The sequence below is a fragment of the Gracilibacillus sp. YIM 98692 genome (assembly GCF_010993965.1).
In the GTDB taxonomy this organism is placed as follows: Bacteria; Bacillota; Bacilli; order Bacillales; family Amphibacillaceae; genus Gracilibacillus.
Window position 1 is genome coordinate 1 of record NZ_WIXM01000014.1, and the last position, 57671, is coordinate 57671.

Genomic DNA, 57671 nt, shown 5'->3' on the forward strand with positions numbered 1-57671 from the left:
AATGTTTTGGGCGAAAAGCGTTCAATTTTATTGAGCAATAATTGACTATTTTAGTTTAGCAGTTACAACATACTATTGACGACTGTTGAATAACTATGTTTAATAACTTTGCTGAGGTAATGTTAAAAAAAATAAATTAGATGTATAAGTACCTTCTATTCTGACTTGGTATCACTCGACCTGATTATCGTTCAGCATTTACAGCATAGTGGAATGAAACACTAAAGATATGAAATAAAGGTTTGTAACTGAGCTTGAATACAGGATAGCCTCGAAATAAGGATATAGATTTCGAGGCTATTATTGTTTTATTGTCATAAAAAAATTATATTTTAAATATTTCGTGTTAGAACTGTGCTTTTATTTAATTCTTTTCTTTCAGTTCTCTAATCACCTTTTGTAATTCAGGAATGGTTTCCATTTTTGTGTTTTGAATATTCGTAATTAACTCTTTTACATTTTCAATGCCTTCTAACTCTGGAAACTTATTTATCGTTTTCTCAAGCGTCTTTGCTGCTTTACTTAGTTGTTTCTGAGCCTTTTCTGTTCTTCTTAACGACATGTGTAGAAAATCTTGTGCCTTTGGGTTGTTTGTTTTGTCAAGTTGAGTTGACATTTGTCCTTCTTTATTTTCACTCATCTCAATCTCTCCTTTTTTATAATTTAATATAACTTATGAAGGTTATATGATTCTGTTTGATACATGAACATAGAAATTTGTAAAATAGGCCTTTATACGAATGTTTGGGACCCCATCTTATTTAAAGTGTATTGCCGATGGGGTCCGCCACATTCTTCAAAAGTTTCCTAAGTGATTATTCCATATGACCTATTAATGATAGTTAACCTAAAATTTCAGATGCAGTAAACGTAATAGGTCCTCTTAAGAAAAGGTCTCCTTCTGCAGTCAGAATATATCTTACATTTTCTTCATTTGATCCAATACTATCAACGTGTAATACTGGAATAGGTTGGTTTTCGTCATCTCTATCTTCTGCATCAATTTCAATGGATGGAATATCGTAGATTACGTTAGCTGGGTCTACAGAGTTTTTATAAATTCTTACTCTTAAATCTTCACGTTGAGCTTCATCATTATCTACGAAAAATTGACCGCTAAGCAATACTTTGTTACCAGCTGCTACATCGTCTAGAGTTACTTCAGCTACTGTAGTTTCCGTTGCTAAAGGAGTGTTTGGTTGGGTCCCTGTTGGATTTACTGAATTTTGAGTGTCCGATTGAAATTCAACAAGTCGACCACCGCCATTATTGAAAGTAAATCCATCATCTGAAATAGTGATGTTTAAAGTTTGGGTTTGCGTAGGGTTTCCAATATTCGTTAATTGCGGGTTACCCACATTTGTAATCGTTTGATCGTTATCCTGCTCCTGCTCTTGTTCTTGCTCCTGCTCTTGTTCTTGCTCCTGCTCTTGTTCTTGCTCCTGCTCTTGTTCTTGCTCCTGCTCCTGCTCTTGTTCTTGCTCCTGCTCTTGTTCTTGCTCCTGCTCTTGTTCCTGCTCTTGTTCCTGCTCTTGTTCCTGCTCCTGCTCTTGTTCCTGCTCTTGTTCTTGCTCCTGTTCTTGTTCTTGCTCTTGTTCTTGTTCTTGCTTCTGTTCTTGCTCTTGCTCCTGCTCTTGTTCCTGCTCTTGTTCCTGCTCCTGTTCTTGCTCCTGTTCTTGTTCTTGCTCCTGCTCTTGTTCCTGCTCTTGCTCTTGCTCTTGTTCTTGTTCCTGTTCTTGCTCTTGTTCCTGCTCTTGCTCTTGTTCTTGTTCTTGTTCCTGTTCTTGCTCTTGTTCCTGCTCTTGCTCTTGTTCTTGTTCTTGTTCTTGTTCCTGCTCTTGTTCTTGTTCCTGTTCTTGCTCTTGTTCTTGCTCTTGTTCCTGCTCTTGCTCTTGTTCCTGCTCCTGCTCTTGTTCCTGCTCCTGCTCCTGTTCTTGCTCCTGCTCTTGTTCCTGTTCTTGTTCTTGCTCCTGCTCCTGCTCTTGTTCCTGCTCTTGTTCTTGTTCCTGCTCTTGTTCTTGCTCCTGCTCTTGTTCTTGCTCTTGTTCTTGCTCTTGTTCCTGTTCCTGCTCCTGCTCCTGTTCTTGTTCTTGCTCTTGTTCTTGCTCTTGTTCCTGCTCTTGTTCCTGCTCCTGTTCTTGTTCTTGTTCCTGCTCTTGCTCTTGTTCCTGCTCTTGTTCTTGCTCCTGCTCTTGTTCTTGCTCCTGCTCTTGTTCTTGTTCTTGTTCCTGCTCTTGCTCTTGTTCCTGCTCTTGTTCTTGTTCTTGTTCCTGCTCTTGCTCTTGTTCCTGCTCTTGTTCTTGCTCCTGCTCTTGTTCTTGCTCTTGTTCCTGCTCTTGTTCCTGCTCTTGCTCCTGTTCTTGTTCTTGCTCCTGCTCTTGTTCCTGCTCTTGCTCTTGTTCCTGCTCTTGTTCCTGCTCTTGCTCTTGTTCCTGCTCTTGCTCTTGTTCCTGCTCTTGTTCTTGCTCTTGCTCTTGCTCTTGCCATTGTACTTGAACTTGTTCTTGCTCTTGTTCCTGTTCTTGTTCCTGTTCTTGTTCCTGTTCTTGCTCCTGCTCTTGTTCTTGCTCTTGCTCCTGCTCTTGTTCTTGCTCTTGCTCTTGCTCCTGCTCCTGCTCTTGTTCTTGCTCTTGCTCTTGTTCTTGCTCCTGCTCCTGCTCTTGTTTTTGCTCTTGTTCTTGTTCTTGCTCCTGCTCTTGTTCTTGCTCTTGTTCCTGTTCTTGTTCTTGCTCTTGTTCTTGCTCTTCTTCTTGCTCTTGCTCTTGTTCTTGCTCTTGTTCTTGCTCTTGTTCTTGCTCTTGTTCTTGCTCTTGCTCTTGCTCTTGCTCTTGTTCTTGCTCTTGTTCTTGCTCTTGTTCTTGTTCTTGTTCTTGCTCTTGTTCTTGCTCTTGTTCTTGTTCTTGTTCTTGTTCTTGCTCTTGCTCTAGATAGTATCTATATAGATTTCTTTTAGTACGTCTACGTTTACCTTTACGTTTAGGCATATAAGATCACTCCTTTTCAATATTTAGGGGAATGAGTTATAGAAAAATGAAATAATTTATTCCCCTTGAAAGTAATGTATTCATAGCTACATAAATGGAATGGACGAGTAAGTTAGTATTGATTAGATTTTAGAACCATTTTTATCCTAATGATATTTAAACCTAGATTATTGTCCATATCGATAAAGTTTTTATCAAAAATGATTAAATTAGTTGTGCAAAAGTAAAAATTAAATACGTGGAAGGAAGAAGCGATTTTATTAGAGGAAATTCCGGGTGGTAGAATAAAAATTGGTAAGATGAGAAATTGTATGCGACCACTGATGTTACTGACAAGCGAGAAAGTGCTCAAAATGTTGAAAGTTTAACTGCGTATGAACTTGGACGTCACTCTATAGGAAATATAACCCATTTGATAACTCATATGTTTATTCCTATGGGCACCAGGGATTAGTCTGGGATGATGATGGACAACTATTTACCTCTGAACATGGCCAATCAGCTCATGATGAAATTAATCTGATTAAACCAGGAAAAAGATGGACGATTATTGAGGGGGATCAATAAGCGCCTATTATGGTTTCTCCCTGGTATCAAACAGGTGATGATACGTGGGGTCCTTTAGTATTACAATAAATAACAAAAAAATATATGTAACTAATTTACAAGGAGAGAGCATACGAGTGTTCAATGTAACTGATTATACCGTAGATGTTATCTTTGAAAATGCGGGTCGAATGCTAGATTTCAAAAAATCATCTAAGCATTATTCTAAAACTATTGGAAAAAAGGAGATAAATAACACCCCTTTTTTCTACCGTTTCAATATGGTTTAATTTACTGTTCTTCTTATAGTTATACTTACACCGCCTTCCGAATTGTTATCTAAATCAATGATTAGGAGCGTTTATTCTATCTCCGCTATTATCTTTAATTAATTTAGCATTTTATCCAGGATCATTTGAATATTATGATTTAATTCTATTACCTTATTCTTTCGAAAAACAGTAGATGAATCGATCAAAAGAACTAAATCCCTCTTTTTTAATTGACAATGATTATCATTACCGTTAGAATAAGAACCGTTGTAATTGATACTGATTATCAATATCAAAAAACATGTTGGTTAATAGATTTAGAAAAGGTAACCAAAAATTTTTCAACATAATTGATAATGGATATCATTATCAATTATGTTGTTGAATATTCAGAAAACAAAGGTAGTCTATAGGAGGTGTAAGAAGGATGGTAGCCAAAGCAAATATTTTAGAACGTCTAAACACTGATATGGAAACACAAAATTATAGTCGTTACTTTTTAAATGCAGGTCAAGAAAGTATTACTTTTTATCAACAAGTGATGCAACAAGCACAAACAGCATTAGTTAATCAATTCTCTGCAAATCAAAAACCATACAGTGGCTTAAGTTATCAGGAACTTAACTCTCTTTTAAGTAGGACATTCCAGGAAGTTGTTCCAGAAAAACCTGTACATGTGAATCAATTAATGAATGACATTGGGGAAGTACTTCTAAAAAATTCGATTGTGGTTACGAATCCCTCATGTATCGCTCATCTTCATTGTCCGCCATTAAACATAGCTTTAGCTGCTGAAGCTATAATAAGTGGAACAAATCAATCAATGGATTCATGGGATCAAAGTTCAGCTGCGACTATGTTAGAAGAAAAAATGGTGAACTGGTTAACTCAAGCATTTTTACAGAATGACAAAGCTGATGGTGTTTTTACGAGTGGAGGTACACAATCCAATTTTATGGGATTACTACTCGCACGTGATCGTTATCTTTTTAAGCAATTTAAATGGAATACACAAAAACAGGGCCTACCACCTCAAGCTCATAAATTAAGAATCTTTTGCTCTAAGGATGCTCATTTTACCGTAAAACAATCAGCCTTTTTGCTCGGTTTAGGAGAACAAGCTGTTATCCCGATAGAGACAGATCACAATCACCGAATGTGCTTAAGGGATTTGGATCAACGACTAAGAGAGGCGGAGGAACAGGATTTGTTACCTTTTGCACTAGTCGCAACTGCTGGGACAACAGATTTTGGCAGTATTGATCCTCTATCTGAAGTAGCAAGATGTGCCAAGAAACATCACATGTGGTTTCACATTGATGCAGCTTATGGTGGCGCACTTATCTTAAGTGACCGTTATCAAGATAAACTAAAAGGTATTAAATTAGGTGACTCTATAACCGTTGATTTCCATAAATTATTTTATCAACCAATTAGTTGCGGAGCTTTTCTATTAAAGGATCAATCAAACTTTAAATTTATCAAACAGAATGCAGATTATTTAAATCCTGAAGACGATGAGGAGACAGGCATCCCAAATCTAGTTACGAAGTCGATCCAAACAACCAGGCGATTTGATTCATTAAAATTGTTTATGTCCTTGCAGGCTTTAGGAAGAGAAAAATTTGCTGAAATGATTGACTACACCGTCGACTTAGCGAAGGAGACTGCAATGTTAATCAAAGAAGATAAAGAATTGGAGTTGGTTAATGTTCCTGAGATGAATGCAGTTGTTTTTCGATATGTCAATCAAACAAACAGTAAAAAAGTTGATAAAATCAATACGTTTATTCGTACAAGTTTACTAGATAAGGGAAACGCTATATTGGCTAGGACTCGAGTACAAGGACGTGTTTTCTTAAAACTAACACTATTAAACCCTCAGACAACAATGAAAGACATAAGGTTAATAATAAATCAGGTAAAAAAAATAGGAGGAGAGTATGAATACAATGGAAATTAATTTCAAACGTATTGCCGAGCAAGCGACAATGCAAAGCTTTTTAAATTGTTATTTGAGAGAGACTCAGAATTTTAAGCTATACGATCAGATACCAGATGAATTATTCACTAAAATCACGTTACATAAAAAAGACCAAGCCCTTATTCATTGTAAATTAACTCATCTTGAAATGAACTTATATGTCCCATTGATTTATTGGTCAGCTACTGGGCGACACTTATTTTCGTTTCCAATTTATTATTGTAACTTCGGTGAAAATCAAAAAATATTTGAAGTAGATTACCTGTCATTAGTTCATATGATTATGAAAGAACTAAGCATGGAGAATGGACAGGATGGAACGGACAATCAAGAGGAATTAATGTTACGTGTCATGCTAAGCTGTCAAAACGTAGAAACATATATTCGAGAAAGATATCCAGATACCAAGTATTTATACAAGATGAATATGGATTTTATTGATACCGAACAGTCATTATTATTTGGGCATTTAATGCATCCAACTCCTAAAAGTCGACAAGGGATCGAGGAATCGGATGCACCACTTTATTCACCAGAATTAAAAGGGGAATTTTCATTACATTATTTTCGCGTCCACTCTTCAATCGTGAATCGGGGGACAGCGTTAGGATATACAGCATCTGAAATTGTTAGAAACCAAGTGATAGAGGATCCATCTATATCAGATGAATTGAAGCAGATAGCTAGTCAAAGAGATGAAAATTATGAATTGATTCCCATTCATCCATGGCAAGCAAAATTTTTAATGAACAAGCCTAAGGTGAAAGAGCTGATGGATAAGGGTTTAATCGTGAGTCTTGGGCAGCATGGTCGTTGTTATTATCCTACTTCTTCTTTACGGACCGTGTATCATCCAAAAACAAATTATATGATGAAGTTTTCCTTAAATGTGAAAATTACAAACTCCGTACGTGCGAATAAATATATGGAATTAGAACGTGGAGTAGAAGTTAAGAAGCTAATGGAAGGACAGATTGGACAGCATCTTAAGGAAGTACATCCAAACTTTCAAGTAATGGCAGATCCAGCTTTTATGACCGTTAACATTGATGGCGAAGAAGAGTCAGGTTTTGAGGTTATTTTTAGAGAGAACCCGTTTAAGGAAGACAACGCATTAAATGCTACGTCTCTTGCTGCGATTTGTCAGGACACAGTAGAAGGCCATTCCTCTCGTTTAGCAGAGATCATTAAAAAGTTAGCCGAGAAAGAAGGACGTACTACTGAAGAAGTAAGTTTGGATTGGTTTAGAAAATATCTTGACGTTTCGTTGAAGCCAATTATGTGGCTTTTCCTAAACTATGGGATTGCGGTTGAGGCACATCAACAAAACAGTGTCATCCAATTAAAAAATGGTTATCCCGATCAATTCTACTATCGCGATAATCAAGGCTACTACTATTGTGAATCTCACCATGAACGACTTAATGAAATCTTACCTGGTATAAGTGAAAAAAGTAACACGATTTGTTCAGATAAGGTTGCAGATGAACGTTTACGCTATTATTTCTTCTTAAATCATTTATTTGGATTGATTAATACGTTTGGAACAGGCGGGCTAATTGATGAAAAGAAGCTGTTAGCGGAAGTAAGAATCGTACTTGAGTCGATTAAAGTTCCAAAGTATAGTTCATCAGAATTAATTCCAAGTTTATTGTTACACCGAAAGCTCCCGTGCAAAGCTAACTTACTTACACGTTTTTATGATATGGATGAACTAACAGGTTCACTCGAAACTCAGTCTGTCTATGTTGAAATTGATAATCCTTTGTATCAAAAGGAGTTGGTTACGGATGCAGCAAAATAGTGAATATGAATTTACCTTCTATGATCGTGAAATAGATTCTGAGATTGTATTTCGACGAGTAACGCTGGAGAAAGATTTGGATCGACTGCATCAATGGCACCACCAACCACATGTAATACCATTTTGGAACCAAAATTTTTCTGAAACAGCATATAAAGATCATTTGAAAAAGCTGCTAGCAGATCAACACCAGTCGTTATATATTGGTTATTTGAACAATGTACCAATGAGTTATTGGGAAGCTTATTGGGCAAAAGATGATCTGATTGCAAATTACTATGATGCAGAAAAAGAGGATCAAGGTATTCATTTATTGTTTGGACCGGAAGAATATTTGGGTAAAGGGTTAGCGCTCCCGCTATTAAGAGCAATGATTGCCTTTCAGTTTAAACATAAAAAAACCGAGAAGGTAGTAGCAGAGCCTGATGTACGCAACAAAAAAATGATCCATATTTTTGAAAAATGTGGATTTGAGCCGGAAAAAGAAATTGAATTACCTGATAAACGAGGGCTGCTTATGTTTTGTCATCGTGTAACGTTTAACACGGTGAATAATTGTTCGTAATACCCCCACTTAAAAATTTTGCGTAAATCAAAGGAGCAAGTGGGATAAGTTGAAGTTTCACTTTAAAAGGAGGTTTAAGGATGCGTTCACCCCATATGTATCCAAATAAAATCGATATGTATGATGTTATAGGAGTAGGAATTGGTCCTTTTAATTTGGGGCTTGCTGCTTTAACAGAAGAAATAGAAGATTTAAGCACCATTTTCTTTGATCAGAAGCCTTATTTTGAATGGCATGGAGGGCTATTAATTGAAGATACGACCTTACAAGTCCCCTTTTTAGCCGATATCGTAACAATGGCTGATCCTACAAGTCGGTATAGCTACCTTAATTATTTACAGGAACATGAACGGTTATATAAATTTTATTTCCTTGAAAGGTTCCATATTCCACGACGTGAATATAATCACTATTGCCAATGGGTTTCTAAGCAATTAGCGAATTGCAGCTTTGGTAAGAGGATTACAAATATTGAGTGGCAAGTAGATCGAGATAAACTAGCAGGGTATGAAGATAAGGGCTATTTTAAAGTCGAAGCTACTGATACTCAATCAGGAGATATTCAGTACTATTATTCTCGTCATCTCGTATTTGGGGTTGGCAGTGTTCCGTACTTACCAGACTGCTTTTCTGCACAGTCTTCAGACGATGTTTTTCATTCTGCAGAGTTCTTAGATAAAAGAGAGCGCTTGCGCCACTCGGAATCGATTACGGTTATCGGTTCGGGTCAAAGTGCTGCAGAAGTTTTTCTTGAACTTTTAAAGGAACAACGGACCTATCACTATCGACTTGATTGGTTTACACGATCAAAAGGATTTTTTCCAATGGAATATTCAAAGCTTGGTTTAGAGCATTTTTCGCCAGACCATACAAATTATTTCTATCGTTTATCACAGGATCAAAAAGATCAGTTAATTCCAAAGCAGGATTTATTATACAAAGGAATCAGTGAAACAACCATATCAGATATTTACGATGTACTTTATGAACATTCTGTTGGAGGTGAGATTCCTCCAGTTCGTTTACAAGCTAAAACGGAAGTAGCGGATGTTAAAGAAATAAAGACAGAGGAAGGAAGTAACTATCAATTAATTTGTAACCAGTGGGAACAGGATCAACCGTTCACGCATGAAAGTGAAGTAGTTATTGCAGCAACTGGTTATCAACATCCTATTCCTGGCTTCTTGTCTAACCTATCTTCCATTATTAAGTGGGATGATAACGGAAGGTATAAAGTAAGTAAGAACTATGAGCTGCAATTAACGAAAGAGATTCCTAACAAAATTTTTATCCAGAATGGGGAAATGCACACACATGGCGTAGGTGCTCCAGATTTAGGATTAGGATGCTATCGTAACTCGGTCATTATTAATGAACTGATGAATCAAGAAATCTATCCGGTTCATAAGAGAAATGTCTTTCAACAGTTTGGAGTTGAGTAATTTAAGAATGACGTAATATTAAATTGAGGGAGAGTGAAAGAATGCAATATGAAAACCAACTACAAGTAATCCTTAAATCAGACACGTGGAAAGCTGCAGGTGAATATTTATTAGCAAAAATGATATCTGAATTTATGTATGAGGATATTATTTTTCCAACAGTTGTGTCGGAAAAGGACAACATTATCAGATATGAGCTAAAGCCAAATAACAAAGTGATTTACCAGTTTGAAGGTAAAAAACGTCTAATGGACAGCTATCATATTTTCAAAAACACCATTCGCCGTTTTGAAAATGGAAACTGGGAAAAAGGAGACAACCCCATCCAGTTTATTCTAGATATTCAAGAGACTGTAGGGATGGCGCCGTTAACAACAGGACATTTGATAAAGGAGTATAACAATACGTTATTGGCGGATGCGCATATATTAGAAAAAAAACAAAACATAACGTCGGATGATTTAGTCCATATGGATTATGTTGAATTAGAGGGAGAAATGGAAGGGCACCCTTGGATCACATACAATAAAGGACGTATTGGATTTGATTATCAGGATTACCTTTCTTACGCACCAGAGCAAAAAAAGAAAGTAAAGCTTTCATGGGTGGCAGTACATAAGGATGTTGCAACATTCCAATCGATACCAGATGTAAACTATGAAAATTTAATAAAAGGTGAGTTAGGAAAGGGGAAATTGGAGCAAATTAAAGAAAAATTAACGAAGGATGGATTGGATGATTCAAACTATTTCTTCCTTCCTATCCATGACTGGCAATGGAACAACGTGATTATTCAATTTTTTCCAGAGGATATAGCAAAGCAAAAGATTGTTCCACTTGGGAATGGAGAAGATGACTACCTTCCACAGCAGTCAATTCGTACATTTGCTAATACAACGAATAAAACTAAGCATCATGTCAAATTACCGATAAGTATTTTAAACACGTTAGTATATAGAGGACTTCCTGGAGAACGAACCGTAGTAGCACCAATGATTACAAACTATATTCATAAGATTAGAAAGGAAGATTCCTTCTTACATGATGAGTGTCGCGTGATTTTACCAGGTGAAGTGGCTAGTATAAACTATAATCATCCTTATTATGAACAATTGAAAGGTGCTCCATATCAATATTTAGAAATGCTAGGAGTCATATGGCGTGAAAGTATTTATTCCTTTTTAGATGAAGGAGAAAAGGCTATTACACTGGCGTCCCTCTTGTATGTTGATAAGGACGGAAAGCCATTTGTTTCTTCTTTAATCGAAAAGTCTGGTTTGACTGTGCAGGAATGGTTAGATCAATTATTTAGTGTGATGTTACCGCCGTTATTACATTATCTATATAAATATGGCATCGTATTTTCTCCACATGGTCAAAATACGGTATTAGTATTAAAAGATAACAAACCGCATCGATTGGCAATAAAAGATTTTGTAGATGATGTCAATGTGAGTGATGAACCTCTTCCTGAGTTAGATTCACTACCGGAGGAATTAATGCCAGTATTACGTAGTGAACCAGCGGAAGGATTATGTCAATTTATTTTTACAGGTTTATTTGTCTGCCATTTCCGTTATTTAGCTGACATTCTTGATGTCTATTACCAATACGATGAAGAAGCGTTCTGGAGTCAGCTTCGACAATCTATTGTTGATTACCAGAAACGGTTCCCGGAATTAGAGGAAAGGTTCCGTATATTTGATTTATTAAGACCATCTTTTACAAAACTGTGCTTAAACCGAAATAGAATGATTGATTATGGATACAGTGACGATGATGACCGACCACATGCATCGGAATTTGGAAAAGTCCTTAATCCATTATATGTAGTTTCTCGTGAACGCGTATAGAATTAAAAACCGTTATTAGTAGCTAAAGATCGCCTCATTATAGGCCTAGGGACGGCTTATCCTTTAGCACAAAGAATGTTATTTGGGTGAACTGATACTTTCAGTTCACTCTTTTTGGTTTTTAAGGTACATTTGTCATTTTTAATAAGCATTGAGGAATGAATCAGAGAAATAATTATATTTAGTTGACTTCCGTATAATGACGACGTGTAGTTTGGAAATATAGTATAATAGTAGTTATGAACTATACAGAAATACAGTGATTGGAATGGAAAGCAATTTTTTTCTTATATAGTGATAATGATGATTTTAATTAGGAGATGTTTATCAAATGAGTAAGAAACTTCTCTTCCCCCTTTTTTTATTAACAACAATCATAATGATTTATATTTTTTTTATCAAATCGTCACAGGGAGATTATGAAATATTGTACACATATGAACCTGAAGAAAGGGAGCTAGCAATAGAACAGGAATCAAAAAAATATAAGATAGCTGTTGTTCCTAAACAGCATAATATCCCTTATTTTCGTGCTGTTGAAAAAGGAGCAATAGATGCAGCTGAGGAATTGGAAATGGAACTGATTTATCAAGGTCCAGCATTAGCTGATTCAGACCTGCAGATCTCAACAATTCAAGAAATAATGGATCAAAATGTTGATTTAATAGCTGTTTCAGCTATTGATCCAAATAAATTGGCTCCTGTGTTAAAAGAAGCACAAAACAAAGGTATCGAAGTTATTACATGGGATTCTGATGTATTATCTTCTTCACGATCTTTCTTTATAAACATGGTCAATCCAGAAACCTTGGGGAGACACCTTATGGATATGATGGCTTTGACAATGGATGATCATGGAGATTTTGCTATTATAACAGGCTCTGCTTCAGCGGCAAATATTAATGAATGGCTTAAATGGATTAAAATTCAACATGAAGAGTATTATCCAAATATGAATTTGGTTGAAGTTGTTCCAACAGATGATAATCCTGCCAAAGCATATGAAATTGCAATAGATCTTATGAAGGAATACCCTGATTTAAAAGGGGTTATTGGAAACTCTTCTGTCGGACCACCTGCTGCAGCTCAAGCGGTAATGGATTTAGGGAAAAAAGGAGAAGTTTCTGTAGTAGGTTTATCTTCCCCGTCTGAAATGAAAGGCTATTTAAATAATGGAGCAGCTCAAGTATCTACTTTATGGAGTCCTGAAAAATTAGGTTATTTAACAGTTAGTTTATCAAAGCAGTTATTAGAAGGAGAATATCCAAATGATCTCCAAGATGTTCCTAATGTAGGGAGGATTCAGGTGAAGGGGGACACGGTCATTATGGGAGAACCAATCGATTTTACAAAGGAAAATGTGGATCAATATGATTTCTAAACTAATAGCGCCATTTAAAAATTACCGTTTCACATCAAAACTCATGATTACATATATTTTGTTAACGGTTATTCCAATGGCCTTCCTTGGCTATATTTCATATAATCAGTATACAAAATCGATCGAGCAACAAGCAGGTGAAAATTATCCAAAACTTTTAAGACAAGCTAAAATGAATATAGATCAGCAACTCTCTGAGATACAAAAACTAAATGAACTTTTGTATAGTTCATCAACCATTATGTCTATTTTAAGAACCGAAGAATATCAAAACCAGTCTGCTTTATTAAGGGATCAATTTGAAATGAACACTTATTTATCAAGAACTTTCTTAAGTGGGATTCATTCCGATATATTGGCGGTATTTGTCCAGTCCAATGATCGTTTATTTCATAGTACGAGAGTACCATTAGTCGAAGAAGTAAACAGTACTAATTTGCAGCATATTAGCTATAATCGAGCAATACCGTTTTATGAAACCGAACTTAGATTTGAAGGCGACATTCCATATCTCATGCTTGAAAGAGAGATCATTGATTTTGATAATCGCGAAAGTTTAGGCACGATGTATATTGTGGTTGACATTAGGTTTGTCGATCGAGTGATTCAGGATATAAGTGAAAAAGCTGATGTATGGATTATGGATCATAACCAACGATTTATTTATCATACAGATCAAGAGAAAATCGGAAGGATATATGATGAAATAAAAAGGATTCCAGTGTTTAATGGGAGTTTTAAGACATTGTCTGAAGAGGATAATAAAGTCATGAGTGTAAGCCAGTCAGAAAAAAACGATTGGACGTTTGTTCACAGTATTCAAACCAAATATTTAACTGAACAAACAAATCTAGTTCGTAACGTAACAATTATTTTCTTTATTGTGTTTGTCTTGATCTCTGCTATTATTTCTATTCTATTAGCTTGGAATGTAACAAAACCTATACATCAATTGAAACTTTTGATGAAGGATGTTGAGAAAGGAAACTTTAATGTTGATCTCTCTATGAATTCAAAAGATGAAGTAGGAATGTTAGCAAAAAGCTTTAATTCAATGGTATATAGGATAAAAGAGTTAATTAGAATAAATTATCAAACGGGTCTTCGGCAAAAAGAAGCTGAATTGTATGCGTTACAATCTCAAATAAACCCCCATTTTATGTACAATACATTAGAAACGATAAGTATGTCAGTAGAAGAAGGAGAAACCGACTCAGTTGTTGAGATGGTTGCACTTCTAGGTCAAATGTTACGTTATTCATTAAGTAATAAAGATGAAGTGGTTCCTATAACAACTGAAGTTTCACACATTAAAGATTATCTCATCATCCAGAAGTACCGATTTGAAGAAAGGTTATCTTTTAAGGTGGAGGAGAAAATCGATATAAGCCTGTACAATACACCAAAATTTATTTTGCAGCCAATTGTAGAGAATGCAATTAAATATACGATTGAAAGAAATGAACTTGCGAATGTCACAATTATTATTGCAAAAGAAACGTTTGATGCTGGAGAAGAAACGATCGTTTTTCGAATTGTTGATAACGGTCCAGGTATTCCTCCTGATAAATTAAAGTATCTTGAAACGTTACTAAAAGATGACCCGATGACGAAGAAAAGCTCCAGTTTTGGATTGTTAAATGTTCATGCAAGGATCGCCATCATGTTTGGCGATAACTATGGAATTACAATCAACAGTCATGAAAACATGGGTACTGAAATTGAAATACGTATTCCGGTTTTAGATCGTTTGAAAGAAGAGGTTGTTGAATCATGAGGAAAATTCGAACTATTATTATTGAAGACGAAGCAAAGATTCGAAGAGGGATCGAACGAATGTTACGGCAAAGTGGGGATGAATGGGAAGTAGTTAATACATTTTCAGATGGCGAGAAGGTGCTTCATGCTATTGAAAAAAACGATCTAACCTTTGATCTCCTTATTACGGATGTAAAGATGCCAAAAATGGATGGGTTAACACTCATTAAAAGTCTAAAGAAAATGAACTTTTCATTTATACCAGTTATCATCAGTGGTTTTAATGATGTTGAACTTCTCCAAGATGCATTACGTGAGGGGGCGGTTGATTATTTGATCAAACCGATTAACCGTAATCATTTCAAAGAACAAATGCAAAAAGTAAAGTCAAGAATAATAGAAAAACGAAATATGGAATCGCAGTTACAGGAGATAGAGGAGAAAGATGCAAAATTATCTTATGCCAATAAGGTATATCAACTTAGTGAGGTTACATGGAAAAAGGAAACAGATCTATCATTAATGCAATGGACCCAGCAATTCCCAGATGGATATTATTTATTGCTGTATGCAAGCATAGATAACCTAGCTGATAAAGAAAAGACTTTCAAAACGGACGAACGAGAAACATGGAGATTCACAGCTGAAAATATTATCGATGAGCTAACAAATGAAATGAAGCAACGGAAGCAATGTTGGTGGTGGAGAGGGGAGAAAATAAGTTATTGGATTTTGATTCGTCAGCAGGTCGTAGAGGATGACATCGACCTTCATGGGCATAAGACAGCAGAATTGATCAAAAAAAGCATTCAGAAATATACACCTTTTACATTTACTGTAGCAATTAGTAATAAGTTTTCTGACTTGTTATTACTGTCAAATGCTAGAGATCAATTGTTATCACTTATTCAAAATCGACTTGTCCATGGTGGTAACCGTATTTATTCTCCTTCTACTGTTAAAAAGCTTCAACAAAATGGGGATCAGTCAATGCTGCCAACAGATTTATATCCGATGATCCAGCATCTGGTGATTGCTGTAGAGAAACGTTTAACTAAGGAAATAGAAAGTCATCTTCAGCAATTTTTTGTGAAATTAAAGCAGCTTCAATCACCGGTGCTAATTACAAAGGCTATCCATGTTTACTTCATTACTCTCGTGAATCAATTAATTTCAAATAACGAAATGCCTCAACTTTCCATTGAAGATATTTTATATAAAGTAAGGAATGCTACTGATTTTTCGCTATTAAAATCAGAAGTAATCAATTGGACCAAACAGTTAGTGAGGAACAAAGAGATGAACCCGAGGTTGGATCATGTACAGGTGGCAAAAGATTGGGTTAAGAATCATCTAAAAGAAAACATCACGATTACCAAAGTAGCGGAACAGGTTTACATGAATCCCAATTATTTTTGTGAGGTATTTAAAAATCAGACGGGTGAAACGGTGTTAGATTATGTAACAAGAGTAAGGATAGAAAAAGCAAAGGAACTGCTAGTACAGTCAAATATGAAGGTGTATGACATTGCATCAGAAGTAGGATATAAGGATAATAGGTACTTTAGCCGTCTGTTTAAACAACATATTGGAGAAGTTCCGTCGAAGTATAGGGAGCTATATAATAGAAGCTAATACTCTAACGATTGGTCTTTAAATGAGACTAATCGTTTTTTTCTTAAATGATGGGGGAAGAAATATAAAACATTCTGAGAAGTGTCTACCCCATCTGAAGAATGTGGCATTGTGCGGAAAACGGTTTCTTAGTATAGTGAAAATATGAAAGGTAAACGCATTCACTTTTTATAGAAAGCGTTTTTTTATAAAGTCCAGTTCAGTAGGGACTAAAAAAGCGTATTTTATTTACCTTAGAGTTAAAAAACGAAGAAGGTGAGAAGAATGGCAAAAGAACCGTTAAAACAAGGAAGTTTAAAAGCAACATTAACTGTTGCAATGTCAAATTATTTGGAAGCAGGCTCTATCGTAGCAGGTGCCGCGGGTCTAACGTTATGGGTAGAGTATTTAGGTCTTACAGATGGAAGTGTGGGTTTGTTGGGAGCAATAAGTGCTAATGGTTTTGGAGCTGCAATTGGTGCGTTAATAAGTGGTATTTTAGTAGATAGATATGGAAGGAAATTTATCTATAAATATAATTTATTAATTTACATGCTAGGAATCTTGCTAATTGCATTATCTTTTAACTTTCCGATGCTGCTGATAGGGTATTTAATTACCGGGGTATCTGTAGGTGCTAGTATCCCTCCATCCTGGACATACATTGCAGAAGAAGCGCCTGATAATGAGCGTGCAGCACGTGTTGGTTGGGGGCAGCTGGCGTGGTCGCTTGGTCCGGTAGTGATTTTTATTTTAGCCGTATTGTTAGCTCCTTTAGGTTTGTTAGGAAGTAGAATTATTTTTGCAAAATTATTTGTAATCGCTCTTATTACTTGGCTCTTCCAGAGACAAATCTCTGAATCTGCTATTTGGGAAGAGCAGCAGAAGGAAAGACAAAAGAGTGGCAAGAAAAAACCTGTTTTTGATAAAGTTGCTTTTAAAGAGCTCTTTACGAATAAAGCAAATCGCCAAGCAATGATTTTATTAGTTGGTACCTATACCTTCTGGAACTTAGTTGCTGGTACAATGGGTTACTTCATGCCTTTTATTTACGAAACTATTGGAGGTTTAACTGGAGCTCAAGCAAACTTATTACAAGCTGGACTTTGGATATTAACGGTTGCGACTTCCTATTTCGTATTCATTAAATCCGCAGACAAAGTGAATCAAAGAAATCTATTTGCGCTTAGTGCTATTTTAGGTATTGCCGGGTGGGCTGTTTTAACATATGGCACAATGGGTGTCGTTGAATTAATCTTATTTGTGACCCTTTGGGGATGTGCGGCAGGTTTTGGTGCACAAGCATTTTATGGTTTGTGGGCAGCAGAGCTGTTCCATACCAAATATCGAGCAGGTGCTCAAGGGCTTTTATTCTTTATAGCGAGGGTAGGAGTAGGATTGATTTCACTAGTAGTACCGTTAATGCTAACGATTTATGGGTTTAGATTAACTGGTACATTTATGATTGCTCTATTAGTTGTCCATTTAGTTGTTGGTATCCTGTTAGCTCCAAATAATAATGGAAAATCTTTAGAACAAATTCAAAAAGAGAGATACGGAAAAAGTGCTTAAACAATTACTTGAAACGAGAACTTATCCATTTAGTTAAGGAAATAGTTAGGGAGGGAGTCACAAAAGTTCAACTTTTGGTGACTCCCTCTCTTTTTTTATTTATCACTTAATTCTTTACAGTTTTTTTATTATTCTTTTGGAAAACAGTTAAAAACGAAGAATTAATAACGAAGATAATGCCGATAGCTTGTAAAACATTTAGCGCATCTCCAAAGATCAGTACACCAACTAAAACGGCCACAATGGGTTCCATGGCTCCTAGAATAGCAGCTTTACTTGATTCAATATATGCTAAACCAAAAGTATATAACGTATAGGCTAATATAGTCGATATAACGGCAATACCAAAGAGGTTTAGCCATACATCAAATGAGTGGAAAGCGGCCGTTTTATTCCATAAACCACTAGTAGGCAAAATAAAAAGACTTCCCATCATTAAGGCATATACTGTAATCGTTAGTGGATGATAATACCAGCTAACAAATTTTCCTATAATACTATAAAGTGCACAGAAAAACGCAGATAGTAATCCTAAGATAATACTGATAAAAGGTATGGTGACATTGCCTATCGGTATTAATTGAATCGCAAGTGAACATCCGATGAAGGTAAGAATGAGTGAAAGGATTTTTGTTCGATTAATCTGTTCTTTAAAAATAAATTTTGATAAAGTCGCAACAAACACTGGAGCAGTGTATAGCAAAACAACGGCTATCGATAACGAGGTCTGTTCCATCACAGTGAAATAACACCAGTTAAAAATAACGATGCTGACAAAACCTAAGCCGATAAAATGAGGAATATGTTTGATATGGATACGTAAATACTGTCTGGCAATTAAACTCATGAAGACGACCAGAATAATAGTGGAGCTTGTAAGTCGTGCAGCTACTATCTCCCATGCTGTAAAACCGTGATTATATAATGACTCTACAAACAATCCTGTTAATCCCCAAAAGCTTGCGCCTAAAATCGTAATGAGGTAAGCGAAATAATTCTTCATACTTACACCTTCTTTTCTCTCTCTATTTTCAAAGGTTTCCGCAAAGAATATTGATTATGTTATTTTAGTGAATCTAGTTAGCATTAAGTATTGGAATTATAACATAATGAATGAACAAGTAAACCTATTGCCTATTATTTACAAAAGTTTTACAATCAAATATTTGCACTAACCTTTTTATTCACGAAAAATCGATACATACAGATTCATATCGCTTACTTTAATTTCAAAAAACATTTAATAGTAATAAAAGCTGTTAAGCAAAATAGAATCGATTTATCATAATAATCATAATAAAAATGTTAGCGTTTTATTCATGGTGGATAAAACGGAAAGCAGCACGAATCAACTAAAATATTATCCAGAAATGGAGCGGATGATGATGAGTACATTACGTGATAAAGCGTTGCAAATGCATCGAGACCACCAAGGGAAATTAGGTGTAACAGCGAAAGTACCTGTGGAAAATGCTCACGACCTTAGTCTAGCTTATTCACCAGGAGTAGCAGAGCCATGTAAAGATATCTATGCAGACAGTAGTAAGGTATTTGAATATACAATGAAAGGAAATACGGTAGCGATAGTGTCGGATGGATCGGCTGTATTAGGTCTTGGCAATATTGGACCAGAAGCTGCTTTACCGGTATTAGAAGGAAAAGGGGTATTGTTTAAAAGTTTCGCGAATATTGATGCCTTTCCAATTAGTCTGAACACCAATAAAATAGACGAAATAATTGAAACAGTAAAACGAATGGAACCAACTTTTGGTGGAGTTAATTTAGAAGATATCTCTGCACCAAGATGTTTTGAAATAGAAGAACGATTAAAACAAGAGACGAATATCCCTATATTTCATGATGATCAGCACGGCACTGCTATTGTAACCGTTGCTGGACTAGTAAATGCTTTAAAGCTTGTTGATAAAAAAATGGAAGATGTAAAAGTGGTGATCAACGGAGCTGGAGCAGCTGGTATAGCAATCGTCCATTTGCTGAATCGCTTTGGCGTTCAAGATATTATTTTATGTGATTCCAAAGGCTCTATTTTCGAAGGGCGTACTTATGGGATGAATCCAATCAAAGAGGATATAGCCAAAGTGACCAATCGAAATAGAATAGAGGGAGATTTACAAGAGGTGGTCAAAGATACGGATGTATTTATCGGTGTATCGGTAGCAGATGCGCTGACAAAAGAAATGGTGTTAACCATGAGAGAGGATGCGATTATCTTTGCGATGGCTAATCCGAATCCTGAAATTACACCAGAAGATGCAAAAGAAGTGGGAGCAAGAGTTATCGGCACGGGTCGTTCTGATTACCCGAATCAAGTTAATAATGTGCTAGCCTTTCCAGGAATTTTTAGAGGTGCCTTAGATGTACAAGCGACACATATAAATGAACAAATGAAAAAGGCTGCTGTACTTGCGATCGCTTCTTTAATTTCAGAAGATCAACTCTCAGAAAATTATGTGATACCAGCACCATTTGATGAACGAGTAGCACCTGCTGTTGCATCAGCAGTTGCAGATGCAGCAATGGAATCAGGAGTCGCAAGAAAAATATTGGTACATCAATAAAGTTTTAAGAGTAAGGAAAGATTGATTTTTAAAAAAGTCGACTGTCATGGGTGCAGTCGACTTTTTCCATTTGAGAGTTTCTTCTAATGTAAAGATTTCTGCTATAATGCAAGATAAGAAATGAGGTGGTTCGAATTGAAAGTACGTTTCAAATTAAGTGCTATTATTACCATATTTGTATGTATCGTTGTGCTAGTATCTTTACTCATAACGGATCTTTTAATAAGTGACACAACAAGTGAGAGAATTCAAAATAATCAAGAAGAAAAAGCGCAAATTGTATCTAGGACAGTGGCTGAATCTAGGATAGTAAAGCAAGGATTACAGAATGAAGTTTCAGATAATATCCAATCATATACGAGTGAGATTCAATCTATTACGGAGATGATGTTCGTCGTTGTAATGGATATGGAAGGGATTCGGTACTCACACCCAAATCGAAATAGAATCGGGGAGAAGTTTGCAGGTGGTGATGAGAAGAGAGTGTTACAGGGGGAAGAATATGTCTCTACTTCTAAGGGTACGCTCGGTGATTCCTTACGAGCATTCACACCAGTCTATGATAACAGTGGAAATCAAATAGGTGCTGTTGCCGTAGGAATATCCTTAGGAAACATTCAGCAAGCTCTTACCCAAGGGCACCATAATATTATAAAAGGAACGGTGTACGGTATTTTAGTTGGCATGATAGGAGCCCTTTTACTAGCTAAATATATTAAAAGGATGTTATTCGGACTAGAGCCTTATGAAATATCGAAACTTCTAAAAGAACGAAGTACGATGTTACAGTCTGTTCATGAAGGGATACTAGCAGTAGATGAAAACTTGCATATAACGTTAGTGAACAAATCAGCCCTCCGCATATTTAAAAAGGCAGGGCTAACTGATAATCCAATTGGAAAAGAAATATCCGAGTATATGCCAAACTCCAAATTAGCCCGAGTGATCGAAACAGGACAATCAGAACGGAATGAAGAATTAGATTTAAATGGTGTATCGATATTAACCAATCGCGAGCCATTGATCGTTAATAATCAAACCATTGGTGCCATATCCACCTTTAGAGACAAGACTGAAGTCAATCAACTTGCGAAACAACTAACAGGCATTCGCACTTATGTCGAGGCTCTTCGTGCACAATCTCACGAATTTATGAATCGTCTGCATGTTATACTAGGGATGGTCCAAATGGAAGCCTACGATGAATTGGAAGAATTTATTCGGAAAATAATTGATCATAAGAACCATGAAACATCCATGATTACCAATAGCATAAAAGATCCAGTAATAGCCGGTTTTCTAATGGGAAAATTAAGCTATGCTAGAGAAGAAAATGTAGAATTAGTCGTCACACCAGATTCCCAAATGAAAGACCCATTAAGCGTAGAGATGAGCCAAGAACTTATCACTATTATCGGCAATTTAATAGATAATGCAATCGAAGCACTTTCCGATAGTGAAGAAAAAAGGATAGAGCTAACATTAAAAGGAGATAATGAGAAATTATCGTTAGAAGTTCTGGACACAGGTCCAGGAATTCCAAATATAGAAAAGATCTTCCAAAAAGGTTTCTCGACCAAAGGTTCAGATAGAGGGTTTGGCCTATACTTAACAAAGCAGAGTGTAGATAAATTAAATGGAGAAATAGATGTCATAAGTTATGAAAATGGTACGAATTTTAAGGTTTTTGTAAAAATGGAAGAAGGGATAGAAAATGATTAACGTTTTAATAGTAGAAGATGACCCAATGGTCGCAGAATTTAATAAGCGTTACTTAAGTAAAGTGGATGGGTTTCAAGTGATTGAAATTGTCCATTCCGTTGATGAAGCAGCAAAAGTGATGGAAAGGGAAGACATTCAGTTAATGTTACTGGATGTTTATATGCCAGGAAAAAATGGGATAGAATTACTTTCTATGGTCAGAGAAAAGAATTTGCCGATCGATGTTATTTTAATAACCGCTGCTTCAGATGTGGATAAAATACAATCGGCCTTACATTATGGTGCGGTAGATTATTTAATTAAGCCGTTTGAATTTACTCGGTTTAAACAGGCCTTGTTACGATATAAAGAGAAATCAGAAGTACTAAAACAAAAGGAAAATTTAGATCAGAAGGAATTAGATCAAACATTATGGAGCACAGATAAAGAAAAGATGAAAGAGCCAAAAGCCCTGCCAAAAGGTCTGACAAAAAGCACTTTGCTTATCATTATGGATACAATTAAAGAAAAAAAGTCTTTTTCTACAGATGAGATCTCAGAAATCACTAATATATCAAGAGTGTCTGTGCGGAAATATCTGATGTTTCTAGTAGAAATCGAGGTACTGGAAGAAACACTCGTATACGGGATTGGCAGACCTGTGTACCGTTATTCCTATCAAGGAAATACAGAAGCTTTAGATCCATATCTTACATGACTCAAAAACGAAATGTTTTTGAGTCTTTTTTTTACCGTTTCAGCTGATAACGTGTTAAAGCTTGATAACATCCAATTCTTTTACTTTCTTTAATTACAAAAAGTATTCATTAATTACATAAGCTGTTTTAAATGTCGAAAATTTATTAAAATGAGGGCATGTCACTGAAAACGATTACAGATAAAGCTGTTTCTTGCTTATAGGAACCGAAAGTAATAAGGCTCCCAAGCACATTAAAATGATGGTTGAACAGGAATTGCCTAGCATGTGATGAAAACATAAAGAAAAAAATGTACACGTTTTACAAAAAAATTCTGAAAAGGGGATAAGGAGGAAGTACTTATGTCAAATGCAGCAAGAAGTTATGCGAATGAAGAGTTATCAAATAGAACGATAGAAACGAAAAAAGTCCGATCACTTCCATTAAACAATCAAGTATCTATTTTTAATATACCAATTGTTTGGTTTTGTATATTTACAGCTATTACATTAATAAGTATGTACACAGGTAACTTACCAGGCGGAATGATTGGAAGCCTATTAGTAATGATTGTGTTAGGCGAGTTGTTCGGCTGGGTTGGAGATCGATTACCGATTGTCAAAACGTATTTAGGCGGTGGGGCGATTATAGCGATTTTTGGTTCCGCGTATATGGTTTATAGTGGACTCCTTCCAGAGACGATTACGACTTCTGTAACTGATTTTATGAAATCTGGTGGGTTTTTAAGCTTTTATATAGCTGCACTAATTACAGGTAGTATTCTAGGCATGAACTCAAAAATTCTTTTAAAAGTAGGATTGCGATATTTTCTTCCGATTGGCGGAGCGGTTCTAGGAGCAGTTGCTATTACAGGACTGATCGGTTATTTAGTTGGATTTACACTTCAAGAAGCGGTTTTAGTGATTGCGATGCCAATATTAGGCGGCGGCATGGGAGCTGGTGCTGTTCCAATGAGTCAAATCTATTCTGAATTATTAGGGAATGACCCAAGTTATTATATTTCCATGTTGGTTCCAGCTTTAGCATTAGGAAATGTATTTGCCATTGTTTTGGCTAGTATATTAGATAAAATAGGCAATAAATATCCAGCATTATCTGGGAATGGTCAATTAATTAAAGGGTTTCAATATAAAAAGCCTGATCTTCAATATGACATTCAAAAAATGGGAGCAGGATTATTAGCAGCATTAACCTTTTTTACGTTAGGAACTTTGCTAGGAGCAATCATTCCATTACACCCTTATGCAATTATGATTATACTTGTAGCCGTTGCTAAAGTGGCAAATATTATGCCATCACCTGTAATCGAAGGCGCAAGCCAGTGGTATCAGTTTGTAGCAAAAAATTGGACATTTGCTTTATTATTTGGCATTGGGGTTGCGTATACTGATTTAGGAACAGTATTAGAAGCACTGACTTTACAATATATATTAACTGTTTTCGGAGTTATAGTAGGAGCCATTATAGGAGCAGGATTATTAGGTAAACTTGTTGGGTTTTATCCAATTGAAGCAGCCATAACAGCAGGATTATGTATGGCAAATATGGGAGGTACTGGTGATGTAGCGGTACTTTCTGCATCAAGACGAATGGAGCTTATGCCATTTGCACAGATTTCTTCCCGTTTAGGTGGAGCGCTTATTCTGTTATTAGCTGGTTTAATCATACCATTGTTTGTGTAAAATTATATTTCTGTGATAAAAGAGAGGTCGATTCCAAACATCGTAACTATTGATTTGGGGTAGGCCTCTTTTTTTGTCCTAAGAACTGCGTCTATGCTACGAAACTTATGAAAGGGACACCAATTTATACCGTGAAAAAAAGGTCATGAACCTACCACTGTTGTAGTAGAGTTAGATGGCCGAGTTGAAATTTATCAATCTTTGAGAGAATGTTAATTACTGGTTGTAGCCTACCATTTTGGAAAGCGGACAAAAATAGATAAAAGAAAAAGTTTTTGTAAAACCCCCTAGACAAATTGATCTAAAAACAGTATGATAATAACGAACTCATAAATGATAATAATTTTCAATCTCAATAGTAACTTTTAGGGGGAATTACATAATGAAGAAAATATATTTTATGTTATTACTTTCTCTTCTGTTTGTATTAGCAGCTTGTGGAGCAGAGGAAACAAATCCAGAATCAGATGAAGAACAACAAGAGCAAACAGAAGCGGATGCAGAAGGAGAAACAGAGGAACAGGAAGGTCAGAGTCAAGAGCGTGTGATCAGTCATGAAATGGGCGAAACTCCTATAACGGGTACACCTGAAAATATCGTAGTACTAGAATTTTCATATGTGGATGCACTAGCTGCACTAGACATCTCACCAGTAGGAATTGCTGACGATAATGACAGTGAACGTATTATCGAGCCAATTAGTGAAAAAATCGATGATTATACATCAGTTGGTACAAGAAAACAGCCAAGCTTAGAAGTCATTTCTTCTCTACAACCTGATTTAATCATTGCAGATTTACAACGACATAAAGAGATTTACGATCAGCTCAATGATATAGCACCAACGATTGTATTGGCGTCTCTATCAGCAGATTATCAAGGTATTTTAGATGGATTTGAAGTTATTGCTGAAGCTGTGGGCAAGGAAGAAAAAGGGGCCGAAGTAATGCAAGCTCATGATGAAAAAATGGAGGAACTTCGAGCACAAGTTCCTGAAGATGAAGAAAGAACTGTTCTTCCTGCTGTAGTAGCGAGCAGTGGATTCTTTGCACATGATGACAATTCCTATACGGGATCATTATTGGCATCCATTGGTTTAGATAATGCGATTAAAAGTGGAGATGAGCGCTATAACAAAATTAATCTAGAGCAAGTAGTAGAGTTTAATCCTGACGTCATGTTTCATATGGTAGCTGGTGATGAAACAGTGGTGGATGAATGGGAAGAAAATGATTTATATCAAGGTATTAGCGCTGTAGAAAGTGATCAAGTATATGAAGTGAACCGTAATATGTGGTCACGCTTTAGAGGATTAATATCTTCGGAGCAAATTTTAGAAGATGCAATTGAGCATTTATATGGTGAATAATAAATAGTGAAAGCGAGGTAACTACCTCGCTTATTGCTATTTTATTAATAACAGAAAGTATAAAAATAGTGCACAAAAAAATATAATACGCAATAAACCTAAAAAGCTTTCCTCTCACTCTGTTCACGATGAGTGCTTAATCGACGCTGCGGAAAAACACTCGCTTTCCGTGGGGACGCTTCAGCCTCCTCGGAAGCAAAGGACGCTTCCTGCGGGTCTTCAGACTGTTCCTTTCCCAAAGGAGTCTCGCATTTTTCGCAGCTTAGAAAGCTTTACTATTCTATAAAGAAGGAGTTCTCGAAATGTTGATTACATGGGCTTCCTTCTTTTATACATTAGACCATTACTATCAGCGTAGACAACATACGTAGACTCCCGCGGAAAGCGAAGTTTGTTGCCGGAGCGTCATAATAGCAGCACCAAAAATGAGCGAGATATAGGTGCACTCCATTTACTTTTCACTATTGCGAAGTTTGGTTCTGATGAGAATTAGTTCATGTAAGATAAAGGCGGCTAATATCGGACTGGTTTTGCCCGATTTTTCTTACGAGATATTAATGACAAGGTGTGTTGTGATGCAAGATCAAAATGCGAATATAAATGATAAACGTGTACAAAAACGTATTACTGTATTTTTTATAGGTATTATACTTCTTATCATTGGTTTCTTTTTTAGCTTGAGTGTCGGTTCGTCAACCATTGAATTTCAAACGGTGCTTCGTTCCTTATTTTTTAATATAGAAACACAAGATGCTAAAATCATTCAAGACCTTCGTTTGCCACGAGCAATTATCGGTGCCGTTGTCGGCGCTAACTTGGCGATGGCTGGTGCAATTATGCAGGCGATGACCAAAAACCCATTAGCATCTCCTCAAGTATTTGGAATTAATGCTGGTGCATCTTTGATGGTAGTGATTGGAGTTGTATTAATGCCTCATTTCTCACCATCTTTTTTGGTTGCTTTTGCTTTTATTGGTGCTGCTTTAGGAGGTGCCGTCGTATATTATTTAGCATCATCGGGGGGAATGACGCCAGTAAAGTTAGCACTTGCTGGTATAACCGTTCACTTATTTTTATCTAGTATTACAGAAGGTCTAATCATTTTTCATGAGCATACAACAGAGGATATCCTTTTCTGGCTTGCTGGAGCTGTTGATGGGACAGTTTGGAGAGATGTCAATATGATTTATCCTTGGTCATTGATCGGGATAGTGATGGGCTTATTGCTTTCTCGACAGCTGACGCTTTTAGGATTTGGAGATGAATTAGCGACAGGTCTTGGTCAAAAAATTGCTTTAACGCGTATATTGTCATCGGTCACTGTTATTCTTTTAGCAGGTTCATCTGTAGCAGTAGCCGGCCCAATCGGTTTTGTTGGACTCATTATTCCACATATTGCTCGTAAGTTGGTGGGGTTTGATTATCGATTAGTCATTCCAGCATCTGCTATATTTGGAGCGGTATTGTTAGTCAATTCAGACGTACTATCACGTTTTATATCTTTTCCATCAGAATCGCCAGTAGGAATAGTCACGGCTTTAATTGGCGGACCTTTTTTCCTTTACATAGCTCGTAAAGGAGGTAAGGGTTGATGAAAAAACTACAAAAAGAAAAATCTATTATGCTGTTATTATGTACTATAGTCGTTTTGGTTACCATTATAGGCATTGGAGTGGGAGCAGTATTTATACATCCTAAGGATATTTTGCTGTCATTAGCAGGTGTAGATATTGGTCCAAATGGTTTTATTATTCAACAATATCGTTTACCGCGAATTATTATTGCCTTATTAGCAGGTTCTAGTTTAGCGATTTCAGGAGCGATTTTACAAGGAATAATACGAAATCCCCTTGCATCACCAGATGTCATAGGTATTACAAAAGGTGCTGGTTTAGCGGCTGCTATTGTTATTATCCTATTTCCACATGCGTTTATTTTAGCAAGACCAATTGCTGCGTTCGTGGGAGCTAGCATTGTAGCCATTCTATTATATTTGTTTGCCTATAAAACAGGCTTAAGACCTACAACATTAGCATTAGTAGGGATTGCACTTGGAGCGATTTGTCATGCTGGTATTCAATTTCTTCTGGTGAAATTTCCAGTTGATGTCAATGCAGCATTAATTTGGCTCACAGGCAGTTTATGGGGAAAAGGATGGGAAGACGTGTGGTTGCTGCTTCCTTTAGTATTAATTCTTATACCTTTAACCGTTGCCCTAGCCCTAAAACTGGATATTCTAAACCTTGGAGATGATGTAGCTGAAGGGCTTGGGGAACCTGTTGGTATAACACGCATGGTCTTGTTATTTTTGGCGGTAGCCCTTGCTGGATCCAGTGTTGCCATTGTCGGTTCCCTTGGGTTTATAGGCTTAATCGCCCCTCATATGGCAAGGCAATTAGTAGGGAATAAACATCGTCTTTTACTTCCAACCTCAGCTTTAGTTGGAATGCTGATTGTGTTAGTCGCAGATGGGCTTGGGAGAGGAGTAATGCCACCTGTAGAGATCCCTGCTGGCATATTCACCGCTGTCATTGGCGCCCCTTATTTTCTTTTTCTATTAAAAAGACTTCAAACGAAATCATAGGATTCTATCCTAGTTTTGAAGTCTATAAGAGTGGATAATGGAAGGGATGTCCAATAGGCTTTATTTATTAACCATTTGCTGTAGCATACGTTTTGCTTCTTCGGTCAAGTAGACATTTTCGTCTTTTAATAGCTTTTTAGCTAAGTCTACCGTCATTGGTGATGTGTTCTTTTCAGCCACAGGATCGCCTCCTTTCCTATTCATACTTATAGTGTATGTTTATGGTTGATTATTGAAAGAGACAGGTATACTTAGTCTAACGTGGATTTTTACAAAAATAGATGGATAAACAATAAAAAAAGTGACAGGGGAGTCATTTACTCCTTGTCACTTTTTAAATTTTTCTTTAAAACCTATTACACGAATTCTTTTATAGTCTGCAACCCACTCGCCATTTTTATATAAGTCTTCTGTTAGCTGCTGTTCTATCTTTCTTATCAAGCCTTTTTGAGTATCTTTATCTATATTGTCTAATATTTCTTGGGCAAACATTTTGATCCAATTTTGCAATCCGTTAGAACCTTCTAAAGGAGTCGGTCTATCAAAATGTTGTGCAAAACGTACATGAAACCCAACTTCCTCCATTAAAGATGTATATTCTCCTATACTTGGGAAGTACCATGGAAATTCATCAGGCGGATGATCTACTCCAATAGCATGAAGCTGCTTTATTAACTCATCCGTAATAAGCTGCACATTGCCTTCTCCTCCAAATTCTGCGACAAGCCTACCTCCAGATTCTAAGCTATCAAACATTTGTTGTAATGCTTGTTTCGGCTGTTTCACCCAGTGGAGGGTAGCATTTGAAAAAACGGCATGAAACTCATTATGATACGGTAAATCTAATACATCTTTCTCTTCAAATGTAAGGGAAGGATATTTTTCTTTTGCTTGCTTAATCATATTAGCAGATTGATCAATTCCAATAACATGGGCACCGTACTTGCCTATTGCATGGGCTAAATCCCCTGTGCCACATCCGATGTCCAAAATCGATTCCCCATTTTGGGGTGATAATAGTTCGATTAACTCATTGCCGAAGTTTGAAACAAAATGATGCTTCTGATCATATAAATGGGCGTTCCAGCTGTCTTTTATATATGGTGGCATCCGGAATTCTCCTTTCTCAATAGTATCTTCCGATAATGAGTTAAATTATATCATAAATGGATTAAATTGGTACAAACTAATTAGTGTTTATCCATTTTGCTAAGGAAATTTACCATAATTGGTAAATTTTCTTATATCAAAACGACTGCTATGTGTCAATATATATCTAGAGAATAAAAGTGCAAGGAGATAGTAAATAACTAAATGAGGTTACCGCCATTTTTATTAGAAATAAGTATAAAAAACCGTCTCAACTGATTGCTAACGCGACAACTTAATAAGTTTTTCTTATGCATGATTTTATAAAATGTACAGATAATAAACGTAATGAAATTCTCCATTAAAGAGGGTAACGGATTATGAGAAATATTCGTCAAGCTTTACATAATAGACTCGTTAAATCCAATCATTCGTCATCAAAAAACGATGACAACAAAAGCCTTACACCATCTGTCAAAATAAATATAAAGTGGTTAAAAGAAGCTCTTAAAAATAGTGCGGATATCATCCATAGAGAGTTTGGAATAATCAAGAATAACAATACAGATACAGCAATTTTTTATATTGATGGCATAGTGGATAATGACTATATTAACCGATATATCATTGTGCCATTAATGGATATGGAACAGAAGCAAGAAAAAAACATAACCATTGATCATTTACTAAATCACCTGTTAGACAAAGTGCTGCCTTCTTCTAATGTGAAAGTAGTGCATAATTTGAATGAAGTAATACACGGGGTATTAGTTGGAAAAACGGTTCTATTTTTAGAGAATCACCAATCTGCTATTTTAGTCAATACAATAAGTTACGATTCAAGACCGATTGAAGAACCTGATACAGAATCTACAGTAAGAGGTTCTCGAGAAGGATTTAATGAAGTACTAAACACCAATACTTCCTTAATTCGAAGGAAAATTGTGAATCCTGATTTAGTTTTTGAGGAAAAAGTTATTGGGAAACAAACACAAACCCGAATTCGTATTGCGTACATTGATGGTATTGTAAATCAGGAAATAGTGGAAGAGGTAAGAAAACGTATCAATCAAATAGATACAGATATGGTCTTGGAATCTGGATATATTGAGCAGTTCATTGAAGATACCCCTTCATCACTATTCCCAACAGTTGGAAATAGTGAGAAGTCAGATAAAATTGCAGCGAAATTGTTGGAAGGAAGGGTGGCAATATTCTGTGATGGAACCCCATTTGTGATTACGGTTCCTTATTTATTTATTGAATCATTACAAGTACCAGAAGATTATTATTCTCGTCCTTTTATATCATCGTTCGTAAGATTGCTTCGTTTGTTAGCTTTATTTCTTACAATATCTACACCCGGAGTATTTGTCTCTGTAGCCACTTATCATCATGAAATGGTTCCTACTCAACTTTTGATTACTATGGCAGCTGCTCAAGAAAGAGTCCCATTTCCATCTTTTTTAGAAACACTGATTATGATTACCATTTTCCAATTATTACGAGAAGCCGGTGTGCGAATGCCACGGCCAGTAGGCTCTGCCATTAGTATTGTGGGTGCATTAGTAATTGGTGAAGCCGCTGTACAAGCAGGGTTAGTAGGAGCTCCTACTGTTATTGTAGTTGCCCTAACTGCAATAACGGGGTTTGTTGTATCTGCTTTAAATAATACCGTTATTATACTACGGTATGTCATTTTATTTTTAGCTGGCGGGTTAGGATTTTATGGAATATTATTAGGAGCTTTAGTAATAGTAGGTCATTTATGTTCCTTAAGATCATTTGGTTCTCCATACTTATCACCATTTGCGCCAGTATTTTTTAAAGAGTGGAAAGATGCTCTAATTCGAATGCCATTATGGTCTTTAAATAAGCGTCCTGAATCAGTTATTTGGGAGCCACAGCGTAGACAGGATGATTATAATAATCGGAAATGAGAGGATAAGTAGCATGATTTTAAGAAAAACATTTATCATTATCCTTACCACTATTTTCTTGACAGGGTGTTGGGATCGATTAGAGTTAACAGAGATTGGTATGGTAGTTGCAATGGCAATTGACATAGATTCTGAAACTGGAGAATATATTTTAACTTCTCAATATTTGAGGCCAGCAACTGAGAGTACGCTATCCCCAAGCGGGGATAATCCCACTGTTTTAGTTTCGGTAAATGGTAAAACCATTTCAGATCTAATGAGAAAAGCGAATCAAGAAATCGATAGAAAAGGCTTTTATGCTCACAATAAAATGGTGATTGTGAGTGAAGATGTGGCGAAAGCAGGCTTAATCCCAGTTTTAGAGACGTTTCAAAGGCGTCAAGAAGTACGGGGGTATGTCTGGCTCGCTGTAGCAAAAAATGTGAAAGCAAAAGATATTCTTTCCGTAGAAGGAAACAGTATTTCTCGGATACCCGCTCAGTTTTTATACAGTTTATTTAGTAATGCTGAATATAACGCCGTGACTAGTAACCTTCTTCAATATTATAAACAAGTACTGAAAAAAGGGGAAAACCCAGTAACTGGTGTTGTGAAAATGGAAGAAGAAAAAGAAGTTCCTCATGATGTGGTAAACCTTGTTGGAGGTGCAGCGTTCCAAAAAGATAAGTTAGTGGGGTTTTTAAATGAACGAGAAGCACGGGGTTATAACTGGTTAAAGGCTAAAGGCCCACATTTTGAGAGAGGAGCATTGTATCTGACATCTTTATTAGAGGAAGAAAAGTTGGTCACAGTATTAATTAAAGATGTAAAGTCCAATATTACCCCTATTGTAAAAGGACCATCTGAAATTTCATTCCGGATTGATGTAAAACAAGTTGCAGAAATTACTGGTCAGCAATCGACGAAAAAAATGGAAAAGAAATTGACATTGGCTGATTATTTAAAAAAGGTAGAAAAATTGGCCGAAAATGAAGTGAAAGATCAAGTACAAGCAGTTATTGCAAAAGCTCAAAAGGAATACAAATCTGACATCTTTGGCTTGGGAAATACCTTAAAAAGAAAAGAACCAGAAACATGGTCAAAGGTAGAAAACAATTGGCCTCAAACTTTTCAGGAGGTAGAGTGCACAGTAAACGTTGAAGTTGACTTGTTAAACTCTGGTTTGATTCAAGGAACATTAGATCCAAGCGAATAAGCTAAAGCTTAAAGAATACTTTAAATAAGTAATAAAAAAGAACAATAATAAGAACTATTATATAGACCAATCCGCCAAAAGTTATAAAGGCTAAAAAGTAATCTTCTTTTAACACTTGTATGTAGGTATTCATTGATGGGATTCCTTTCTTTTCATGGTTTTATTCTTTAAGTGTAAGATCAACATAAGCAGAATGGGGATAAATGAATATATTAATATAACATATACGCCTGTCTCAAATCCTTTCCATCGCTGATCATCTAAACTAGAAAATCTGTACATAGAAAATAACGGTAATAAAATCCCTCCAATACGTATTACCCAATTGGGGTTGTGACGTTCAAAAAACCAAACCATAGCTAAGGAAAAACCTAGAAAGTGGACAGCTGTTTTATAGAAACCTCCAATAAACATGAGAAATACACCGATACTGTCCAAGTTAGTGATAATTTCCGCTATATTTATGGATAACAAGGTTTCTAATAAAGGAATTTCCGTTCTACTGGCTAACTCTGCACCTAAAACAGCAATAATTTGAATTAAAGATAGGATCAGAAGAAAAGTTGATAACCCAACGGCCCAATAGGTTGATTTACGAATCGCTGATTGCTGTCTTATAAAATGCCATAAGGTAAGAAACACAACGGTTTCCCCGTATGGGAACGCTATCACCCTTGGAACTTCTCCCATAATAGAGGGAATATCATTTAAAACAGGTCTTAAGTTTTGTAATTCAAATTCACCAGAAAACATATTTAAAATGGCTATGACAACCATAAAAAATATAATGTAAGGTAAGAATATTTCTACAGTTCGCCCTAATACTTCAATTCCTAGACTCAGGATATAAATAATTGCAAAAATAAAAAAATATAATATGACGATAAGAGGGGTATTAGCAAGTGCCGTCATTTTAATTAATGCACCAAATTCATAGAAATTATGAGTTGTTTGATGTAAAAAGTATAAACTGAACAAAAGAATTAGCGGCTTTGCCAAAGGTTTCCCTAATGTTTCATTCAAAATTTCAGAAAAAGTTCGGTGAGGGTAGTATTTGGGTATTTGTGTGAAAACCCACAATAAACCCAATCCTATGATATAGGCCACAATAATAACAATCCATGCATTTTGCTTAGCCCCAATCCCTAAAGCGAACAGAGTAGTGCTTCCCACTTCAAATGCAACGATAAGAGCAAAAAGCTGAGTATGTGAAATACGTGTCATGACGTTTATAACTCCTTCATGATAATCTACTTAATATTTTTACCATAAAAGAATTTAGTTATAACTATAATTATAGGAAGCTGCTACACCAAATCTGATTTTTTATCTATTTGCAAAAATATACTCAGGTCTTACAATAGCGCTGCTAGTAAAAGTAGTTGTTTTACTGTTAATAAATGTAACTGATTATTTTTATTTATTGTAGGATTCATTTAATAAATGACATAGAACTTGTATGAAATCTAATTAAATTGTTGGGAGATTTGTCTGGGAAAGCTTGATCATCATAGTGATCATAGTGAATTAGTAAAAATTATTTCGAAATAGCGTGTAAGGAAACCTAACATAGTGTTTGTGTTAAAGTATTATCCTCCTTATGCTAGGTATTGTTAATAAATCTTACTAAAAAATGATTAATCCGGATTAGTTATTCATTCATTGGAGGATATTTATTTATGTTAACGTCAAGCACTGGTTATTTAATTTTGCTAATATTCGGGGTATTCTTTACAGGATTAACGATTGTAATGCAACGCCGTAAGAAAACGAAAATGACAGCAGAGCAGTTTAGTACAGCTGGGAGAAGTGTAGGGGTAGGTTTAGCAAGTGCATCGATTATTGCAGCATGGACATGGGCTGCAACCTTGATGATGTCATCTTCAACTGGGTTTAAATATGGAATTAGCGGTCCTTATTGGTATGCAGCAGGGGCATGTATTCAAGTATTGTTGTTTGCCATTGTAGCGATTCATTTAAAACGTAAAGCACCAAAAGCCCATACTTTTTTAGAATTTATAGGAAAAAGGTTTGATGAAAAGAATCATAAACTGATGATGATGTTCGCACTCATGACTAACATTATTGTAACGGCTATGGTCATCTTAGGTGGTGCGATTGCCTTAAACTCATTGACAGGAATGAATATATATATTGCAGCTTTTCTTATTCCACTAACCTTTACCATTTATACAATGATTGGCGGGTTGAAAGCATCGTTTATCGCAGACTATTTAAACACTGTTATGATATTTGTGATATTAACGATTTTTGCATCAGTGGTTTATTTTAAATTTGGTATTTCTAGTGTGTATGAAGGGCTAAGTTCTTTACCTGATTCTAACCAAATGTTAACAATGGCTTCGATTCCTGGTTTATTCTTCGGAATGATTAATATTATTGGAAACTTTGGAACAGTATTCGTTGATCAATCATATTGGCAAAGAGCGATTGCGAGTAAGGATAGCGCGGCTTCTAAAGCCTATATTTATGGTGGTATCGCTTGGTTTGCCATTCCATTTTCTATTGCCACCTTTCTAGGGGTAAGTGCAGCTGGTCTAGGAATTGATGTCACAGACCCAGACGCGTCGGCGCCATTAATGGCAGCTCATTTATTAGGTACAGCAGGATCAATTTTATTCTTGGTTATGTTATTTATGGCAGTTATGTCAACAGGAGCAGCAGAGTTGACGGCAATTACGAATATTATCGTAACAGATATTTATCGCCAATCTATTAATCCAAAAGCGACAAGTAAACAAACATTAAAGGTTTCTAGAATTGTAACATTAAGTTTTGGTCTTGGAATGGGTATCTTGTCCATCCTATTATTCAACATTGGAATTGGTTTAAGCTTTGTGTATATGGCAATGGGTATCTTTGTAAGTGGTGCGGTTATCCCATTAACACTCGGGTTATTGTGGAAACGTGCAACGAATGAAGGTTGTTTTTATGGTGCTCTATTAGGAATGGTTTCTGGTGTGACAGTATGGATGTTAACAGCACATTTCAAGTTTGGTGGCATTAATGTAGCCAATTTAGGTGAATTACATTCGATGCTTTATGGTAACTTAACCGTTTTTGCAGTGAGTGGTTTGATTTCTATTGGTCATGCTTTTGCTAGTAAGCAAGAATTTGATTTTGAATCATTAAAAGACAAATTCCACAGCTTTGACGAAGATCAAAATAACGATCAAGATCAACAGAAAGCAAGAAAGGATGTTATATAATATGGAAGACAACAAACAATTAGTCAAAGATGCAAAGATGTGCACAAGATGGGCGTTCGGTCTTACCTTTGTTTTCATCATCCTTTTCCCGGGAATCATGTTTGTCACTGGTTATAATTACAGTTTATCCTTTTTTAAGGGATGGAGTTATTTAGCTTTTACATGGTTAATCATTGCTGGGCTATATATTGCGATACGCCCATGGGTGGAATTGTATTTAGACAAAAAAAGGTCCTCTTAACAATAAAAGGTTTCAAGCGTCCTTGATGCTTGAAACCTTTTTATTTTATTATTTTTATGAAAATTTAACAGCTGCCACCGACACCAGGTAACGCTTTGATTTCAATGCCATGTGGTGCTTCTCCGACAGAGATGGTTTCCTTCACTTCAAACCCTTCCATATTAATAACAGAAACCTTATCACTACCATTTAAAGTGACATAAACACGTGATTCCTTTCGGTTAAAAGCAATATGTTTTGCACCTGCTTGATCTTCAATCGTTTTTTCTACTTCGCCAGTTTCTAAATTAACAAGACTTACTGAGCTACTCTCCATACCTGTAACGACTGCTTGAGAACCATCTTCAGAAATAACAAAATCTGTTACACCATCGACTACATCGATATTGCGAATATGTTCGCCAGTTTCTTTATTATATTCCTCTAATGTACCAGTTTCACTTGCGGCAACATATAAGGAATTTTCACTAATGCGGATAACTCTTGGAGTGTCTCCAGTTTCTATCGTTTCCGTTACTTCATGGCTTTCTACATCCACGATATAAACACGATGATTTTCATGATCACTAACATATAACTTGTCGTCATCTAAATAAGGATAATTGGACTGAGCTCCTTCTCCTAAATCGATTTGTTCTGTCACTTCACCATCATTAATATCAATAATATCTACAAATTGATCACCAACTGTAGCCACGTAGAGTGTTTGGTTGTTGTTGGCTAAGGCTAAACCATGAGGCATTGGTCCAACTTCGATTTCTTGCGCTGCTGAAAGGTCTTGTGTATTAATAACAGAAACTGTACTGCTATTCTGATTAGAAACATAAGCTTCTCTCATCGTACTGGAGAACGTAGCAACAGTCGGTTTTTCCCCTGTTTCGATTGTACCAACCACTTCACTAGAAGGAATATCAATAATAGATATATTATTTTCTTCTTCACTTGGAACATAAAATTGCACAGATGTTAAATCCCCTGCACTACTATTTTCATTATTACCTTCTTCTTGGCTGTTATCTTCCGTTTCTAATGCACAAGCAGAAAGTAGTATCGCCATTAAAATAATGATCCATTTTTTCATCTATAAAGTCTCCTTTTTTTGAACAATTCTTACTTAAATAAAATACTATATATAGTAAAGAAAATAAACCCTTTTAAATTGATCGGAATTATAGTATTATAGTTTTAGCTTAAGATTTAAGGGGGAGACATCATGAGAAAGAAGCTTTTATATATGTTGATTATAACTGGATTACTTATTCTTGCAGCTTGCTCACAAGAATCAGCAAATGATGAGCAAGAAAGTGACCAAGTGGAAGATAATAATACACAGCAAGAGGAAACAAGTGGGGATGAAACAAGTGATGAAGCAGCTTATCCTAATCAAGAGTTGCTTGTTAATACAGATTGGGTAGAAGAGCATTTAGAAGATGAAAATGTGAAAATAGTAGATATGCGTGGAGAAAACTATGAAGGTGGTCATATTCCCGGTGCTGTAAATATCACATGGCAAGATCTGAATGATATGGATCATAGCGTAGATGGGGTTATATTGGGAGCTGAGGCTTATGCAGAAAAGATTCAAGAATTAGGAATCAACAATGATTCAACTGTTGTTATTTATGATGGAGGATCCGGACTTTCAGCTGCCAGACTATTTTATGGACTTGAGTATTATGGCCATGATAACATTAAAATATTGAATGGTGGTTTTCCTGCTTGGTTAGTTGATGGGAAAGAAGTATCAACAGGAGCACCTGAAGTAAAACAAGGAGACTTTACAGCAGAAGAAAACACAGATATTCCAGTGGATAAAGAGTATGTAGAAAGTGTTATCGATAGTGAAGATTCAGTCATTTTTGACGTTCGTTCTATAGAGGAGTTTAATGGTGAAAATGTCAGAGCAGAACGCGGAGGTCATATCCCATCTGCTGTTCATCTTGATTGGACAAATGCTTTACAAGATGGAGAAGTACCTTATTTGAAACCGGCTGAAGAGCTTGCAGCACAATATGAAAAACTAGGTGTAACAAAGGATAAGGAGATTATTCCTTATTGCCAGACAAACGTTCGTGGAGCACATGCATACTTTGTATTACGGTTAATGGGATATGAAAATGTACATCCATATGAAGGTTCATGGGCTGAATGGGGTAATGATCCGGATGTACCAATTGAAAACCCATCTGAAGCTTAAGAATAGGTAGGTGTTTGAAGTGGCGTATATGAAGGAAGATGTAAATCAACTTTCTAATCAAGAAGTAAAAGAGATATTTGAAGATAAACAATCCAAGCAAATTTTGGTGGATGTTAGAGAATATGAGGAATATGTTGATCAGCATATTCCGGGCATACCACTTGTTCCAATGAGCGAAATTGCGGAGAAAGTCGAGGATTTTAAAAAAGATGAATCCTATGTGTTCGTTTGCCGCAGTGGACGCAGGAGCCATGAAGTTTCGAGATTCTTTTTAGAAAATGGGTTTCAAAAAGTGGCTAATTATGATGGTGGTATGCTTAATTGGGATGGTCCAGTCGAAACTGGCGAAGAAAATATTGTGGATGATGTAAAAGACATCTATAAGGAGGGATAAACATGAGTTTATCTACGGAAGAACTGCAAAACCTAGAGGCAGATCATACAGTTGATGGGATCGGGGAGGTTTGCCCACATACGTTAAACTTAGCATTAGACGGATTGAAAAAAGCTAAGCCAGGTGAAGTGGTAGTAGAAGTAACCGATCACTCCATTGCAACCAAAACCATTCCAGCAGCAGTGAAAATGAGAAAAAATGCAGAACACCTTGGAACCATTTCTGAAGGTGGAGAATATAAAATCTTCTTGAAAAAATTAAAATAATCTTTGTGATGGAAGACTTGGCTGCAGGCCAGGTCTTTCCAAATTTTATGGACAAAAGGTGATAAATAAATGTTTACGATAGATATGTTTATTTTAGCAGCAGTCTTTGGGTTAGTGTATGGCTTTTTGCTGCAGAAGGCAGATTTTTGCTTTGTAGCATCCGTGCGTGATTTTGTTAGTGTGAAGGATTCACGGATTGGTAAAGGTGTATTAGTCCTAATGGCTACTGCCTTAATCGGTTGGGGACTAGTTTTAACATTTGGAGCAGCTTCGACTGATCAGGTTTGGACAGTGCCTTTTGGATTTTCGAATTTGATTGGCGGACTATTATTTGGTATTGGCATGACGATTGCAGGCAGCTGCGCATCAGGTGCTCTTTACCGTTCAGGAATGGGGTATGTACATTTCTGGATTGTGCTTGCAAGTATGATTGCTGGTAATCTATTATTTGCCTTTGTGTATAACCCTTGGGCGGAAAACTATTATTTTGAACCATTATTAATGGGAGATGGATATAGCTTATTTGAAACGAATTTGCCGTTCCTTTTATTGCCGTTATTGATCGTTGGTATTATGCTGTTTATAGTTATACGTCAGTTTGGTTGGAAAGGTTTTTGGGATGGTGTGAAAGGGTCTTTAACAGATTGGAGCCAAAACCCTCTAACTCAACAACATTGGGATGTTCGGTTTGTTGCCTTCCTCATGGGAATAACAGCAACGATTCAATTTGTGACATTTTCCAATATTAGTGTGACTGGCCCAGAAACAAGAATGGGCGGAATTGTATTAAGTGCCATATTCGGTGAAGAATTTATTTATAACAATGCTTATTTAAATCAAATGTTTGCGAATTATCCAGTAGTTGGACTTGGACCAGAAGAAGCGCTTGTTATTTTTATCATTGTTGGTGCATTTATTTCTTCATTATTAAGTAAAAGCTTTAAATTCCGTTTACCAAAAGCAAAACGATTGCCATCTGCTATTGGCGGTGGTTTGTTAATGGGAATTGCTTCTCGTATGGCGCCCGGTTGTAATATTGCAAATGTTATTGCAGGTGTAGGCGGACTTTCTATTGCTAGTTTCCTAGTGATTATTGGAATGGCTGTTGGGGTATTCATCGTCACAGCCTATGTATTTAAAATGCCTATTATGCTCTTTTATAAATTTGATGAAGACGAAGCAGCGTAATCATAGATAAATAGATTTGACGTAAATAAAGACATGGGAGTATATAATGCCCATGTCTTTTTTGGTTTCAGATTGAACCAATTTTGCGAACATATATGTAATATTTTCTCACAAAAAATAACGGTTATGAGCTTTTGTTACGAAAAAATATTGTTAGATATATTAACCAGTTAATGGATACAATCTTTTATATTCTTATAATGAGGTGTATAAGAATACAGGAGGTTGTTTAAATGAATAGTAATTATCAAGGGAATGTAAAAGTATTAGGTTTTACGACTTTAGCGTTTTTTATTACGTTTGTTGTGTGGTTCAATATGGCACCATTTATGACAACTTTGAAAAATCAATTTGGTCTTACGAATGATGAAGTGGCATTATTATTAGTAGCCAATGTGACCTTAACGATTCCAGCTCGTGTACTGATTGGAATGTTGGTCGATCGTTTCGGCCCGCGTCGAGTGTATGCAAGTTTACTCATTATTTTGAGTATTCCTTGTTTTGCATTTGCATTGGCTAATTCCTTTACTCAATTAATGATTTCTAGAATGTTATTAGCTGTCATTGGTGCAGGTTTTGTTGTCGGGATTCGCTTAGTATCAGAATGGTTTCCGCCTAAAAATGTTGGGTTTGCTGAAGGTATATATGGCGGCTGGGGGAATTTCGGTTCTGCAGCTGCTGCGATGACATTACCGACTTTAGCTGTTCTTTTTGGCGGAGATAATGGATGGAGATATGCTGTAGCGTTAACAGGACTTATTTGCTTAGTTTACGGATTTATCTTCATGCGTTTAGTGAAAGATACGCCAAAAGGGAAAGCATTTAAACGTCCGAAGAAAAGTGGAGCTTTAGAAGTGACAAGCTATAAAGGAATGATAGGGTTAATGTTCATGGGGATACCGATTTTCGGTATACTGGCTTTTCAAACCTATCGTTTATGGAGTTTGGATTTTATTAGTATGAGTGTATCAGTTATCATTTACCTGTCCTTAATTGCCCTTTTTGTCTATAATTTGTTGAAAATTTGGAATGTAAACAAGGATCATCTAAAAGAAGGTGTACCAGAAAAAGACAAGTATCCTTTTAAACAGGTAGCTATTCTTAATTTTGCTTATTTTTGTACATTTGGTTCAGAATTAGCAGTAGTTTCTATGTTACCGCAATTTTTTGAAGAAACATTTGCCTTAGGAATCGCACAAGCAGGTTTGATTGCCGGTAGTTTCGCATTTATGAACTTAATGTCAAGACCTAGTGGTGGATGGTTTAGTGATAAATTTGGAAGAAAGAAAACATTGATGATTTTTATGATTGGATTAGCAATAGGTTATGCAGGCATGGCCTTAATTGGATCAAGCTGGCCGCTTTGGGTTGCGGTCGTATTAACGATGTGTTGTTCTTTCTTCGTTCAAGCTGGAGAAGGTGCTGTATATGCTATGGTACCATTAGTAAAGAAAAGAGTAACAGGTCAAGTATCAGGTATGGTTGGAGCGTTTGGTAATGTAGGTGCCGTTACCTTTTTAACCGTATTCTCTATGGTTAGTCCTACTGCTTTCTTTATCATGATTGGTTTATCTGCAGTGGTATGCTTTTTCTGTATGTTCTTCTTAGAAGAGCCAGAAAAAGAAGCAGCTGTTCAAGAGGAAGAGGATGCAAACAAGAAAGTGGTATCTTTATAGAAGACTCCATTCTTGATTATTTTACTACAAAGTTGAACAAAACTACGACATAAGCCTTGAAAAAGCTCTGAATACCGCTCCAGAAATATACTTCGCTTTCCGGGGGCACGGCTTCAGCTTCCTCGGCAGCGTCCTTTGCTTCTGAGGAGGCTGAAGCGTTCCCCACGGCAAAGAAGACACTGCGAAAGCGACCAAAAGGGAGCTTGAGTAGATGTCGCACTTGTGCCCTTGGGTGAAAGTGAGTGTTTTTCCTCAGCGACGATTAAGCACTCTTCTTTAAACGAGGGGGAGCAAAATATTTATAAGTTACTGCGCAGTTTATGGATATTGTGTAATTAGATTATAGAAAGAAATGGATATGTTAAACTAGTTCCTCACAGAATCATTGTCTGTGAGGATTTTCTTACCATATTATATCGTGTTACAGATGAAGTGAATTCGACGTAGAAACCACGATTAGGAAGATAGATAAGTAGCAACTAACGTCTCTAACTTCGCCAAAGGTTCATCAATCGACGAGTTTTCTTTATGAGCACTATTCAAAAAATTTGTTCTTATACCTATTTCACTTAATATATTAAGACTATATAGTCATTTTTTAAGGTAGGGATAACAAAGTGAGAATTTATATTGCTCGTTAAAGTGATACACTTCGGTCATTTCAAAAAGTCAACAATAACCTTCATGATTTAATGTTATATAACTCGAATATAAAAGATCCAGATAGTGCTTTGAGCAAGGGATGAAAGTGGGGAAGCAAGTATAATCATATGAAGTTTTTTTATTTCCCTTAAGGGAGTGTAGATAATTGAAGTTTTCGGTGGTGTTAGATTCTGTTTTTGAAAATCAAGATATAGTCAAGAGCATGAGGGAATTAAGACAATTAGGTTTTCAAGCATTTGAATTTTGGAATTGGTGGGAAAAAGATTTAAAGGATATTCAGATAGAAAAACAATTATTACAACTTAAGGTAGCTGCTATTGCTACGAAGTTTATTAGCTTGACCGATCCAGCAAAGAGACAAGAATATGTAGAGGGATTAAGGCAAACGATAGCAGTTGCTAGGATGCTGGATTGTTCCATTATTGTTTCACAAGTCGGTCAGGAAATAGTAGGGATTACTCGTTACTTGCAGCATCAAAGTATTGTAGAAGGTTTGAAAACATGTGTACCTATGCTTAGAGAGTCTGGAATAAAGTTAGTCATTGAACCTCTCAATACAATAGTGGATCACCCAGGATATTACTTATATAGTGCTCAGGAAGGATTTCGGATTGTTGATGAAGTCAACAGCCCTTATGTTAAAATTCTTTACGATATTTACCACATGCAAATTATGGAAGGCAATATTATCTCTACTATCATGAACAATATTGATAAAATTGGACATTTTCATGTTGCTGGGGTGCCTGGTAGACATGAACCATATTTCGGTGAGTTGATTATATGAATATTTTTAGAGTGATTAAGGACACGGGATTTAATGGCTATGTTGGGCTAGAATATTCTCCACTTGAATTACCATGGATAGGGCTTTGGAGATTTCAAAATTGGTTTTATCGGGAAGGTTTATTATAAATTGTTTCGTATCCAAATCTGAAAGGAGTTGGATAAGTTGATGTTTAGAGTAAGAGTTGGAAGTAATAGTTTTCATATCGAAACCATTCGTGTAACCATTTGGAATGAATTTATCCATGAACAAACAGAGCCAGATATAGCTTCGATTTATCCTCAAGGTATTCATCATGCTATAGCTAAGGGGTTAAAGCCATACGGTTTCCATATTCAAACAGCAACTTTCGATCAACCAGCGCATGGGTTAACAGAAGAGGTACTGAATCAAACAGATGTATTAATCTGGTGGGGGCATATTGCTCATGAACAAGTGTCAGATAAAGTCGTTGAACAAGTGTATTATAGAGTATTAAATGGTATGGGATTGATTGTATTACATTCAGGACATTTTTCGAAGATATTTAAAAAATTGATGGGAACAACATGTAACTTAAAATGGAGAGAAAGTGATGATAAAGAGCGGCTATGGGTGGTAGACCCAGCTCATCCCATAACAGAAGGAATAGGGCCTTATATTGAGCTTGAAGAAGAGGAGATGTATGGAGAATACTTTGATATACCTGAGCCTGATCAGCTGATATTTATTGGTTGGTTTACAGGAGGGGAGGTGTTTCGGAGTGGATGCGCGTTTCATCGTCAACAAGGAAAAATCTTCTACTTCCAGCCAGGAGATCAAGAATACCCCACTTATTATAATGAAAAAATTATCAGAGTTATAGCGAATGCCGTACGGTGGGCTGCATCTCCACATGGTGAAGTGCCAGCTTTTGGATACTCTGAACCTTTGGAATAAGGGGTACTATGGTCCTTATATTATTGCTAAATAACTGCTTTTACCAAAATATATTTCTGTTTGATTTATATCTATTCTATATCTTTTTTGTCTCTACAGGATATTTTCTCAGCTATTTTATCTACAATCATTGCAATCGATGATGGATCATAAACGATATCGTATTCCTTCATATTTATTCGTAGAACTGGGCAAGCTTGAAATTGATTAATCCAATTATCGTACCGATTATACATTTCTTCCCAATAACTAACAGGAGTCTCTTGCTCCATCTTTCGGCCTCGCGTCTGGATACGTCTTAAAATATCATCAAAGGAACCTTCTAAGTAAATAAGTAAATCAGGATGCTGGAAATATGGTGTCATAACCATTGATTCAAATAGGCTGTAATAGGTTTGATAATCTATTTCTGTCATGGTTCCTGTTTCGTATTGCATCCGAGCAAAAATATCATGATCCTCATAGATAGATCTATCCTGTACAAACCCTCCGCCAGCTTCGTAAATTCGCTGCTGATTTTTAAAACGCTCTGACAAAAAGTATACCTGCAAATGAAAGCTCCATCTCTCAAAATTTTGATAGAATTTTTCCAAATATGGATTGTTATCGATTTCTTCTAAAGAGGTTCGAAAATGTAGAACCTCTGCTAATCGTTTCGCCAACGTTGTTTTACCAATTCCTACAGTGCCTGCAATAGCAATTACAGTATCTCGAGGAATAAGGTCAATTTTGTTCATCACAATCATCTCCTCATAGTTATCCTATCCAATATTTCCTATTAAAAAACATAGATACAATGCTGTTGTTTTAAGAAAAATAGGTAGTAAGAATTCTAGCTGTTATAATAAGTTAAAAATGAAACGGGAGGTATTTATTATGAGAAGTGAAAAAGAGATGATGAATCTGATCTTACTTTTTGCCAAGGAAGATGAACGAATTCGAGTAGTTGGCATGAATGGGTCCAGAGTAAATCAAAATGTACCAAGAGATGATTTTCAAGATTATGACATAGTGTATGTCGTAACAGACATGTTGTCATTTATTGAGGATGACAAATGGATCGATTATTTTGGTGAGCGTATTATATTACAAAAACCAGAGGCTATGTCTTTATATCCAGCGGAATTAGGCAATTGGTTTTCCTATTTAATGTTACTGGAGGACGATATTCGCCTGGATTTGATGCTCATTCCACTTGAAGAACTGGATTTTTATCTGAACGACGATTCATTAACAGAGATCTTATTGGATAAGGATCAGCGAGTAAACCAAACACTTAGTCCGTCAGACCGTGACTATCATGTAAAAAAACCTAGCAATACATGCTTTGATGATTGTTGCAATGAGTTTTGGTGGGTTTGTACATATGTTGCTAAAGGGTTATGCCGTAATGAGTTAATCTATGCAAATGATCATTTTGAAAAGATAGTACGTGAAGAGTTATTGCGTATGTTGGCATGGAAAGTAGGGATTGAAACGAATTTCAGTGTTAGCGTAGGAAAATCATATAAATACTTGGTTGAATTTGTAGACGAAAAAGTATGGGAACAAATCATATCTACATATAAACTGGATACGATTGCAGCATGTTGGCAGTCATTATTTACAGCACAACAATTATTTCGTGTGCTTTCTTCCAATGTTGCCAAGCAGCATGGGTATGCCTATCCCGAATATGATGAAATGGTGAGCAAATATATCAAAAAGCTTTATCAGAATCACAGTTAGCTATCATAATCCTATATGAACTCAACTATCAATGTTAAAACAAACTAAATCATCATTTTAAACCAAAAAAAGTGTTCATAGACTGATTGACAAAATGGGGGAAAGCGAATACAATGTATTTAAACGATTACGTTAATCGTTTACGTAATCGTTTAATAGATCGATGAAGCTATTGAAAAGTTGAAATAGCGGTGTTAACGCTTGCAATATTGCTACGTACAAGGGTTAACTGTACAGGGGCTAAAAACTAGCAAAATGATTTAGTATTGTTCATGAATCAAGAAATCACTAAGTAATACAAAAAGGTTATCGATGTCATAAATGTTTGACGATAAATAGCTATTTTTACCAATATGATGGATAGGAGTGTTAACGTTGACTGTTATGGGTTTAAAAGAAAATTCAAATTATTATACAGAAGAACATCGTCCAAGCTTTCATTTTACTCCTCAAAAAAATTGGATGAATGATCCAAATGGCTTGGTCTACTATAAAGGGGAGTATCACTTGTTTTATCAGTACCATCCTTTTGGTATGCAATGGGGTCCTATGCACTGGGGGCATGCAGTAAGTAATGATTTATTACATTGGAAGCATTTGCCGATAGCGCTAGAACCCGATGAGTTAGGGATGATTTTTTCTGGCAGCGTAATGGTTGATAAGAAGGATACAACAGGTTTTTTTGGTGGTGATGAGGGGTTAGTAGCTTTTTTTACACATCATTCAAAAGATGAAGTGCAGAGTCAAAGTATGGCTTATAGTAAAGATAATGGCAGAACATGGACGAAATATGAAGGAAACCCTATTATATCTAATCCAGGTATTAAAGATTTTCGTGATCCCAAAGTAGTCTGGCATGAGGGCTCTGATAAATGGGTGATGGTGCTTGCAGTTGGGGACAGAGTACAGTTTTATGGATCACAAAATTTAATAGATTGGGATTTATTAAGTGAGTTTGGCCAAGGAGAAGGAGCCCACGGCGGAGTGTGGGAGTGTCCTGATTTGTTTCCATTGAATGTAAATGGGGATACATCTAGAACAAAATGGGTTTTACAAGTAGATTTACAAGAGAAAGCGTATGCAGGTGGTTCAGGAGCACAATATTTAATAGGAAACTTTGATGGAAAGAAGTTCATCAATGATCAGTCACCTGACCATGTGAACTGGGTAGATTATGGAAAAGATTTTTATGCTGCACAATCTTTTTCAGATATCCCTTCAGAAGATGGTCGACGAATATGGTTAGCATGGATGAGTAATTGGCAATATGCAAATGATGTCCCAACAAACCCATGGCGAAGTGCGATGACTATACCGAGAGAAGTACGATTAGTGGAAGATGAAAAAGGTGACTTAAAACTGATCCAGCAGCCAGTCCGAGAATTGGATGAAATAAAAATGCATCAAAAGAATTTGTGTAACGTGAATGTGTCTCCTGAGGATAACCCAATAGAGTCACTTCAATACGATACCTGTGAAATCATTACACAGATGAAATCGATTGATGCAAAGGAATTCGGTTTTAAAATAAAACAAGGAGTAGATGAGGAAACTATGATTGGTTATTATGCTCAGGAGGAGGTTATATTTTTTAATAGAACCAAATCAGGCTCAAAAGTTGACTTCCATGAACAGTTTCCTACTAAACAACAGGTGCATTTACCTTTAAAAGATCAAACTCTTCAGTTAAGAATATTAGTTGACCGTTCTTCGGTTGAAGTGTTTGTAAATGATGGAGAAGTTGTACTCACTAATCTTATACTCCCATCTAAAACGAGTAATAACATGGGTTTCTTTGTAAAAAATGGTAATGTGCAAATTTCAGAATTGTCTATTTGTGAGATAGAGAGTGTGTGGAATTAAATATAAGAAACAAGGACACGATTGTCCACATCATTATAGGCAATCGTTTGCTTAAGGTATTCAAAGGAAAATGATAGGGTGGAAATATATGTAATTGATTCGTAATAGGTGGATTACTATTAGTTATAGGTATAGCGTTTATTATCGTAACCAATTATAGATCTATAAAACATAGTTATTTTCATTTCTACAATAAGCTAACCCTCATTATGGACATTTGTTCATAGTGAGGGTTAGCTTTATTTTTTTAAGATACCTATGACTCATTTATTACTAATGGAGGAATTTTATAGACTTTAAGTCCTGTTATATAAAAGGAAAAATATAGATTTATTTACTCATTTTTGAAAATCTTATAAAACGTTTTCCAAAAAGTGTCAACGTTTTCGAATGTTTGTGCAATCGGTTGTATAGGTAATAGGGACCTCTTGTTAGAGCATTAAATGGTAGATTGTAAAGATTCGAAATTGTCTGTAAAATCAAACTTGTCTTGCGCAAGACAAATTTATCCAAGAGAAAGGTGATACTATGAAGAAACTTAGTCAAACAATGATAGTTTCTGTAATGATTATAGCAATGATCATTACAATGGCTCCTATCACTTCTTTGGCAGTGGATAAACCGCATCCGGAAATTCCACTAAACAAAGAAAATTTTGAAGAGCCCTTAATTGTGCAAGATATTAAAGAATTAGAAAATGGTGTAAAACTGGATTTGGGCGCAGATCACGATGGGTATATTTACTTGTTGGATAACGATATTGCTCAAATAGCAGTTGTCGAAAAGGGAGAAGAAGTTGAATATTCACGAGGAATTGCAAAGAAAGAATGGGAAACACCTTCATTCAAAACAACAGACAAAGAGAATACATACCAACTAGATACTGACGAGATCTCTGTTGTTATTAATAAAGAACCTTACGGTGTGAAATTCTTAGATGAGAATGGCAACCTCATTAATGAGGACTATACTGGATTCGATTCATCTGCTGGTTATGAAGATGGGAAACCGTATGTATTCAGAGAAACAACAAATGATGAAGCATTCTATGGCTTTGGTGAGCAAACCGGATTGGAGCTAAATAAACGTGGGAAAAGCATGGGTATGTGGAATACGGATAACTATGCTTACTCTAAAGATTCAAAATATGTTTATGTGTCTATTCCGTTTTTTATGGGCTTGAAAGACGAAAAAGCATACGGTATTTTCTTTGACAACTCGCATCGTTCCTATTATGAAATGGCTAGTGAGAGCGATGATTACTACTATTTCTATGCCGATGGCGGACAGTTAAATTACTATTTTATTTATGGGCCTGAAATCAGCAATGTAGTGGATCAATATACAGAAATCACAGGTAAATATGAGCTTCCTGCAGAGTGGACAATGGGTCTGCATCAAAGTAAGTGGGAATACACTGCTGACGAAATTTTAGAAGTAGCTCAAACATACCGTGATAAAAATATTCCGTTAGATGTAATGCACTTTGATATCGACTATATGCAAGAATATCGATTGTTTACATGGTCAGAAGAGTACAAACAAGCATTGGATCAATTAAAGTCTATGGAAGGATTTCATGCGATTGCTATTAATGACCCAGCGGTGAAAAAAGAAGAAGGCTACTTTATGTATGATGAAGGAACAGAAAATGATTATTGGGCAAAAAATGCTGATGGAACTCCATTTGTAGGTCCAGTATGGCCTGGAGATTCTATGTTCCCAGACTTCTCAAAAGAAGAAGTAAGAGACTGGTGGGCTGATAAGCATAGCATTCTGTTTGATGCAGGAATCGATGGTATTTGGAATGATATGAATGAGCCTGCAGTGTTTGAAGCAGAATCTTACTGGACCATGCCATTAGATTCGTATTTTGGTTCAGAAGATAATAAAATCTTACACGAAGAATATCACAATTTATTCGGGCATGACGAAGCAGAAGCAACATATAATGCATTTGAAATGCACAAGCCTAATGAGCGTCCGTTTGTTTTAACACGTGATATGTACGCTGGTACTCAACGTTATTCTGCTCTTTGGACGGGTGATAACGTGAGTAATTGGGAGCACCTAGAAATGACTCTTCCAATGAACATGAACATCGGTTTATCCGGGGTTCCAATGGTCGGTGGAGATATCGGCGGTTTTGCCGGTCGTCCTGATGCAGAATTGTTCGCACGTTGGATCCAAATCGGCGCCTTTTCTCCTTTTGCACGTATCCATTACGACAGTGATTCAAAGGCTGAAGTTAAACAAGGACAAGAACCTTGGGCATTCGGTCAGGAAGTAGAAGATATTAGCCGTAAATATATTGAAATGCGTTATCAGCTAATGCCTTATTTGTATAATGCGATGCAAGAGGCGACTGAAACAGGTAAACCCGTTCAGCAGCCACTTGTCTACCATTTCCAAGAAGATAAAAACACATATGATATTCATAAGCAATTCATGTTTGGTGACAGTATCATGGTAGCTCCAGTTTTAGAAGAAGGTGCTACATCTGTTGATGTGTACTTGCCAAAAGGCGAAACGTGGGTAGACTTCTGGACTGGAAAAGAATACGAAGGAAATCAAACGATAACACAACAAGCGGAATTAGATCACACGCCTATCTTTATCAAAAAGGACTCTATCATTCCAACACGTGAAGTACAGCAATACACTGGGGAAAAACCACTTAAAAATCTAGTGTTAGACACATACTTGAATGATAGTGCTACTTATTCATTCTATGAAGATGATAGTCAATCACTAGATTATAAGAATGGTGAATACAATGTGACAAACTTTACAGTGAACAAACAAAATAAAAACATCATCACATTTGAACAACAAAAAGAAGTACAAAATTACGGAGATTCAGATATAGCATCTTACACATTAAAACTGAACCAAGTAGAAGAGCCACGAAAAGTTCAGGCAGCTTCTGCTAAGTACAAACAAGTGGATAGCAAAGATGACGTGAAAGATACAAAAGAAACATATTATTATGACCAAGCAGAAAGTACGTTATATGTTAACATTCCGGAAGACGAAGAACGTAAAGTACAACTTTTCTTCAATGGGAAAAAATAAATAGTTAAGTTATAGTTTTATGAATTTTTATCTATGATTTGAATAGATGCCTGATACAGCAGGTGTCTGTTTAAATCAAAAAGGGAGGAGAATCACATGAAAAAGAAAGTATTAGCAGGTTTATTAACGATTCCATTACTATTTAGTACTCAAACCAGCATTCTTGCTGAAGGCAAAGCACCAATAAAGCAAGATAAAATAGTTCAGACAGAAAATGATGTATTTTATGAAATATTAGTCCGATCATTTGCTGATTCAGATGGAGATGGTGTAGGAGATTTGCGCGGAGTTGCAGAAAAATTGGATTATATTGAAGATTTAGGTGCGACTGCTATTTGGTTAATGCCAATTACTCCTTCCCCAACTTATCATAAATATGATACAACAGATTACTATTCTATCGATCCAGAATATGGTGACATCGAAGATTTTCAATATTTAGTTGAAGAGGCTGATAAGCGCGGTATTGATGTTATTATGGATTTTGTTGTGAATCATACAAGCATAGAGCACCCATGGTTCCAGCAAGCGATGGATCCAGATAGTGAATATCGTGACTATTATATTTGGGCAGATGAAAATACGGATACTAATGAAAAAGGCCCGTGGGATCAACAGATGTGGCATGAGGCAGAAAGTGGCGATCACTATTTAGCACATTTTTATGACACACTACCATCTGTTATTCCAGACTTGAATTTTTATAATAATGAAGTGCAAGACGAAATTATTAATGCTGCAAAACATTGGATGGATCTAGGAGTTGATGGCTTCCGTCTGGATGCTGCACCTCATATCTACTGGCCGGGCGATGGTGTACATTATGATCATGAAGCGAACGTTCAATGGTGGAAAAAATTCGAAACAGAATTACAAAAGGTAGATCCAGATGTTTATTTAGTAGGGGAGATTTGGCAGGATAAAGAAGTAGTTGCTTCTTACTATGAGGGAATGGAATCCGCATTTAACTTTGATCTTGGTGATGCAATCATGGAGTCTGTTCAAACGGGAGAAAATCATGATATCGCTGAACTTCAAGAAGAAGTACTTGCGCTTTATAATAAGAAAAGAGAAGGTGGGGCAACAGACGCTGTCTTTTTAAATAACCATGATGAAGTGCGTACGATGACCCAATTTGAGGGAAATGAAAAGAAGGCTAAATTAGCAGCATCTATCTTAATGACTTTATCAGGTAATCCGTATATTTACTATGGTGAAGAGCTTGGTATGGTAGGAGATAAAACTAGCAGATCAAATAAATTTGGTGATAATCCTGACATCTATATTCGAGAACCATTTAAGTGGGAAGTAGAAGATGACGAATATTTAACAAATTGGATGGAACCAATATATAACACTGGTGAGACAGCAGTAACGGTAGAGGAGCAAATCAACGACCCGAATTCTATGTTAGGTCATTACCGTGATCTGATTGAAGTACGTAAATCTAGTAAAGCACTGATGAATGGTGAGATTGAAGCCGTTGAAACAGGCAATGAAAAAGTACTAGCATATAAACGTGTTGATGAAGAGGAAACGAATCTAGTTGTACACAACTTAAGCAAGGAAACGGTTAAGGTCAGCTTAACTTTGGACGATATGAGAAAAGTAAATATTGTGTATGCGACAGACAAAGTCAAACGCAATCATGGTAAAAAGCGAATTAACCTTACCCTTCCAGCACAATCCAGTGCGATTTTAGAATAAGCTTTCTTCAAATAAGCAAAAAGTCAGATGGCTTTTTGCTTATTTATTTATCGTCCTTAAAATAAAAAAGATAATGATGCAAATGGGAAGTGAATTTATGTGGAAAAAAGAAATATTTCTTTCTTTTTACGTATTGGGGAGTCTTCTTATATTTTCCATAGGATGTACACCTAATGAACCAAATGAATCAGATGGAAAAGTTAGTTTGTTAGAAATTACAAAGGATAAAGCTGCATATTCACCAGGCGAAGCTGTTACTTTTCGTTTAACCTTAAATAAAGAAGTAATTGGCCAAAACATTTTTGTTCGTTATAAACATTTAAATGACGTGATTCAGGAGGAGAAAATAGAGTTAACTGGTGACCAAGAGATTACGTGGGAATGGCAGCCACCTAATAAAGATTTTCAAGGGTATATGGTGGAAATTGTTTTAACTGATGGTGAGGAAATAACCAATCAACTTAATATGGGAGTAGATGTTTCTTCGGATTGGAGCAAATTTCCGAGATATGGGTACTTGGCAAATTTTCAGACGATCAATGAACAAGAACAGCAAAGAATTATAGAAAAGTTAAATCGATTCCATATAAATGGGATTCAATTTTATGATTGGCAAGATAGACATGATCATCCTTTGAAAATGGAAAATGGAGAAGTTGCTTCAACATGGCAGGACATTGCCAACAGAGAAGTTTCTAAGCAAACAATAGAAAACTATATTGAAATGGCTCATGAAAAAAATATGAAGGCAATGAATTACAATCTATTATTCGGTGCTAATGAGAACTATGAGGTAAAAGGGGTGAGCAGAGAATGGGGGATATTTAAAGATCCTAATCAGAATGAACAAGATAAGCACCCATTACCAGAGGAATGGAAAAGCAACATTTATTTATTTGATCCCTCTAATTTAAAGTGGCAGAGGTTTCTATTTGAAAAGGAACAAGAGGTATTTAACCAGTTAAATTTCGATGGCTGGCACGTTGACCAGCTTGGTCATCGAGGAGACGTGTGGAATAAGGACGGAGAAAAAGTAGACTTATGGGAAACTTATCCCACTTTTTTAAAAAAAGCGAAGGATAAATTGGATGTAGACTTAGTAATGAATGCTGTATCACAGTATGGCCAGGCTGAAATTGCCCAATCGCCTGTAAACTTTTTATATACAGAAACATGGGAGCATCCGTATTATCAAGACCTAAAGCAAATAGTCGACGAGAATAAACGACTAAGTGACGGCAGGCTTCAAACTGTATTAGCAGCCTATATGAACTATGATCTTGCTGATTCTCCAGGAGAATTTAACACTCCTGGTGTATTGTTTACGGATGCGGTTATTTTTGCTTCCGGAGGTGCTCACATAGAACTTGGGGAAAATTTGCTAGCTAAAGAGTATTTTCCAAATAAGAACTTAAATATCTCTAAAGAATTAAATGAACAACTTATTAGTTATTATGATTTTTCTGTAGCCTATCAAAATCTTCTACGTGATGAATCGGTAGAAATAGACAAAGAGGTTCTGTCTAAAGAGAACCTGTCCATAACCAAACACCCAGAGATAGGTTCTATTTGGAACTTTAACAAAAAAGTAGATAATAAAGAGATTCTACATTTTATTAATTTTACAAACGCCACTTCATTAGAGTGGAGAGACCAAATGGGGGAACAAACAGAACCTAGATGGCTGGAAGATATCAGCATAACAGTTGATACGGATAAAAGAGTAGATAAAATCTGGGTAGCTTCACCAGATATTGATCATGGTTCTGCTATTCCACTAGATTTCGAGCAATTAGATAACCGAGTTACCTTCAGGTTACCATCATTAAAATATTGGGACATGGTTGTTCTTGAGTACAAATCTTAACTATTTGAATAGATGAACGTAAGTAAGGAGAAGAATTAAATAGATTACCCCATGATCTATGAATTTCCTCTCCTTAGTTTATCTTGCTAAATAGTGAATATCCCCCTTCTTGAATAATGTTAATTTTGAACGACTTATCATGAAAAACCTATCATGATAAGTGCTGGTAATTTTATAATTTGGAGGATTTATTTTACTTATGTCACTTTTGAATAGTGACATTACCTGTATAACATTGTATTTACATACATAATTTTCAACCCTATAATGAAAACGTATTCAAAAAAGGGCCCTTTCATAAAAAAATTTAAAGGAGGAACAATTAGTGAGAAAAATAAATCTTTGGTTTTCAGCAATTGTTATGTTTATGTTATTCACTTTAATGGCATGTTCATCAGGTGAAGATGAACAGGTAGATGTGTCAAGTGGAGATGATGAAAACATTAATCCAGATGTACAAGAGCCAGCACCATTTGACGGATGGGTAGAAGGTTTACCACAAATCACGGCACCTGAAGGATATGATTGGAAACAATTTGAAGGTGTAGAGTTAAACTTTATCTCAGAAAATACTCCTCCTTCCTCTGCTATTGCAGCCAATATTGATTTATTTGAAGAAGTTACTGGAATTAAGGTCAATATTGAGCAAACAGATTTAGCAACAGTGGTAGAAAAGGCTGGTCTTGATTTCAATGCACAATCTGCCAAATATCATTTAGTATATGCAGATCCATATCAAATTCTAGCAAAGCAATCCGATCATTTCTTTGATTTAAATCAATTTATTGATGAACCAACTGTTCCTCAAATTCCTGGAGGCTTAGAGGATTTTCCAGCTTCCCAATTAGAAGCAGCTGGTTATATGGGCGATAAAGAGGAATTGTACACATTACCATATGATAACCCAACAATGGTTTTAGCCTATCGAAAAGATGTTTTTGAAAAATATAAAGATCAATTTGAAGAAGAGATGGGATATGACTGGACACCAGATGAGGACATGACTTGGGATGAATACTATGAAATAGCAAAATGGATCACCGAAAAAGCAGAAGAAGGTGTTATTACAGAAGTAGAATATGGTACAGGTCATCAAGCAAAACAACATGATTCCTTAATGAATGACTTTAGTAACATATTAGCAGCGAACGGTGGCGATTATTTTGAAAAAGGAGACTTAGGCAGCATTGGTTCAATGGATCCAGGAGCATCTGCAATGGACTCAGAAGTTGCAGTAGAATCCGCTGAATTTTATAACAAATTATTAGAAGTAGCAGATCCAGGAAGCTTGTCTTGGGATTGGTCCGGAGTAGCAGAAGGGTTTGCTTCGGGTAATATTGCTATGATTCCGGAATGGCATGAATTTAGTGCCATGTTCGAAGATGAAAGCAGCTCGAATATCGCAGGAGATGTAGCTTGGACAACATTACCAAAAGGGAAAGAAAGAAAAGCGCATATGTACGGTGGCACAGGAATTGGTATTAATAAATATGCGAGTGAAGAAGAAATTAAAGCAGCATGGTTATTCATCGTTTGGTCTACTTCTCCACAAGCACAATACATGATTTTAAAATCAGATGAAGGTGGTTCTACACCAACTCGTAATTCTGTTTATGAGTTAGAAGATGTACAAAAAGGGATGCAACCTGGCACACCGGAATCTGAGGAGATGCCAAACTTATTAGCGATGGAAGCTACATTGAAAGCATGGGAGCCTGAATATGCATATATGCGTCCGAAGATTCCGCAATGGCCGCAAGTTGATACGTTCATATTTACAGAACTGTCGAAAATGTTAGCCGGACAACAAACCCCAGAAGAAGCAGTAAATGAAATCGCAGAGCAAACCAATCGTTTAACAAATAAATAAAAAGGTTGTCTCAAAGCCAAGTTTGTAGATGAATGAAATGTTCAGCAACTGGAATATGCGAGACTCCTGCGGGAAAGCGAGTATATTCCAGTTGCGTATACAGTGAGCGGACTTGAAGACCAGCTCACCTTATAAAAGGAAAGGTGGTGTAAATATTGCAGATTAATGCGGAAAAATCATGGAGCAAAAATACAGACCATCATGTTAAAAAAAAACGAAGGAAGTTTAGCACAGAGTTTTGGATGTTGATTCCTTCGATGGTTCTATTAGCTATTATTAGCATTTTCCCATTTCTATATCTTATCTATGCCAGTTTTATGGATTTTACGATCTCATTTCAACGACCGGAATTTATTGGACTAGGAAACTGGATATATGTTTTATCTGACTCTCTTTTTTGGAGTTCATGGGGACGCACCATTTTATATGTCGGAGTTGGTTTAGGACTGCAATTGCTTATTGGTGTGGGGATGGCATTAGCTATTTATCATTTACCAAAAGGTAAAAATATTGTTGTAACACTGTGGATGATTCCTGTTTTCGTAGCCCCAGTTGTGGCTGGTTTACTAGGACGGTATTTGCTAAATTCCACATATGGTTTATATGATTGGTTTTTTAGTTTGCTAGGTATGGAAACCCAAATTTTAGGAGATACAATGACCTCAATGCCTGCAATCATTTTAATGGATGTTTGGGAGTGGACACCTCTTATTACTTTAATTGTATTAGCAGGGTTAAATTCACTTTCATCAGAGCCCTTAGAGGCAGCCGATGTGGATGGAGCAAATTATTTACAAAAGCTAACCTACGTCATTTTACCATTGATAGCAAAAACGATTGTAGTGGCTTTGTTAGTTAGATCAATGGATATTTTACGATTTGTTGATAAGATTAAAATTGCTACAGAAGGTGGTCCAGCTGATTCTACCAAAGTAGCTGGCTATTATTTAATGGAAGTTGCTTTTAAGTTTCAAGATTTCGGAGCAGGTTCTGTCTTAGGGATAACGATGTTAATTGTGACAATTTTCTTAGGACAGTTTTTTGTGAAATTCATGATGGATAAACAATAAAGGGTATGATTGTTTGGTGAAAAGGAAGGAGGACAATAAAAATGGCAAGGAAAAAACGAAATAATAAAAAGCTGTTAACACAAATGGCTTTATATTTCATTGTTTTTCTAGGTCTTACATGGGCGTTGGTACCAATCATTTGGATGGTTTTATCATCTTTAAAGACACAAGCAGGTATGTTTGCCATGCCGCCAAAAATCTTTTTTGAACCGAACTTTGACACATTTAAATATATGTTCTCAGAAGACGGTGGGTTTTTAAATTATCTTAGAAACAGTGTGGTAGCTTCTGTTACCTC

43 protein-coding genes and 1 pseudogene (1 of these 44 running past the window's edge) are annotated in these 57671 nt (G+C 36.2%); 37 read left to right on the forward strand and 7 right to left on the reverse strand.

The annotated features are described in order from the left end of the window. Nucleotides 1-364: 364 nt before the first annotated feature. On the reverse strand, nucleotides 365-640 hold the full coding sequence (locus GHD00_RS12780; RefSeq protein WP_163538568.1) for a hypothetical protein: 276 nt from the start codon (nucleotides 638-640) through the stop codon (nucleotides 365-367). Between the two features lie 202 nt (nucleotides 641-842). After that, the gene (locus GHD00_RS12785) at nucleotides 843-2984 is read right to left on the reverse strand and encodes a hypothetical protein (protein WP_163538569.1); all 2142 of its coding nucleotides are present in this window, start codon (nucleotides 2982-2984) and stop codon (nucleotides 843-845) included. A 417-nt stretch (nucleotides 2985-3401) separates the two neighbouring features. Between GHD00_RS12785 and GHD00_RS21475 the strand changes: the two are divergent. From GHD00_RS21475 to GHD00_RS12835, 10 genes and pseudogenes are all read left to right on the forward strand, one after another. Then, nucleotides 3402-3551 (forward strand): annotated as a pseudogene (locus GHD00_RS21475) (PQQ-dependent sugar dehydrogenase); the annotation flags it as partial. 678 nt (nucleotides 3552-4229) lie between these two features. Then, on the forward strand, nucleotides 4230-5765 hold the full coding sequence (locus GHD00_RS12795) for a pyridoxal phosphate-dependent decarboxylase family protein (RefSeq protein WP_240468689.1): 1536 nt from the start codon (nucleotides 4230-4232) through the stop codon (nucleotides 5763-5765). After that, nucleotides 5746-7590 (forward strand): IucA/IucC family protein, encoded by a 1845-nt coding sequence (locus tag GHD00_RS12800; protein ID WP_240468690.1) that lies wholly within the window; start codon nucleotides 5746-5748, stop codon nucleotides 7588-7590. Before GHD00_RS12795 ends, GHD00_RS12800 begins: the two co-directional genes overlap by 20 nt. Continuing rightward, a complete protein-coding gene (locus tag GHD00_RS12805; RefSeq protein ID WP_163538570.1) occupies nucleotides 7577-8155 on the forward strand; it encodes a GNAT family N-acetyltransferase in 579 nt (192 codons plus the stop codon). The genes GHD00_RS12800 and GHD00_RS12805 overlap by 14 nt, the downstream gene beginning before the upstream one ends. 80 nt (nucleotides 8156-8235) lie before the next feature. Next, nucleotides 8236-9597 (forward strand): lysine N(6)-hydroxylase/L-ornithine N(5)-oxygenase family protein, encoded by a 1362-nt coding sequence (locus GHD00_RS12810; protein WP_240468691.1) that lies wholly within the window; start codon nucleotides 8236-8238, stop codon nucleotides 9595-9597. Between the two features lie 41 nt (nucleotides 9598-9638). Next, nucleotides 9639-11450: an IucA/IucC family protein gene (locus tag GHD00_RS12815; RefSeq protein WP_163538571.1), complete on the forward strand. Its 1812-nt coding sequence runs from the start codon at nucleotides 9639-9641 to the stop codon at nucleotides 11448-11450. A gap of 427 nt (nucleotides 11451-11877) precedes the next feature. Further along, a complete protein-coding gene (locus tag GHD00_RS12820; protein WP_240468692.1) occupies nucleotides 11878-12831 on the forward strand; it encodes an autoinducer 2 ABC transporter substrate-binding protein in 954 nt (317 codons plus the stop codon). Then, a complete protein-coding gene (locus tag GHD00_RS12825; protein WP_163538573.1) occupies nucleotides 12821-14608 on the forward strand; it encodes a sensor histidine kinase in 1788 nt (595 codons plus the stop codon). Before GHD00_RS12820 ends, GHD00_RS12825 begins: the two co-directional genes overlap by 11 nt. Then, nucleotides 14605-16224 (forward strand): response regulator, encoded by a 1620-nt coding sequence (locus GHD00_RS12830; protein WP_163538574.1) that lies wholly within the window; start codon nucleotides 14605-14607, stop codon nucleotides 16222-16224. The genes GHD00_RS12825 and GHD00_RS12830 overlap by 4 nt, the downstream gene beginning before the upstream one ends. 264 nt (nucleotides 16225-16488) lie before the next feature. After that, nucleotides 16489-17775: an MFS transporter gene (locus tag GHD00_RS12835; protein WP_163538575.1), complete on the forward strand. Its 1287-nt coding sequence runs from the start codon at nucleotides 16489-16491 to the stop codon at nucleotides 17773-17775. 106 nt (nucleotides 17776-17881) lie between these two features. Here the strand turns inward: GHD00_RS12835 and GHD00_RS12840 are convergent, their stop codons facing one another. Beyond that, nucleotides 17882-18778, reverse strand: a complete 897-nt coding sequence (locus GHD00_RS12840; RefSeq protein WP_163538576.1) for a DMT family transporter — start codon at nucleotides 18776-18778, stop codon at nucleotides 17882-17884. A gap of 382 nt (nucleotides 18779-19160) precedes the next feature. Between GHD00_RS12840 and ystJ the strand changes: the two genes are divergently transcribed. From ystJ to GHD00_RS12875, 7 genes are all read left to right on the forward strand, one after another. Next, entirely contained in the window at nucleotides 19161-20354 is a 1194-nt protein-coding gene (gene ystJ, locus GHD00_RS12845; RefSeq protein WP_163538615.1) for an NADP-dependent malic enzyme, read from the forward strand. 135 nt (nucleotides 20355-20489) lie between these two features. Next, on the forward strand, nucleotides 20490-22076 hold the full coding sequence (gene dcuS, locus GHD00_RS12850; protein WP_240468693.1) for a DcuS/MalK family sensor histidine kinase: 1587 nt from the start codon (nucleotides 20490-20492) through the stop codon (nucleotides 22074-22076). Next, nucleotides 22069-22773 carry a response regulator gene (locus GHD00_RS12855; protein ID WP_163538578.1) on the forward strand — a complete coding sequence of 235 codons (705 nt, stop codon included), beginning with the start codon at nucleotides 22069-22071 and terminating at the stop codon, nucleotides 22771-22773. The genes dcuS and GHD00_RS12855 overlap by 8 nt, the downstream gene beginning before the upstream one ends. A 342-nt stretch (nucleotides 22774-23115) precedes the next feature. After that, a complete protein-coding gene (locus GHD00_RS12860) occupies nucleotides 23116-24456 on the forward strand; it encodes a 2-hydroxycarboxylate transporter family protein (RefSeq protein ID WP_163538579.1) in 1341 nt (446 codons plus the stop codon). A 382-nt stretch (nucleotides 24457-24838) separates the two neighbouring features. Beyond that, a complete protein-coding gene (locus GHD00_RS12865) occupies nucleotides 24839-25825 on the forward strand; it encodes an ABC transporter substrate-binding protein (RefSeq protein ID WP_240468694.1) in 987 nt (328 codons plus the stop codon). A 575-nt stretch (nucleotides 25826-26400) separates the two neighbouring features. Further along, nucleotides 26401-27417: a FecCD family ABC transporter permease gene (locus GHD00_RS12870; RefSeq protein ID WP_163538580.1), complete on the forward strand. Its 1017-nt coding sequence runs from the start codon at nucleotides 26401-26403 to the stop codon at nucleotides 27415-27417. Further along, a complete protein-coding gene (locus GHD00_RS12875; protein ID WP_163538581.1) occupies nucleotides 27417-28409 on the forward strand; it encodes a FecCD family ABC transporter permease in 993 nt (330 codons plus the stop codon). The genes GHD00_RS12870 and GHD00_RS12875 overlap by 1 nt, the downstream gene beginning before the upstream one ends. A gap of 327 nt (nucleotides 28410-28736) precedes the next feature. On the opposite strand, the gene GHD00_RS12880 is transcribed toward GHD00_RS12875, so the two are convergent. Further along, complete coding sequence (locus GHD00_RS12880) at nucleotides 28737-29519, reverse strand: class I SAM-dependent methyltransferase (RefSeq protein WP_163538582.1); 783 nt, start codon at nucleotides 29517-29519, stop codon at nucleotides 28737-28739. 359 nt (nucleotides 29520-29878) lie between these two features. On the opposite strand from GHD00_RS12880, the gene GHD00_RS12885 reads away from it, so the two are divergent. Both GHD00_RS12885 and GHD00_RS12890 read left to right on the forward strand, forming a co-directional pair. Beyond that, on the forward strand, nucleotides 29879-31438 hold the full coding sequence (locus GHD00_RS12885; RefSeq protein ID WP_163538583.1) for a spore germination protein: 1560 nt from the start codon (nucleotides 29879-29881) through the stop codon (nucleotides 31436-31438). A gap of 13 nt (nucleotides 31439-31451) precedes the next feature. Then, entirely contained in the window at nucleotides 31452-32633 is a 1182-nt protein-coding gene (locus tag GHD00_RS12890) for a Ger(x)C family spore germination protein (protein ID WP_163538584.1), read from the forward strand. 129 nt (nucleotides 32634-32762) lie between these two features. Here the strand turns inward: GHD00_RS12890 and GHD00_RS12895 are convergent, their stop codons facing one another. Further along, complete coding sequence (locus GHD00_RS12895) at nucleotides 32763-33857, reverse strand: GerAB/ArcD/ProY family transporter (RefSeq protein WP_163538585.1); 1095 nt, start codon at nucleotides 33855-33857, stop codon at nucleotides 32763-32765. A 455-nt stretch (nucleotides 33858-34312) separates the two neighbouring features. On the opposite strand from GHD00_RS12895, the gene GHD00_RS12900 reads away from it, so the two are divergent. Continuing rightward, nucleotides 34313-35863 (forward strand): sodium:solute symporter family protein, encoded by a 1551-nt coding sequence (locus GHD00_RS12900; protein ID WP_163538586.1) that lies wholly within the window; start codon nucleotides 34313-34315, stop codon nucleotides 35861-35863. A gap of 1 nt (nucleotide 35864) precedes the next feature. Continuing rightward, on the forward strand, nucleotides 35865-36104 hold the full coding sequence (locus tag GHD00_RS12905) for a hypothetical protein (RefSeq protein WP_163538587.1): 240 nt from the start codon (nucleotides 35865-35867) through the stop codon (nucleotides 36102-36104). 64 nt (nucleotides 36105-36168) lie between these two features. On the opposite strand, the gene GHD00_RS12910 is transcribed toward GHD00_RS12905, so the two are convergent. Next, nucleotides 36169-37185 (reverse strand): DUF5074 domain-containing protein, encoded by a 1017-nt coding sequence (locus GHD00_RS12910; RefSeq protein ID WP_163538588.1) that lies wholly within the window; start codon nucleotides 37183-37185, stop codon nucleotides 36169-36171. A 132-nt stretch (nucleotides 37186-37317) separates the two neighbouring features. Between GHD00_RS12910 and GHD00_RS12915 the strand changes: the two genes are divergently transcribed. The 8 genes from GHD00_RS12915 (at nucleotide 37318) to GHD00_RS12945 (ending at nucleotide 44193) form a co-directional block, all read left to right on the forward strand. Continuing rightward, nucleotides 37318-38301: a sulfurtransferase gene (locus GHD00_RS12915; protein ID WP_163538589.1), complete on the forward strand. Its 984-nt coding sequence runs from the start codon at nucleotides 37318-37320 to the stop codon at nucleotides 38299-38301. Between the two features lie 28 nt (nucleotides 38302-38329). After that, nucleotides 38330-38695, forward strand: a complete 366-nt coding sequence (locus tag GHD00_RS12920) for a rhodanese-like domain-containing protein (RefSeq protein WP_240468695.1) — start codon at nucleotides 38330-38332, stop codon at nucleotides 38693-38695. Between the two features lie 2 nt (nucleotides 38696-38697). Then, nucleotides 38698-38961 carry a sulfurtransferase TusA family protein gene (locus GHD00_RS12925; RefSeq protein WP_163538591.1) on the forward strand — a complete coding sequence of 88 codons (264 nt, stop codon included), beginning with the start codon at nucleotides 38698-38700 and terminating at the stop codon, nucleotides 38959-38961. Nucleotides 38962-39030: 69 nt separating this feature from the next. Next, on the forward strand, nucleotides 39031-40149 hold the full coding sequence (locus GHD00_RS12930) for a YeeE/YedE family protein (RefSeq protein ID WP_163538592.1): 1119 nt from the start codon (nucleotides 39031-39033) through the stop codon (nucleotides 40147-40149). Nucleotides 40150-40382: 233 nt separating this feature from the next. Further along, entirely contained in the window at nucleotides 40383-41825 is a 1443-nt protein-coding gene (locus GHD00_RS12935) for a NarK family nitrate/nitrite MFS transporter (protein ID WP_163538593.1), read from the forward strand. A gap of 808 nt (nucleotides 41826-42633) precedes the next feature. After that, on the forward strand, nucleotides 42634-43275 hold the full coding sequence (locus tag GHD00_RS12940) for a TIM barrel protein (RefSeq protein WP_205600765.1): 642 nt from the start codon (nucleotides 42634-42636) through the stop codon (nucleotides 43273-43275). Beyond that, a complete protein-coding gene (locus GHD00_RS21295) occupies nucleotides 43272-43403 on the forward strand; it encodes a hypothetical protein (RefSeq protein ID WP_276208280.1) in 132 nt (43 codons plus the stop codon). The genes GHD00_RS12940 and GHD00_RS21295 overlap by 4 nt, the downstream gene beginning before the upstream one ends. A 40-nt stretch (nucleotides 43404-43443) precedes the next feature. Further along, complete coding sequence (locus GHD00_RS12945) at nucleotides 43444-44193, forward strand: ThuA domain-containing protein (RefSeq protein ID WP_163538594.1); 750 nt, start codon at nucleotides 43444-43446, stop codon at nucleotides 44191-44193. Nucleotides 44194-44264: 71 nt separating this feature from the next. Here the strand turns inward: GHD00_RS12945 and GHD00_RS12950 are convergent, their stop codons facing one another. Then, nucleotides 44265-44930 (reverse strand): deoxynucleoside kinase, encoded by a 666-nt coding sequence (locus GHD00_RS12950; RefSeq protein WP_240468696.1) that lies wholly within the window; start codon nucleotides 44928-44930, stop codon nucleotides 44265-44267. 139 nt (nucleotides 44931-45069) lie between these two features. Between GHD00_RS12950 and GHD00_RS12955 the strand changes: the two genes are divergently transcribed. The 8 genes from GHD00_RS12955 to GHD00_RS12990 all read left to right on the forward strand — a co-directional run. Further along, on the forward strand, nucleotides 45070-45921 hold the full coding sequence (locus GHD00_RS12955; RefSeq protein WP_163538596.1) for an aminoglycoside 6-adenylyltransferase: 852 nt from the start codon (nucleotides 45070-45072) through the stop codon (nucleotides 45919-45921). 384 nt (nucleotides 45922-46305) lie between these two features. Continuing rightward, nucleotides 46306-47784 (forward strand): glycoside hydrolase family 32 protein, encoded by a 1479-nt coding sequence (locus GHD00_RS12960; protein ID WP_240468700.1) that lies wholly within the window; start codon nucleotides 46306-46308, stop codon nucleotides 47782-47784. 528 nt (nucleotides 47785-48312) lie between these two features. Next, entirely contained in the window at nucleotides 48313-50859 is a 2547-nt protein-coding gene (locus tag GHD00_RS12965; protein WP_163538598.1) for a glycoside hydrolase family 31 protein, read from the forward strand. Between the two features lie 96 nt (nucleotides 50860-50955). Next, nucleotides 50956-52566 (forward strand): alpha-amylase family glycosyl hydrolase, encoded by a 1611-nt coding sequence (locus GHD00_RS12970; protein WP_163538599.1) that lies wholly within the window; start codon nucleotides 50956-50958, stop codon nucleotides 52564-52566. 97 nt (nucleotides 52567-52663) lie between these two features. Next, nucleotides 52664-54433 carry a glycoside hydrolase family 66 protein gene (locus tag GHD00_RS12975; RefSeq protein ID WP_163538600.1) on the forward strand — a complete coding sequence of 590 codons (1770 nt, stop codon included), beginning with the start codon at nucleotides 52664-52666 and terminating at the stop codon, nucleotides 54431-54433. 325 nt (nucleotides 54434-54758) lie between these two features. Further along, nucleotides 54759-56303: an extracellular solute-binding protein gene (locus GHD00_RS12980; protein WP_240468697.1), complete on the forward strand. Its 1545-nt coding sequence runs from the start codon at nucleotides 54759-54761 to the stop codon at nucleotides 56301-56303. A gap of 155 nt (nucleotides 56304-56458) precedes the next feature. Next, complete coding sequence (locus GHD00_RS12985; RefSeq protein ID WP_240468698.1) at nucleotides 56459-57373, forward strand: carbohydrate ABC transporter permease; 915 nt, start codon at nucleotides 56459-56461, stop codon at nucleotides 57371-57373. Nucleotides 57374-57414: 41 nt separating this feature from the next. After that, nucleotides 57415-57671, forward strand: the beginning of a protein-coding gene (locus GHD00_RS12990) for a carbohydrate ABC transporter permease (protein WP_163538601.1). Its footprint extends 586 nt past the window's final position; 257 of the gene's 843 nt are visible here — the first part of the coding sequence; the start codon lies at nucleotides 57415-57417; the stop codon falls past the right edge of the window.

Excerpts from the sequence above, each read along its gene's own strand:
- GHD00_RS12970 (WP_163538599.1), top strand. The coding sequence starts at position 50,956 with ATGAAAAAGAAAGTATTAGCAGGTTTATTAACGATTCCATTACTATTT.
- GHD00_RS12950 (WP_240468696.1), bottom strand. The coding sequence starts at position 44,930 with ATGAACAAAATTGACCTTATTCCTCGAGATACTGTAATTGCTATTGCA.
- GHD00_RS12900 (WP_163538586.1), top strand. The coding sequence starts at position 34,313 with ATGTTAACGTCAAGCACTGGTTATTTAATTTTGCTAATATTCGGGGTA.
- GHD00_RS12945 (WP_163538594.1), top strand. The coding sequence starts at position 43,444 with ATGTTTAGAGTAAGAGTTGGAAGTAATAGTTTTCATATCGAAACCATT.
- GHD00_RS12785 (WP_163538569.1), bottom strand. The coding sequence starts at position 2,984 with ATGCCTAAACGTAAAGGTAAACGTAGACGTACTAAAAGAAATCTATAT.
- GHD00_RS12830 (WP_163538574.1), top strand. The coding sequence starts at position 14,605 with ATGAGGAAAATTCGAACTATTATTATTGAAGACGAAGCAAAGATTCGA.
- GHD00_RS12855 (WP_163538578.1), top strand. The coding sequence starts at position 22,069 with ATGATTAACGTTTTAATAGTAGAAGATGACCCAATGGTCGCAGAATTT.
- GHD00_RS12975 (WP_163538600.1), top strand. The coding sequence starts at position 52,664 with ATGTGGAAAAAAGAAATATTTCTTTCTTTTTACGTATTGGGGAGTCTT.
- GHD00_RS12795 (WP_240468689.1), top strand. The coding sequence starts at position 4,230 with ATGGTAGCCAAAGCAAATATTTTAGAACGTCTAAACACTGATATGGAA.
- ystJ (WP_163538615.1), top strand. The coding sequence starts at position 19,161 with ATGAGTACATTACGTGATAAAGCGTTGCAAATGCATCGAGACCACCAA.
- GHD00_RS12825 (WP_163538573.1), top strand. The coding sequence starts at position 12,821 with ATGATTTCTAAACTAATAGCGCCATTTAAAAATTACCGTTTCACATCA.
- GHD00_RS12925 (WP_163538591.1), top strand. The coding sequence starts at position 38,698 with ATGAGTTTATCTACGGAAGAACTGCAAAACCTAGAGGCAGATCATACA.
- GHD00_RS12910 (WP_163538588.1), bottom strand. The coding sequence starts at position 37,185 with ATGAAAAAATGGATCATTATTTTAATGGCGATACTACTTTCTGCTTGT.
- GHD00_RS12920 (WP_240468695.1), top strand. The coding sequence starts at position 38,330 with ATGAAGGAAGATGTAAATCAACTTTCTAATCAAGAAGTAAAAGAGATA.
- GHD00_RS12810 (WP_240468691.1), top strand. The coding sequence starts at position 8,236 with ATGCGTTCACCCCATATGTATCCAAATAAAATCGATATGTATGATGTT.
- GHD00_RS12915 (WP_163538589.1), top strand. The coding sequence starts at position 37,318 with ATGAGAAAGAAGCTTTTATATATGTTGATTATAACTGGATTACTTATT.
- GHD00_RS12870 (WP_163538580.1), top strand. The coding sequence starts at position 26,401 with ATGCAAGATCAAAATGCGAATATAAATGATAAACGTGTACAAAAACGT.
- GHD00_RS12860 (WP_163538579.1), top strand. The coding sequence starts at position 23,116 with ATGTCAAATGCAGCAAGAAGTTATGCGAATGAAGAGTTATCAAATAGA.
- GHD00_RS12930 (WP_163538592.1), top strand. The coding sequence starts at position 39,031 with ATGTTTACGATAGATATGTTTATTTTAGCAGCAGTCTTTGGGTTAGTG.
- GHD00_RS21295 (WP_276208280.1), top strand. The coding sequence starts at position 43,272 with ATGAATATTTTTAGAGTGATTAAGGACACGGGATTTAATGGCTATGTT.
- GHD00_RS12880 (WP_163538582.1), bottom strand. The coding sequence starts at position 29,519 with ATGCCACCATATATAAAAGACAGCTGGAACGCCCATTTATATGATCAG.
- GHD00_RS12780 (WP_163538568.1), bottom strand. The coding sequence starts at position 640 with ATGAGTGAAAATAAAGAAGGACAAATGTCAACTCAACTTGACAAAACA.
- GHD00_RS12960 (WP_240468700.1), top strand. The coding sequence starts at position 46,306 with ATGGGTTTAAAAGAAAATTCAAATTATTATACAGAAGAACATCGTCCA.
- GHD00_RS12890 (WP_163538584.1), top strand. The coding sequence starts at position 31,452 with ATGATTTTAAGAAAAACATTTATCATTATCCTTACCACTATTTTCTTG.
- GHD00_RS12885 (WP_163538583.1), top strand. The coding sequence starts at position 29,879 with ATGAGAAATATTCGTCAAGCTTTACATAATAGACTCGTTAAATCCAAT.
- GHD00_RS12835 (WP_163538575.1), top strand. The coding sequence starts at position 16,489 with ATGGCAAAAGAACCGTTAAAACAAGGAAGTTTAAAAGCAACATTAACT.
- GHD00_RS12865 (WP_240468694.1), top strand. The coding sequence starts at position 24,839 with ATGAAGAAAATATATTTTATGTTATTACTTTCTCTTCTGTTTGTATTA.
- GHD00_RS12965 (WP_163538598.1), top strand. The coding sequence starts at position 48,313 with ATGAAGAAACTTAGTCAAACAATGATAGTTTCTGTAATGATTATAGCA.
- GHD00_RS12955 (WP_163538596.1), top strand. The coding sequence starts at position 45,070 with ATGAGAAGTGAAAAAGAGATGATGAATCTGATCTTACTTTTTGCCAAG.
- GHD00_RS12895 (WP_163538585.1), bottom strand. The coding sequence starts at position 33,857 with ATGACACGTATTTCACATACTCAGCTTTTTGCTCTTATCGTTGCATTT.
- GHD00_RS12805 (WP_163538570.1), top strand. The coding sequence starts at position 7,577 with ATGCAGCAAAATAGTGAATATGAATTTACCTTCTATGATCGTGAAATA.
- GHD00_RS12815 (WP_163538571.1), top strand. The coding sequence starts at position 9,639 with ATGCAATATGAAAACCAACTACAAGTAATCCTTAAATCAGACACGTGG.
- GHD00_RS12935 (WP_163538593.1), top strand. The coding sequence starts at position 40,383 with ATGAATAGTAATTATCAAGGGAATGTAAAAGTATTAGGTTTTACGACT.
- GHD00_RS12905 (WP_163538587.1), top strand. The coding sequence starts at position 35,865 with ATGGAAGACAACAAACAATTAGTCAAAGATGCAAAGATGTGCACAAGA.
- GHD00_RS12800 (WP_240468690.1), top strand. The coding sequence starts at position 5,746 with ATGAATACAATGGAAATTAATTTCAAACGTATTGCCGAGCAAGCGACA.
- GHD00_RS12840 (WP_163538576.1), bottom strand. The coding sequence starts at position 18,778 with ATGAAGAATTATTTCGCTTACCTCATTACGATTTTAGGCGCAAGCTTT.
- GHD00_RS12875 (WP_163538581.1), top strand. The coding sequence starts at position 27,417 with ATGAAAAAACTACAAAAAGAAAAATCTATTATGCTGTTATTATGTACT.